The sequence below is a fragment of the Calothrix sp. CCY 0018 genome, from assembly GCF_963920925.1.
Taxonomy (GTDB): domain Bacteria; phylum Cyanobacteriota; class Cyanobacteriia; order Cyanobacteriales; family Nostocaceae; genus Rivularia.
Map to the genome: position 1 here is coordinate 1 of NZ_CAWUDI010000063.1, position 42,993 is coordinate 42,993.

The window sequence follows — 42,993 nt, forward strand, 5'->3', positions numbered from 1 at the left end:
TGCTATTGCTAGCATCAATTTTTTGTTCAACTTCATCAAATTTACTTTGGGCATAATCTTTGATTAGTGAGTTGATAGTTTCAACAGCATCAACAAAGTCGGTGAATGATTCGCTAACAGTTTGGGAGATATCTGTGATTTCTGATTCGCTTAGTTCAATACCCAATGATTGGGCTTGTACTGATATCAATTGTTCTTTTTGTTGATTGGTAATTGCGGTTGTATTTTCCGTTCTTTGTGTAGTTTCTGATTCTGTCAAAGCCTCTGTTAAATTTTCTGAACTGGGAATTTCTAGAGATTGATTATGTTTATCAATCAAATACTGTACCCCTGCTTTTATTTGTTCTTGAGTGGGGTTATCTAAGTCATCGCAGCCTATAATTTTTGCAGCTTCTAAAAAATCGCTTTGTGAAAAACCCTGATAATTCTTCTTGTACAACCTTGTCCTAACGTTGTTCTGAAATTTTGTAGTAGCCATGTTGTTTTTCTCCAGTTACTCCACTATCAATTCAAAAGAATTAACTCTAATCGTTGTTTTTTTATTCAAACTAGAGCCATATTCATTCAATAGCTAAAACTTCAATTTTAGGTTTAGGCGTGTTTATTTTTGAGCCAATAATGCGCTTATTAAATGCCCATTTGGCAGCACCAAGTGCAACTAATGCAAAATCATCGTTATTGAACTTTTTATTAGCTGAATAAGACAATCCACAGCGACTAAACCAGTGATATTTTGTACTTCTAGGTATTTCTTTTATCTCTAATGTTTTTGTCAAGTCGTGTAGAAAGGAGTCACAGGTAAAGGTTTGATTGCTATTTCTATACTTATTAAAAACTTCCCAACACTCTTGAAAATCTTCACTTGTAAACGAAAATCGCTTATAGCGTGACTTAAATTGTGCAACTGATTTGACAATCGCTTCACAGTCAGGATTTTCTACTGCAAACCCTAAATGGCGCTTCATCGAAGCAACCAACCTGTACCAAGTTATATCCGAGATTTTCTTCCCCAAAGTCTGCTCGTAAAGACTTCTGAGCTTCCTGTATTTTCTTAAGTAGTTATTGTTTGCCATACATTAATTACTACTAGTACTAAATAGATATACGGTGATGATGTATCAGGTAAATGACTATCCGCAAATTCTTAGTTATCAGGTACGTCAATAACTTTGAATCATGTATCAATACCCTTGGACACCTATCTGATAACTTGGACGACATTTGGTACCAAATCATTTTTACAAAACTTGAAACAACGTCTGGAAAAGAGTTTTCAATGTTTTGATGTAATTAGACTCCTCTCATAAGTACCCATAGCCAGCACCTCCGCTCACTTTTTCATGATTTCGTTCATAGGCTTTTAGACAATACGAATCTGTCCCAAAAATAGGCTGTAGTTTTGGCAGCGTAAGGATTTTGGGCGAATAAGTTCTATCAATGGTAGGATAACATCAGGTACATCAAATATCAACTGGTGCATCAAAAAGCTATTTGGTAAAAGTTAGTAGCATGAAGGCGCATAATGTCTACTGAGTAGATAATTTATGCCTTTGAATGCCTACAAAGAAACCTAGAACTACCGTTACTTTTGAGCCAGAAGATCATGAGGAATTGCAACGGTGGGCTGAAGAAGAGTTCAGAAGTGTACCGCAGCTAATCCTCGCAATAGTAAAAAGAGCATTGATTGAACGTAGAGAACGCAAACAAAAAGAAGAAAACAAGTGAATGTAGCAAAAATAAACCCTTTAGACCTGCCATCGTTACCATTAGTTGAACGTTTACATTTGCCTAAATGCTCAGCTGTTTATTTTGTAATGCAGCATGAACGTGTTTTGTACATTGGTCGAACCATTAACCTTGCTCAAAGATGGGCAGCACATCAAAAATGGAGCTATCTAATAAAGCTAGATACTCCTGTGAGGATTGCTTGGCTTGAATGTAGTGATAAAAATTTACTCGTTCAAATTGAAAAAGCGCTGATTCAAGAGTTTGAGCCTGAACTTAACGGAAAAAACTGCAACCCTAACTACTCGCAAATTACAGGTCTTATCCCGAAGCCGCTAGCTCAAAGATTTCGAGTTTATTGCGTTGAAAACGAACTTCAACTTACTAAAGCCTTACAGATTGCCATTCAGGAATTCCTAGATAAAAGAAAAAACCAACCCCCCTCAGTCGAAAACTAGACGGGGAGAATAGAACACATGAACTATTGCAAGATTGACCCACTTAAATTGCCATCGCTACCATTAATTGAACGTTCACAGATGCCTTCACAGCCATGCGTATACTTTGTTCCAACGGACAACTGCGTTTTGTATGTACATTGGACGAACTGTTAATCTTGCTCGCATTGTGCCTATGCAGCAATATTATTGACCTTCTTCGCCGGGAACCTATTTTCTATTCTTTTTGCAATTTCTTTTACCTTTGCTCCCAGGCAATAGTATTATAGGAGCATTAGTTTTGTTCAGGCAGAACAATTTTTGCTGCAACACTCAGGAGCAGCAAAAAGTAAAATTAGTTCTTATTAATTGATAGGGGCTTTAAATTATTTAAGGAGGTTGTAGTTGATTTAAAACGTTTAAAGGACAAAAAAGCTTAAAGTAAGCGGATTTTGCCCTAAAAATTGAATATTGCAACGGAGGGTTATATCTCAAAGAACCTAATCAGTGTGGATTGCTTGCAGGCTTCTATTACTGTTTAAGTCTTGGCAAGAGATGACTCCGCTTTGTGCTACACACATCTTATTACAAGTTGCGTCTCTGTGTACAGCTTTTTTTGCCACAATTGGACATTTTTTTTAATCGTAAGATTCCGGCGAAGATAGAAGACTGACGTAGATAGTTGCACAAAAATGCGGAAATCCTCCATTTGGAAAGCTTCAGTAACCAAAACAAGGAGGAAGTATGTATTTGTAACAAATTAAACCATTTTTATATGTCAGGGAATCATGACTTTAACGCAAGAAAAAGCTGGGTAGTTCGCCTTGTGCTTGGTTAATCCCGTTCCGTGTAACTAAGAAGAAAACACCAGAAAACACCGCAGTAAAGCGGTAGTTCGCCTAGTCTCATCCGTTCCAAAGACCGAAAAAAAACCGCGAGACGATTAGTAGTCGTCTCAGCACGCTGGAAAAATACCCCAGCAAACCATTTAAAATTCGTTTTCATTCTAAGTTGCACTGAACGAAATTAACCAAAACAAGTTAGGCGGCTACCCCGATGAAACGAACATCGGAGCAGCCATATGTATTTACCAAAAAATCCAGAAAATCCAGAAAATAACCGCTTTTCCAGCCGTTCGGCTTCTGAGAACAAAAAACTTAAACCTCATTTACCCGCCAACTCCGTGGGTAAACGCTACGTAAATTACTTCTACCACCCAAGAAGTGCAATAGTAGCCCCCGCACCGTGCGGAGAAAAAAAACCAGCATGGCGTACTATTAGCTATTACCTCCAAGCTTCCACACTTTGGAACTATCATCAAGACTCGTCCAAACTGGTGGGTATCCGCTTTGGGAACTACACGAAATTCGGCGTAATTGATCTAGATAACGGCGGCGACTACCACAACCCAGAATCCGTAAAAAAAATCCAACACGCCCTAGAAGACATCGGCATCACCGATATAGTCCCCATACAATCCAGCTATAGTGAGGGCTACCACCTAATAATCCCCTTTAAAACCCAAATACCTACCTTCTCGCTCGCCTGCGCTTTAGAAATAGCATTAAGAAAAGCAGGTTTGAGCATCCGCCAAGGACACCTAGAAGTCTTTCCCAACGCCAAACCCTACGGCAGCAACACAGTCACCAACTACAACGCCATCCGCTGCCCCATGCAGCCCCATAGCGGTGCCTTACTCCTAAACGATGACCTGCAACCAATTAGCGACAGCGTAGAAGTCTTCTTGAACCACTGCGACCATGCAGCACGTCGCCAAGATTTAACAAAACTTAAAAGATTCGCCAGAAAAGCCAGAAAAACGATAACCAAAGAAAGGTACAGCAAATCTTTTTCTAAAGATGCTCTTTCTTGGCGTACTGACTGGGAAGAAATCATCGCCACCGGGTGGACGGGAAAAGGACAAACAAACACCTATCTACAAATCCTTGTAGGCTATGGAATAGTATTTTTGGGGTTAGAGTACGAAGAATTAGTTAAATACGCCTTAGAAGTCGCTACAAACGCCCCTGGCTACACGGAATATTGCGGACACCAACATGAAATAGAATCTAGGATACGTCAATGGGCTAGAAAGAGTACCAACAACAAATGGTATTCCAAGTACGCCAGCTACCCAGAACGCCCCCGTGGAACCTTTGCAGCCACATTCGCGGGCATAATTACATCTGGTGGGAATACTAGAAAACCCAAAACCAAAGATAACGTAATACCATTTGACCGACGTAAAGCGCAGAGCGAACGGCGCAGCCAGGAAGCTCAGAGACGCATTCGTTGGTCGGTAAAAGCATTGGAATGGAGTAAGGGCTTACCCGAAGGAATAACCGACCGAACTTTGGCAATAAGTGCTGAATACAAACGTAGTTTTGGTAAAACCATTTCTAGAGAAACGCTGCGGAAATATCTCCACCTGTGGCATCCGAATTTTTATGTGGAAGACCCCTGGGCAGAAAATAGCTCAAATGCTTGTCAGACGGACAAGTACGGGTATTTTAACCAGCAAATAAGCGTTGACCAAAATAAAAACGCCCAAAATCCAAGCCAGATGGGCGAGTACGGGTATTTCTCCTATATGAAGGTTTTGTGCCTGCCTCCCGCAGACGCTTCCCCGCAGGGGGAGTCGTCTGCTTCCGAGATGTCTGATGAAGTTGATGGAGCGGAAATTGAAAATCCAGATGTTAATGAAAATGTAAATTTTTCTAACAATTTCAACAATCAACCAAATTCCGCAATCCAAAATCCAGAAATTGAAAATAGTTTTAATAATTCAAGTAACGAATTCAATTCTGAGATTGAAAATCCAGAAAATGAAAATGTAAATAATCTTAACAATTCCAACAATTTCAACAACGAATTTACTAATTCAAATGATTCATCAGAATATTTAAATAATTCTCAATCGAGAGAAAATAACTCTAATAAGCATTTTAAATACCCACAGAGCGGCGGCGCGGCTGAAAATGTCGATAATCAAAACTTATCAATCAACCTTGATGAAGCCGATTGTGCTGCGTCTTGTGAGAAAGCTATGCCACCAGAACCTGTGGAAAGCGCCGATAGGGCTGTGGAAGCTGGTGTTACTGCATTTGAATCAACAGCTGATACTTCCCCAGAAATTGAGGAATTGAGACGAGCTACCAGGTTGCGGCTGAAAGCATTGTCCGATGCCCAGAAAGCGGTGAGGACTTATTGCGTGATAACAGGACGATTGTTACTAGGGCAAGAGCGATCGCGGAAGGAGCAAATCGCCAAGTACCAATTCTACCTGGATTCGGGATGCTCCGTGTTGGTAGCAGAGGCAGAAGCTTGGGCAGCTGTTAATCCTGGGTGCCTGCCGTTTAGTTTGGAGTCGGCATTCAACGAGCGTGCTGATGAATGAAGCGTTACAGGTGGGTGCCCATAATTACCAAATCACATCAACAGGATACCGAGTAACTTGAGTATCTACAGTTACAATCGGCATTTTCTCCACTTGGCTTTGAGCAATGATTATTCTGTCAAAAGGGTCACGGTGAAAGTCCGGTAAATTTACTACTTGTAAAGCATGAACCATCTGAATCGGTAGACTGGAGAATCGATTCATTGTCAACCGACTCGGAATGTAAGTTTCTGGCGGCTCCGGTAAATTCAGTTTTCCCAAACGTACTTTGATAACGATTTCCCATGCACTCGCAGCACTTAAGAACAATACATTACCCTCGTCGGCAATTATACCGCGAGCAGTAGATGAAAGTCGGGAATCGTCTGTAACCCACCATATAAATGCATGGGTATCAAGTAATGCTTTCATTGTGGATGTCTAGGGGATTAAGAAAGTCGTTCAAAACATCCTCCGGTAGGGGTTCGTCAAAGTCAGGAGCGATAACCACCTTACCACGGTCTAATCCTGGAATTCTCGGTGATGCCTGCCTCGTAACAGGCACAATACGGGCAACGGGATTGCCAGCTTGAGAAAGAACAACTTCTTCACCCGCCAAAACTCGGCGGAGTAGTTCTGCAAAGTCAGACTGATTAGTAGGAAGTTCTGTATTATACATTGACGGATACCCGCTTATTGTTGCGACTAGTTCGTGCCGTTGCGACTAAGAAGGCGCTCACGTAGTTGAGAGCGTACAACGACGCTTACATTTGAGTTTAACGGACACTTGGGAAACAAAGCTGTCCCCTATATGTTATTCACATCCATTCTTTGGTAAGTTTACAATCTAAAATTGCACCACAACGAACGGTAGGGGAATGGGGATAAAAATAGAGCTGATTCACGTTTATATTAGATTTGGATAGTTAAATGTTAAAAGAACTTCACCTCCAGCAAGTTGGTCCAGCCGACCATTTTGATGTTGAATTTGCCGATAGACTCAATATATTTACAGGCGATAACGGTTTGGGTAAAAGTTTTTTACTCGATGTTGCTTGGTGGGTAATCACTGGAAACTGGGTAGAACAACCTGCTTATCCACAACGAAATAAAGAAGGAAACCCAAAAATTAATTGCCTAGTTAGCACCGAAGAAAATATAAAGGAATATCAAAGTAAATTTGATTTCTCAGAACAACAATGGCGTAATTTACAAATGCCTTCCTTGTTAAAAGAGGTAATTATTTACGTGCGTGTTGATGGTGGTTTTTCTGTTTTTGACCCCGCACGTAACCGGGATAATGCTTATAATTTTAATCCAGATGCACTTTGGAACGGCTTAAAATCAAATGGTAAAGTTCTTTGTAACGGTTTGATTCAAGATTGGGTTACATGGCAAAATCAACCCAATAAATATCCCTTTCAACTATTTTCTAACGTTATTAAAAAACTTGCACCTCATCCCTCGGAATGGATAGAGATTGGAGAACCAACGCGAGTTTCTGTGGAAGACGTGCGCGATATTCCTACAGTTAATCTACCTTATGGTAACGTTCCTGTCACTCAAGCTTCTGCCGGAATGAAGCGGATTTTGGGACTAGCTTATCTACTAGTGTGGACTTGGTACGAACATAAAAAAGCTTCTGAACTGCGACAAGAAAAGCCAATAAATCAAATAGTTTTATTAATAGATGAAGTTGAATCTCATTTACATCCTCAGTGGCAAAGAGTAATTTTACCAGCTATTTTAGCTGTGGCATATGAATTACAGCCCAGTATAAAAATACAGGCTTTAGTAACTACCCATTCTCCACTCGTACTTGCTTCCTTAGAACCAGATTTTAATGAGTCAGAAGATAGATTGTTTTTATTTGAATTAGAAGAATTAGAAGTCACTCTTAATGAAATACCTTGGTCAAAACAAGGAGATATAGTTGGATGGTTAACATCAGAAATTTTTGGACTTAAACAAGCTCGTTCTAAAGAAGCAGAAAATGCAATTGAAGCCGCAGAAGCCTGGATGCGCCATGACGATTTGAATGCTTTTCCAGAAAACTTGAGAACCCACTCACAAATTCATCTTCAATTACAAAGACTTTTACCCGGACACGACCCATTTTGGGCGCGTTGGATAGTCACATCAGAAAAAAGAAATTCTGCTGGTTTGTCGGGGGTTTAACATATAGATGATACCCTTTGAACCTCCACCAGAACCACCAGATTTTGATAAAAAAGCACGGCAACCAGGAAATGCTTGGTTGGCAAAAAATTCCGACCCCAAAAAAGGAACTAGGGATTATTGGTCGCCTTTTAAAAGTAATTTAGCTGATGGCTTTAATAATCTTTGTGCATACTCAGTAATGTACGAACCAGTTGGTACTGTAGAACATTATCTTAGCCGCGATAATTATCGTAATTTGGCTTACGAATGGAGTAATTTACGCTTTGCTTCTGGTTGGATTAATAGTTGCAAAGGTACGCTTGATGACCAAGTACTTGACCCTTTTGATTTGGGAGATGATTGGTTTGAAATTCTGCTTCCTTCTTTACAGTTGGTGTTAACAGATAAAGTTCCCCCGCAACAACGTCAAAAAGCACAATTTACTTTGGAACGGTTGCGGCTGCGCGATGATGAACGAGTTCTGCGTCAGCGTCAATCATGGTATCAATTATATTTGGATGGAGATTTAACTCTACAAGGATTAGAAAAGAAAGCTCCCCTCATCGCCCGTGCAGTTAGAAAACCTTTCTCAAGCAGATTCTCAAGAATAATATCAATTACCTGTTCAAAGTTTACTACTAAAAATGACTTTGCAACAGAAACATTTATACTATAAATCAGTTATTATAGGAAACGTAGCATAACAAAATTTAAAGAAAATAAGTGCTGATTCATTGCTGATAAAATCAATATTATATAATTACTTGTGTTTTTTATTTAGCTGACAGTAAACATCAAATTTTATACTAATTATTGTTGCGAATTTTTTTTTCTAACTCTAGCAGTGCGTTAATGTTTTTGATGTCGCTCGGTTTTATATTGCTATCTATACATCCGTTATTTACCCGTAGAATAACTGCGAACCTATCTTCATCGCTAACAGTAACTTCTAGCAAATCTAAAGCTTGATAAATTTTATAAGATGTAAAATCACGCATTTTTACATATAAGCGAGAATTACCTCCAGGCGATTCTCCACCAAATTTTTCAACAAGTTCGGACGCGATACGTATAACTTCTTGTTCTTCATCAAGAAATTTCTTTAAGTTCTCCGTTTCAAAAAGTTTTGGTTGTTGTCGTCGCAAGTTGCAAAACAACGCCCACGCTAAATCATCTTTTTTGATGTCGTCTTTATTAGGCGTAGAAACATCAAGATTACCCGATTGTTTAATATGGGTTAAATCCACATCCCACAAACAAATTCCAGCAACTTTGCAGTTAACAAATACCGCTCCCTCTACTATCGCTTGTCGTAAATTCGCATCGCTTAAGTCTGTTCCTGTAAGGTTAGCATTGCTAAGATTAGCTTTAATTAAACTAGCTTGACTCAAGTTTGAATCCGTTAAAACTGCATTACTAAAATTGGCTTCATTAAGAATTGCTTCAATTAAGTGTGAATTGAGGATAGCAGCATTACTGAGGTTACAAGCCCTCATATCAGCTTGACAAAAATTTGCATTTCGCAGATTTGCACCACTTAAATTAGCGCCAACAAGGTTAGTTTGATAAAAATTAGTTGCAAATCCCTTAATATTAGTCAGGTCAGCACTCGCAAGATTGTATTGACTTAAATCAATATAGTTAATCTCGCTCAAATCGACACTTCTTAGATTGGGCTTAATCTCCGGATGTTTTTCTCTCCACTGGTTCCAGGTTGCAGCCCCTTTTCTCAGAATTCGCAAGTGCGTTTTATCGGCTGAGTCCGGTTCTTTCTCAAGATTCGCCCACTGTTGGGCAATAAGTTCGTTAATTGAGTCGAGTTCTGATGCACCCAAACTTCTGATTTTAAGGGCAATATCTTCTAATACACTGGCGGGGGAAGTAACATTTGTACCTACATATTCGTAGAAGCGCCCCACCTCCATATCTAGTAACTCCGCTAATTTTGACCAGTATTTGCGGTCGGGTACTGTCAAACCACGCTCCCAAGAAGCAACCGACTGCTGCTTAACGGGAGGCGAGAACAATTTACCAAACTCCCTTTGTGAAAGGTTTATCTTTTTACGTATATCTCGTACAAGAGAAGGAAATATTTCTTTCTCGTGTGAATCCATGTAATCTCCTCAAAGCAAATACTTTTAGGCGTATTAAAGAAGCGTGATAGTTCCTTTATGAGCCGTACCCGATAATTCTTGTACTATGTAATTTTTCGGAATGCTTTTAATTAAATAAGAAAATCTTCACAGTTTTAACTTGTCGTATTTAATAAAACAGTCTTAAACTGTAATTACAGAATTACAAGTAAAGCCTGTTACGTGTATCGTCGTCTGACATAACCGTACATAGATACGCCCGCGTTACAGTGTCACGCCCCAGCCACGGAGCGTATCGCTGTGGTGGATGCGTGTGGCAATACCAATTTACACTTATATTTGACATTGAAGTATGACTAAAATCATAGCCGAATTTAACCAAGCTGGTGGGGTCGCGAAAAGCACGCTTACCCAAAATTTGGGCTATCACCTTTCTCTGCGAAATCGTCGCGTGTTGCTTGTTGATATGGACCCGCAAGCAACGCTAACAACTTTCATGGGTTTAGTTCCTAGAGAGTTGGAAAAAACTATCTACGACGCTGTAGTCGAGGAGCAGCCCTTGCCAATTCATAAAGATATAAATGGCATGGATTTAGCACCAACAAATATCGCGCTATCGTTGGCTGAGTCTCAGCTTGTTAACGCTGATATGCGGGAATTACGCCTACATGAAGCACTTGAACCCATTAAGAATAACTACGATTATATCCTGATTGATTGTCCCCCCAGTTTAGGGATTTTGAGTTACATTTCGCTGGTTGCTAGTAATTACATTCTCGTCCCACTTGAGACGCATTTTAAATCACTTGAAGGAAGCAGCGAACTATTAAAAACTGTTGCAAGAGTTAAATCAAAAATCAACCGCGATTTACTTTTAGCAGGCTTCGTTCCCACAAAATACGATAGCCGTAATTCTCACGATACAAGAGCGTTAGGAACTATTCAAGAAACTCTATCCCAAGTTGGAAAAGTGTTTCCTCCCGTGCCAAGAAGTACGGCATTTACTGATGCTTCTGAAAAGCGAATGCCCCTCGCCATGCACGCTCCCAAACATCCAGCAGTTAATGTGTTTGAAGAATTAGCTAATGGTATTGAATCAATTTAGGCGATAGGAGAAGGTTTGAATGTTCGCTCTTATAAGCTGACCATTTGGATTTGAATAGATAAGCTCCGCGCACGTCCCAAAATGTAATTTAAAGCTTTATACGGTACGAACACGTAATTGATAAATGAAAGTACAGTCGCAACCCTCAATATTATGAAAAAAAAATTTATAACTTCTAGTCTTGATAGCGGAATTGATGCACTTTTAGAATCGAATTTTAATTCCTCTGAGGAGAGTAAGTCTGCCGACAACAATTTGGATTCAAATCAAGATATTGCAGATACAGGGCAGAATTCGCAGAAACTGAGAACTTTATCTATAGAAAAAATATTCCCAGATAAACAACAACCCCGCCGTTATTTTGACCCCGAAAAGCTTGATAAATTAGCGCAATCAATCCAAGAAAATGGAATCCTCGAACCACTAATAGTGCGTCCCCGAACAGATGACACCTACGAACTAATTTGTGGCGATCGCCGTTTTAAAGCTTCTCAAAAAATTGGTTTGAAAGAGGTTCCGGTTAATGTACTCTTCCTTGACGATAACCAAGTTAAGGAAATCCGCCTGATCGAAAACTTACAACGGGAGGATTTAAACGCCTTTGAAGAAACAGAAGGTATTCTGGAATTGCTTGCAATCAAACTGGAAATGCCAACTGATAGTGTAGTATCCCTACTTTATAAGATGGCGAATGAAGAAAAAGGAAATTCTAACCAAAACGTTTTGGTTAGTTCCAAATATCAAATAATCCAAAATTTGTTTAACGCCCTTGGTAGGTTATCTTGGCAATCGTTTGTTTCCTCAAGACTCCCCTTACTCAAGTTGTTTCCAGATATTCAACAAGCATTGAGAAATGGTTTGATTGAGTACACAAAAGCTAAAGTTATTAACAAAATTAAAGACCAGTCGCAGCGTGTAGATTTTCTAGAACAAGTAATATCCCAAAACTGGTCTTTAAGAACAATAAAAGAAAAAATCTGCGCTCTTAATAATACCCAAGCTTCAACAGAAGAAAACCAAATATCAACAGAAAATGGTGATTATCCAAAGCGCGTTACGTCTGTACTTAATCAAATTAAAAAGATGCGTCTTTGGTCAGACCCCAATAAGCGCTCGAAATTAGAACCTCTTATCACCCAATTGGAACAACTTATAGCAGCTAATTCAGCTTGATATTTTTTTCAAAATTACGCGGAAGTTAGTACAGTCATGAAATAGTTTTGTACTGTCTTCCCCATATTTGTTGTTCTATTAAGCGTCGCACGTTAATAGCGGAAACTGATGCTGCGCCAAAACCAAGATTTAATCAAATGCTATAAAAATGTCCAATCACCATTCAAAAATTACCAAGATATTAAATGCTTGGCTAGATTTTTTCTACTTAGAAAACCTCTGTCAAGCGCAAATCAATGCTGCCGATGATAGCAAACAAATCTTTGATAAAGGTATTTCTATCATTGGCGACAATCTCTCATTGCATGAATCTACTTTCAAGCAACTCAAACAAGAATATCAGCTATTTGTTAAAAAAGGTAAAACTAATGATTTTAAAATAGCTGTGACGTTTCCTTCTATTTGGCGAGTCATTGATAACAGTCGCCGCTTTTATCCTCTATTTGCGATTGATATTTCTGCAATATTTACGGGTAATTATCGCGCTAAAGGATGGGATTTAATTAGTTGCAGCTTTCAACCAATCATTCCTAACTTGATGGAATTTTACGAGCTAGATGAAGAGGAAGCAGAAAATTTAGTAACGCTTGAAGGGTTAAAAGTATTTTTGGAAACGACTTTTAAAAAACCTTTTCATACCCTACAAGATTTTGTTGACTTGATTGAAGTACCTCCCAAACCGTTCACAACCAAGCGCAATCCTTATTTATTTCAGTGCAGTTTGGGAAATTGGAATTACAACTTAAAAAAAGATTTGCAGAAAATTCTGGACACGCAACATTATTCATGGGCGCAACCGGGACATCCTGCTTACGAATATTTGTTTGGGAAACCAAACGAACCAATCCATGAAACATTGTATAGTGGCGCTTTTCCTACCCATCCCCCAACCGATTCGCAAGCCGCAGTTCTCAAACACGCTCAAAACAATCCTCTTACCGCAGCTTTTGGACCACCAGGTAATGCTAAAACAACAATTACCTTACACCTCATAGCGCAGCAAGTAGTAAAAAGGGCGGTACATTTAGCACAAACAGGAGAAGATATAAGCAATCTAACCTTAGTTACCAGTACTAATAATCGGGCAGTAACTAATGTTGAGGAAAGATTATCCTCCATAACAGGAACGGAACGCTTTTGTTTGTCAGGAGGTAGCAAAGAGTTAATTAATCAACAATTACTGCCCAAGTTACAGGCTGCGCTTGATTGGTTGCAACAACAAGGTTTTGACGCAATCAAATTAGAAGAAATATCTGCTCAATTGCTAGCAGTAGAAAACCAAATTCAAAATCTACAAAACCAAGACCAATTATACGTGCAACAACAAGCTGCTGATAAGAAATTGTTGTCGCAGTTGAATGTAGATATCCAAGTGTTGACAGAAGAAATAGCCGACCAGGAAAGAGGAGTTAGTACAGATTTTTCTCAGTTACTAGGGAGTAATGGTGATTCCCATCAACTCAATCTGCAACTTTTTAAAACTGACTATTCCCAATACCCATTTGATGCCTACTTGGAGATAGAACCGCATCTAAATAATGCAATTCGTGCGCTGTATTGTACTAAAAACGGATTAAATAACGGCAGAAATAATAATTGGTGGACAAGATTCCAACGCTGGTTAGTCAAACTCTGGCGAAAATTGACTAAAACTACTGACCGACATATTCTTAAACGGCTGTACCAACAAATTGAAATTCCCATATCTGCAACTCTGGCGACACCTTTTCCATTTCAAATGCCGTTGACGCGAGAATCGTTAATTGCTGCAAAATCTGCCCTTACCGAACAGTTAGAAGCTGCAAACCAATGGCGCGAACATTCGGGAAATATGTCAAATGCCCTTCGTCGTCTTGAAGAGATGAAAACTTGCAAACTACAGCTTGAAGAGAAACTTGCATCAATTCCCACCCAACACAACTGCACCCCCAGTAACACCGAACATCATCACTTACAAGTGCAATTGTTTGAACTATCGTGGCAATATCTGCAACTAATCGCCTTACAACGCAATTCGGAAGTAATCAACTCCATCAAAACTTATATCGCCTTTCTCAACGGCGAATGGGATGCATTCCGCACCATAGCACGCGATTGGCGCAATATCTACCGCAATCTCAGCCTTATATTCCCCGTATTTACATCAACTCTGCATTCAATCCGCAACCTCTTCCCCTACCCCGACAGCGGTTGCATCGACCGGGTAATTGTAGACGAAGCCGGGATGATACCACTCCACCAAGCGTTTCCGGTGTTAGTGCGCTGCAATCAAGCATTGTTTGTGGGCGACCCCATGCAACTCGAACCAGTAATGAATTTAACCCAGCAAACCCTAGAACAGTACTGCAACCAAGCTTTTAATGCACGGGGACTAACAGCAGAATATTACGACCTCTACAGCCCTACAGCTACCAATACCGCCACTGCTTATCACCGGGCTGCTGGTGCGAGTGGAAAACCCGGAGACATGGGACAAGGGATTATTCTCAAAGAACACTATCGCTGCGTAGAGCCGATTATTTCATATTGCGATCGCACTTGTAATTACGGCATGGTTGTCAAAACCCCAGATAAACCATCGCTGCTTGGCTCCAACCTAATTGCATACCACGTGAGCGGTGAATACGAATCCCACACTAACCCGGCTGAAGTCTTGGCAGTGGAAACAATTGTTGCTCAACTACTTGAAGCGGGCTACTGCATTAATTCACCAGACAACGATAAAACGATAGGAATCATTTCTCCCTACCGCCGTCAAGCAAACGCGCTCAAATCGCACTTGCAATCAGTTTGGCAAGATTTTTCTCCTGGCAGTATTGGTACGGTTCATACTTTCCAAGGAGGCGAAAAATCAGCGATTATTCTATCAACTCGCCAGTGTCGTCCGTCAGATAGTCTGTGGTTTATCAACCGCCGTCCAAATCTACTGAATGTGGCTGTAAGTCGTGCTAAGGAGTTGTTTATTTTGGTCGGCAATTTGGAGCGTTTAGAACAAGCAGGTGGCTATTCTAAAATGCTTGTCGAGCATATTAATCAGCATGGGGAATTACGTAATATAGCGCATCCGCGTCATGCTGCTTGAAGGTAATTTGGGTGAATGTTTTACCAAATCGGAACAGCGCTTGCAGTGAGGCTTACGCGAACGTAATTCGTAATTAATTTATGAAACATAGAAACGATTATTTTATCTCAGTTTTCTGCTCAACTATTCTCTAGAAGGAATAAGAAGGATTGAGACAAGTTAATGGGGATTAATACCTTGCCTAAAAAATATGTAAATAAGCTCGTCGGATAAATTTTAATTTTTGTTCTGTTAGCCATCAGTAGCGCGTTTCATCTACCACTAATAATTGCCTTTACCAAGTTCTGTTGTTTTTTTGTGAATTAATTCCTTCTTCCAGCTTCTGTATTAAATTCCGCGTCGTAAATAGCGCTCGGCATCTGCCATTTTCCCCGCACACGAGCGTTGCGCTAGCTCCTTCTTTAAACCCAAGAGTGTACTTATTACGGAATTTATTTAATTCCTTCTAATTCCTTCATTAATTATCTATTTTTATTGTAAATAGAAGGATTGAGAGATATTGAAAGACGCTCTTTACTGACTTACGGTTTAATAACCCCAAACTGATAATTTATTTGAAGAAGATAAATATAGTTGGTGCTTCGACAATTAAATAAGTCTTTATGAGCGGATTATTTAATTACTGTACATACGCGAGCGTAGGTGCGCTACGCACTGTGGTTTTATGCATCTTACGAATTACCTAGCGTCAAACAGAAGCGCCAATGAAACATTTATAAAAATTAAGAATTTAATAATTATGGCATACGCAATTTTTTTAACGAAAAAACTAAAAACCGGCGGACAAATTGCGGGTTCTGCTAGTCACGTTCAACGCGATAGAGAAACGCCCAATGCTAATCCCTATAAAGAGAATGTTTGGTTAATGGGTAATCCCGAACAAAATTTAGTCGAAGAAACCTTTAATCATATTGGCAACCAAACTATTCGCAAGAATGCCGTGCTGTGCGTAGAACTAGTTTTATCTGCATCTCCAGAGTTTTTTCGTCCCAGTACTCAAACCGAACCTGGTGAATACGAACAATTACAATTAAACCGTTGGCTTAACTTCAACAAGCAATGGTTGCAGGAACGGTTTAGCGTTACGTCTGAAGGAATCTCCGTTCCGCGCAATCGCATAATCTCAGCCGCCGCTCACTTGGATGAGGTTACGCCCCATATCCACGCGCATATGGTGCCAATTGATAAACGCGGTAAACTCAATGCCAGTGCGTTTTTCGGTTCTCCTAAATTGTTACGGGAATGGCAAGATGATTACGCTCAAGCGATGAAACCCCTTGGTTTGGAACGCGGGATACGGGGAAGTAAGGCGACGCATATTGATATCGGACGATATTACACTAATATAAATTCTCCCCAAACAGATAATATTTTAGTACTGCGCGATAAAGCCAGGGACAGGGATAGAGCGGAACGTCAGCGTCGGGAGATGGAAGCAACCGCCCTTGCAAAACAAAAAGAAGCTGACGAATTAAGAAGACAAAACCAACAGTTACAGCTGCAAATTGAGCTTCAAAAAAAGAAAATAGAAGAGTTATCCGAATCGCCCTATGATATTTCTTTAGAAGATGTAGCCTATCAACTGGGCTTCGAGCGCGATAAAAATAAGTCTTCACTTTGGCTTAGTGCAGATAGGGTACTAGTAATTAACGATAATAAATTTATTACTAAGTCTGTTAATTCCTTTGATTCCAAACAAACTGGAGAAAATCCCATCGATTTAGTACAAACAGTTTTGGATGTAGAACAACGTGAAAGCATTGGTTGGCTTGCTTCTCAGTTTGGAACTGAAACGGCGATCGCCAACTTTATGAAGAAGATAAAACCAGACATTCTCCAATACCCTACACCTAAATTCCAACCACCTTTCTTTTCGGAACCGAAATGGCAGCAAGCAAAAAGCTATCTTACCAACACCTATGGAATTAGCGACAAAGTTTTAGAAACAGAGCATTCCCACAATCGTATCTATGCTGACAATCAAGGTAATGCTGTAATTAAGCACTATTTAATCGCCCCCAGTAGAGAACAGTTAAAGCAAGGAACTGTGGTGACGGGAGCCAGTATTTTAGGTGAGAAATTCAATGGAGTGGCATTAGGTTCCAGTCGTACAGAAGGCTGGTTTGGTATAGGATTCGACGAAGGTAAATTACACCAAGTTGCTCTAGCAGATTCGCCGATTGAAGTGTTGTCCCTTGCATCGCTCAACCCCAACCCCAAAAAACCAACGGTATTTCTAACAGCAAATGGTTCTATTTCAGAAAGTCAGATACATTTACTGCAACGCATTCAGTCAAGTGGTGGCGAAATTATTTTAGCTTATAGTGCTACATCTTCTGGAGAGAAGCTAGCCAAACAAGTATCGGAACAACTAGAAGAAACTCGTAGAGTCAAACCTCAAGCAGGTGAAACTTGGAATGATGATTTACGACTTCTTCGCGAGCAGCTTCAACAAGAGAGGGAAAGACTGCAACAAAGACAAAAATCGGTTAAGCGAGGTATTGAATTAGATTGATACGAAGCGGGGAGCCGCACCTGTGAACGCTGCGCTAAAACAGGCGATGCTGCCCCCGCAATCCGCTATATTACTCGTTTACTAACGTTATTTCTTTTATGCGGGGCATCACAACGCCCGTTTTTCACAGGTGCTTTTAGCTACAAAGTGCGGAATGTTTGTTATAAATGGTTGTAGCCTAAATACCATAACTGTTGTATTTATAAACACGCCACATCGCACGGAACCGTGCGATAGTACTTAGGTATTTTGAGAAAGCAAGTAATAACGATAACTACTATTGAGATAATATTGCTAGGATTATAAAAAATTTAGTCGTGTAAACAATCTGTTGCCAACCGCGCTGCAACTGCTTTTCTATTGCTGCACAAACTCTGTGTCGTAGTTAATCTTTAAATGACTTTTGCCTAAATCGGCAAATCATTAATATTTCATGTGTTATCAACGCCACCACAAATGCGGGAACCGTTTCATTCAGGACTGTATTGAAGCCCAATAGTCGCCAGCCTAAGCCCGTAAATAAACCTACCAGCATTGTGCTACTTAATGCCAGGTGGTGGGTACGTCTGCCAATAAGGGTAATAAACATCGCCGGACCAACAGAACCTGCTATACCACCGGAAGCAAACAACGCCAGATTGAATACAGTAGAAGTGGTAGAAAGGGTAAGTATCACCACCAAAATACCGACCACCAAAGTCATAAACTGCTGAAATTTTACTCCATGCTTTCTAGCCATTTTATGATGCCAAGCAGACGAAATATCTCGCCCTAAAGCACTGGAACATACCAGAATTTGAGAATCTGCTGTCGAAGCCATAATTGAGAAAAAACCCGCTAAGACAATTCCCACTAAGATTGGGGGGAAATTTTGAATGGTATAGATTGGCAAAGCTTGTTCTGGGTCACTAATGTTGGGAATTAAAATGCGACAAATAGCACCAAATAAAGTCATGGCGATCTCAATAGAATAACCAAACAGCATATATACCCATCCTGCTTGCTTGGCATCTTGGGGACTGCGTGCAGCCATCAGACGCACTAGAAACTGAGGTTGACTCAAGTTAAAACCAAGCCCCAATGCAGCAAAACCAATAACATATAAGATAGTTTGCCACCAATTTAAGTCGCCAACAAGACTTAACATTTGCGGTTCTATTTGTTTAAGCTGAGTGATAATTTCAGTAAATCCGCCTCCTGCGATCGCTACTACAATCAGCATGAAGTAAGCGACAAAAATAACTATAATTGCTTGTACTACATCAGTCCAAATCGAAGCGCGAATACCACCAGTGATACAGTAAGCTAAAATTACTGCTGCTGTGATAACGACTCCCCACTCTCTGTTAAGTCCAAAGAAAATTTCTAGTATCTTGGCTGATGCTGAAAACTGAGCCGCAGTACGTACTCCGACAAAAATAATTGTAAGTAGTGCGACAATCGCTGCAATTAAACGACGATGTTGAGGTTGGAAAAAATTAGCTCCGAGAAATTCTGGTACTGTCTGAGAATTTTGGGTGCGAGAGATATTGTTAATCCGCTCGGGAAATAAATTCCAAAAGACTAAATCTGCCAAGATAAAGCTTAAGGTTATTAGCAACCCTTGGAAGCCTATAGTATATCCCAAACCAACTCTGGCAGTCATAGCCACACCACTAAAATTGGTTGCGCCAGCACTTAAACCAACGAAATATTTACCGAACGAACGATTTCCTAATAAGTAATCTTCCTCTGTATTGCTTGAATATTTGGCAGCAATTACACCTATCCAAAGAAATACTGCTAAAAAAACTATAAACGTACAAACAACTATGATCGAATTCATTATTGATATGTTAATTTTTTTAATTCATCCTTGACATTTTATTATGCGGAATGTGGGTTTTATATTATGTCCGGTTAAATACTTGTCATTGTTTACTGCGTGAAGCATTCGGCGTTCACGCCTTGGTGCGGCTCAGAGAAAGGTTCATCGCAGAAACTTTGAAATTGCGTCATTCCACTTTGTTCCACTCGCTGCGGACGTATCGTAACTGCGGATAGCGGACATGAGATTACATCAATTCATCACTTGTGCCTGTGCTTGCTCCAAGCTTGCTCGTAGTTGTGCGGCTAACTCCTGTGCGTGCGGCTGTTGCATCATGGTCATATGGTTCCCAGTCACAACATGAACTTCTACATTTGCAGAAAACTCGTTCCACCCCAAGGCAGGTTCTTTTAAAATCTGTGTCAACTCCTCAGTAGCATCCTTAAGTACATCAACCTCCCTAGCACGGAAAAGCACGATTCGAGGAAGTTGCACCTGCTGTGGCAAATAAAGACGATAAGCTTGATTGTTAGCCTTGTAAACTTGCACCAATCCCTGAACTGACGTTATTCCTGCATCAAGTGGCAACAAATTAACTCGTATCAACTGTTCTTTGAGATAGTGCAATTGCTCCTCAGTAGTCTGGTCAGCAAGAGTTTCTTTGGATACCTTCAAGTTAAGGGAGAACGTGTATTCAATGAAGCTGAAAAAATTAACCATTAAAGCTGCATCATCAACATCAACACTAATCAAGTTCTTATCAAGAATTGGCGCAACAGCGTCGATAATCGCAAGTAGAGCAACGGAATTCCCCTGTTTCTGTAACCTCGTCGCCATCTCAAAGGCAACTTGACCGCCAAAGGAATGCCCTCCCAGAAAATATGGTCCTTCTGGTTGCACAGTTTGTATCGCTTGAATATAGTAAGTAGCTATATCCTCAATGTGGGTATGGGGCTGCGATTTCCCATCAAGACCGAGTGCTTGCAGACCGTAGAACGGTTGGTTAGTTCCTAGATGACGCGCAAGCTCATATAAGTATATAATATTTCCGCCAATTCCAGGTACGCAGAAAAACGGCGGGTTGTCACCACCAGACTGAATCGCTATTAAAGGAGACCAGGGTAAGGAATCTGTTGAGGAGCGAAGACAACTAGCCAGCTGTTCGATAGTAGGATTAGAGAAAAGCGTTGCTAGGGGCTGATTTTTCTTAAAATGCTGCTCTATGAGAGCCATTAGGCGCATAGCTAAAAGAGAATGGCCTCCCAATTCAAAGAAGTTATCCTCAACTCCAACAGTGGAAAGCTGCAAAACCTCCGACCAAATTCGCTGTAGTTGCTGTTCAACTGTGTCGCGGGGGGGAACAAAACCCTTTGAGTCATCTGGTTTCGTATCTGGTGCTGGTAAAGCACGACGGTCTACCTTGCTATTAGGGGTAAGCGGCAGAGCATCTAACATCACAAAGACAGATGGTACCATGTAATTTGGTAGTTTCTGTTTGAGAAAGTTCCGCAATTGATTTTTGATTGAGGAATAGTCACTCACGACCACATAAGCTACTAAACGCTTGTGACCGGGGCTGTCTTCGCGGACGATAACAACTGCTTCTTCTACTTGAGGGTGTGTGGTGAGTACAGCTTCAATTTCTCCCAATTCGATGCGGAAGCCGCGAATCTTCACCTGATTGTCGATGCGCCCTAAAAACTCAATACTACCGTCGCTTAGGTACCGGGCTAAGTCGCCAGTTTTGTAAAGACGCGCAGATGGTTCGTTACTAAAGGGATTGGGGATGAATTTTTCTGCTGTTACTTCTGGGCGACCCAGATAACCCCGAGCCAAGCCAGTTCCACCAATGTGCAATTCTCCAGGAACACCAATTGGGACAGGTTGAAGGTGACTATCTAGAACATAAGTACTAACATTAGCGATAGGGGTTCCGATGGGCACACAAGAAGCAGCAGGATTATTGGCTATGAACTCGGACAATTCATAGTAAGTAGCCACGACTGTTGCTTCCGTAGGTCCGTAGCCATTGAGCAATTGCGGAGGATTCACCAATCCCTTCACGCAACGTTGCCACAGCTTTAAGGTTTCTGGCTTGACTGCTTCTCCCCCAACAGAAACCACCCGCAAAGATTCTGGGAGTGTCTCTTCTGCTGCTGCCAGTTCCACCATCACCTGATGCCAGTGGGATGTCGGCCAATCCATCATTGTTATTTCCCACTCGCGGCATTGTTGTATAAATCTGCTGCCAGACATCAGCATATCGTCAGTCCGTAGAACCAGTGTTCCGCCTACCAAAAGGCAAGGAAAAATTTCTACCACAGCCCAATCAAAGGCAATAGAAGCAAACTGAAGAACGCGGTCTGACTGTGTAATATTGTATACCGCTATGGCAGACAAGACAAAATTTACAAGGGAGCAATGCTCTATCATCACTCCTTTTGGTGAGCCGGTAGACCCAGAAGTATAAATCACATAAGCCAGGTTACTGGGTTTAACCTCAGTGAGTGGATTTTCTTTACTTAGAGCGCCGATATTTTGCCAGTTGCTATCTAAGTATATTGCCCGTGCTGCACTCACAGGCAACAAGGATGCCAATTTTTCCTGAGTTAGCAGCACAGACACCTGAGAATCACTTAACATATAAGCCAAGCGCTTAGAAGGGTAAGCTGGGTCTAAAGGCACATAAGCACCACCGGCTTTGAAAATTGCCAACAATCCTACTACCATTAAGGGCGATCGCTCTACACAGATTCCCACCAAAACTTCTGGTTCCACACCTAGAGTTTGCAAGTAATGTGCTAGTTGATTTGCTTTGGTGTTCAACTCCTGGTAAGTTAGTTGCTCTCCTTCAAATACCACTGCCACGGAATGAGGGGTTTTTCGTACCTGTTCTTCAAACAACTGGTGGATACATTTATTGAAGGGACACTCTTTTGTAGTGTTGTTCCACTCCACTAATAACTGATACCTTTCTGACTCGGTTAGCAAAGGTAATTCCACAACTTTTTGGTTAGGCGCTTCAACAATAGCTTCTAACAAAATCTGGAAATGAGTTATCATCCTAGCAATCGTAGTGGAATCAAACAGGTCGCTGTTATATTCCCACGACCCCATTAATCCCTTTTTTGTCTCCCAAATCGCCAGGCTCAAATCAAACTGAGCCGTACCCCGCTCTACTAACTCTGGAGTTAGGGTAATACCGGGTAACTCTAAAGTATCGAGCGAGAAATTTTGTAAGGCAAACATCACCTGAAACAGGGGATTGTAGCCAGGGGAACGTTCTGGCTGTAGTGCTTCTACTACTTGTTCAAATGGTACGTCTTGGTGCGCGTGAGCATTTAAGACAACAGAGCGCACATGAAGGAGGAATTCAGAAAAACTAGGATTCTCTTCGAGCTGAGTACGCAACACCAAGGTATTGACAAAACAGCCAATTAGTGGTTCTATTTCTGTGCCGCTGCGGTTAGCAAAAGGAGAGCCAATACAAATATCATCTTGACCTGTGTAACGATGGAGTAAGATTGCAAAAGCCGCTAGCAGGGTCATAAACAGCGTAACATCTGACTTTTGGCTCAAGGCTACTAGTTGCTTAGTTAAATGTGGGTCGAGTTGAAATTCTTTAGTAGCACCACAAAAAGTCTGAACCGGGGGGCGCGGATAATCGGTTTGCAACTCCAACAATGGCGGTACGTCAGTTAACTGTTGTTTCCAATAGTTTAGTTGCTTTTCCAAAACTTTCCTAGTTAACCATTGCCGTTGCCAAACTGCAAAATCAACATATTGTATCGTTAACTCTGATAAGGGAGAAGGCTTGCCAGCAGTAAAAGCTTGATAGAGAACTCCTAACTCTTTGAAGAATATCTTTATTGACCAGCCATCTGTAATTATGTGATGCATAGTCAATATCAACAAGTGGGACTCAGGCTCAAGACGTAGCAAGGTAACTCTTAACAAAGAACCAATGCTTAAGTCAAATGGTTGGCGAACCGACTTGGTAACTACCTGTTGCACTTCTGTTTCTAGTAAACCCTGCAAGTCCACCACGGGCAAGGTTATTGTGAAGGTGGGGGCAATCGCCTGCACGGGGATGCCCTGTACCGTAAGAAAGGTAGTCCGAAGGACTTCGTGACGGCGTATAATTTCGTTGATACTCTGCTCCAAAGCTGTCACAGAGAGTGAACCGATAATCCGCACAGAGAAACTTGCATTGTAAAGCGGGCTTTCCCTATCCATTTGATAAAGAAACCACATCATCTGCTGAGCAAAAGACACAGGCAAGTCTAGTTCTCTTTCGACTCTTACAAGGGGTAGGTTAATATTACTTGCGCTCATGTTGCTAGAACGCAGCAATGTGACAAGCTCTGTCTTATGCAATGTCAACAAGTCACGTTGCTTTTGTGTCAGTGTTCCCTTTGGAGAACGAACGCGCAACTGGTCGCCATCAGTCCATAATTTCACACCTAGATCGGAGAGTTCAGTTAAAAATTGATTAAGGTTCATAAAATAAACTCTTCCGTATCTTCACTAACTTCATTTGATGGTGAAACCGATAGCTTTATACTCTCCAAAGTTAGTTGCTCAAGCGATAGCTCTACTAATTGGGAAATGCTCAACCCCTGCAGAATTTTCATTGTGGACACGTCCACCTTCATCTCGCTCATAAGTACATTACTCAGATCGATTGCCATTAAAGAATCAAGTCCCAGTTGAATTAGCGATTGCTTTAAATCTAATTCAGCGATAGAAACTTCCATTATTCTTGCTACTTGTTCTTTAATACGAGTCTCCAACAACTGCTCTTTTTCTGCTGATGTTGCCGATATTAGAGCGTTGTGGTTTAAATTTTCTTCACTAGTATTAACATTTGGTTTGATTTCATATTCAATTAAAATTCCATTGCCCAAATTATCAATATCTTCTGGACGGTAATTCGGAATTACTCCCTTAATGGTGGCTCCACCCTGCTGGTGGAAGCGCAAAATTGGATCTAGAAGCTGCCCTAAATCATTTTGCTGACGAATGTATTCTGTGATGGGAATATGGGCATATTGAACATAGTTTTTGCAACGAGTTACGCATACCACACGCTCAATACCGCCTTTTAGGACACACAACTGAAGCATAAATTCCATTAGAGCGTCACCATTACCCATTACCTGCATTTCTGGAAGGATATTTATACCGAGAAGTTGGATGACTGAGCCAAGCCTTGTATGCAACGACGGAACTTTCGCATAAGTCGTCTTGTTAAGTACATCAGTACTGTTTATCCTTTGGGAATAAATGACTCCCACAACTTGACCGTCCATTTCTAGGACACAATGCCCGTTCGGGAAACGCTCGATCCGTTGCCGAATTTCATCAGACGATGCTCGTAAATATTCTGGGCAACACTTGTTTTCTAAGTTAACTAAAGTCAGCAGGTCTGACAAATGTGGGTGACGAATTGTGTAAGGTCTTTTCTCGAAACAATTTAGCGTAATACGGGTGAAAGGAAATGTCTTCGGATATCTTTTGGACAACTCAAACTTCGGGAATAAGCCGACTTCCGCCGCTGCCATGAGAAAAACATCTGCTTCTACGAGATGCTGCATTGAAAATGCTTGATAGGCATCGAAATGCAAATTTATGCTTTTATCTAAAAACTTGCTTACCACTTCCGGTTCTAGACAGTGGACTTCCAGAATAACTATACCGTGCTTGGTAACTACTCTTGACCATCGTTCGAGGTGTTCTACCAAACTCTGCACCATTACATGGGGAGGAATTAGCTCTCCTGATGGATCTACATAAACACCTTGGTATAGTAGCCCAGAGCGATCCTGCACCCGATCTAAATTCTGAGGAGGAATAAAGGGGCGGTCATGATCGAGAAAGGAGCGAATGTGAAGGATGTTTTCTGGGTCGTGAATGCCATGTTCTTTCAAAGAAGTTATCATTTGCTCCGGGGCACCAATATCCCCCTGCAAAACCAGATGGGGAATATCGGCTAGTGTGCGTGCAGTTGCATTTATTGACGCTTCGTTATAATCTACGCCGATCGCGCACAGGGGATACTGCTTGAGTACTTTACCTCTGGCAGACTTTGACTGTATCGTTTCGTACACCCGCTTTAAAAGAGTTCCATCCCCGCAACCCATATCCACAACATACTTTGGCTGCTCTTCAATTGGCAACCGATTGAAAATAGATAGGATGACATTCTCTACATCTGCAAAATACTTTTTGTGTTGAAATCCACTAGCTACCACGTTTAGAGTGCGATCGATGTGGCTTTCGTGACCTAAAGCATCTCTGTGGAATACAGCCTGACAATCGCCAAATAGGACATCCGTCATGCGAGATAACATGGGAGTGTAGGAAGCTGTGGTTCCGGTAATTAACGCCCGATCTACTATAATTCGACCCACATCGGTGAGACAGAAACGATCTTTTTTCTGATGCGCCCACCCAAGGCTTACAAACTGTTCGTACAATTCCTCGCGTACAGGAGCGCTAAATTCTGAGAACAAGGATTTATCTTTGTCTTCTACAAGTAGGTTGTGTTTGTCAAGCGCGAGCAAAATAGGTATGAGCAGAACTCCATCTAAGAAGTCTGCTATCATCGGGTTGTCAACATTCCACCGTTGGCAGGAAAGTTCGATCCAACGTTTAAGAAAACCCGACTGCTGTCCCATTAAATAGGACTCTATTGGCAAGTGGTATAAGTCGAGGATTTCCTCTGGTATCTCCTTGTGAATATCAGCTTCATCCGTTAGAGAATACTGCTCGGCTTCATTTCGTTCAAGCCAATTGAGCGATTGCATCATCCTCAAAGCCACCTGGAAATGCCCACCGTTTGCCCCCAACAATTCAACAATTTGCTCTAAAGTCAGTGAACCTTGATGCGCCAGGAGTTCAAATAGACCCTTTTTTTTACAAGTCAAAATTATAGGAACGGCTACAAACCCGTGCAGGTAACGATTGATTACATCTAACATAATTTTTCCTATTTATTAAAAAAGACGACCACTTCAACAAAAAGCAGCGCTCTTCTTTACCAGGTTAGACTAGTTCGCAGACACGCAGCTTATCAATATTTTCAACTTGAAAATCTTCTAAATTAAAAAGTTTTGACAAACCACGAATCTTAGGAGCTAAAGAAGCGCTTGTAAGTACAAGGGGTTTCCCCAGCATCTGCCAAGTATTATGTAGCTTGCTTGTGGTACTGTTAACTTGCTCATTGGTTGGAGCAATCGATATCGGTACTGGAACAAAGCCCCCCAGTACGCAGCCCCAAAAAGCCGGGATGAAATCTTGATTGTGTTCTAGTTGAAAAATTACTTTGTCTTGGGGCTTGAGTCCTAGCTGTTTCAATCCAGCTAAAATTATTTGTGCATCCTGCCATAATTCACGATAAGATTGAACTTTCTCGCTACCATCCGACTGAATGTATACAATACCTTTAGTTGACTGTTGAGCCGCGAATTGTAGCACTTCTCCTAAAGTTTTCGGAGCGTCTTGGGAGTAGTGTAAGGGTTCCCCGTGACTGATAGCTAGCTTTTTTGCATCTGGCGAGCGTTTGTTTTCTATTTCCTTAGTAGGTGTGGTTGCTTGTTCTTGAGTTTGGCTATTTTCAACGGCGTTCGTCGGAGACGTTGCCGGAGGCATCGCTTGAGTGTCGGGTAGCAAATCGTCTAAATGAAGAGGAGGGATACTCTTAAGCTGCTGCTCAACTATAACCGCAACACGGTCAATTTCTGACTCGGACTGTAGTTGTTCTTCTACATTACGTATTAAGTCCGAGTCAATAACTTCTAAACTAGCTATTTGGGCTTCGTCCACCTGTCCTGTATCCGTCAGAGGTATAGTAGGAACTGGTACATAAGCTTTTGGCAACAAAGCTTTTGGTACAGTCTCTTGCAGTTGGGATTGGATTTGGTCTGAGGATACGGGCAAAGTGGAGACGATGTAAGCAACTAATTCGGGTTGACAGGTTTGAGTCTCCCTTATCAAAACTACACAGTCGTCAACTAATGAGTTTGACAACAGAGCTTCTTCAACTTTAGGCTTTAGGGACTGCAAATATTCCACAATCTGTTTATCTGTATTGTACTCAAAAAATTATTTCATCATTTTCACAAATTGTGGTTTAAATTTCGCGCCTATTGCGTTCTACAAGCTTATATCGTTGACCCCAACCCTTAACGTCACATCACCATTATTTGTTAGCGTCAGTTTATTCCCACCTGATTGACAATTAAAACTGTGTTGTTCCATATCTTGTTCAGGTATTGACAGTTTCTTTTTACAACTGGTACTGCCTTCTACCTGTAATAGCGCAGTCTGCAATGGATCTGTTGCACGCTGGTACAGAACCCCAATCTCCGTCACCGTGCCCAATGGTTTATAGGGCACACTCTTGGTTGGAGCCAAGTCCTGCATCGGCAGATTCGCCAGCGCACTACCCATATGTACTACCAGCCCTAACGCTATAACCATCACTGTTATTAGTGTTCTTACCGCATTCCGGAAAATCATCGCAAACCTCTTTAACGATATCACTACGTTTGACTTGGTGTATTGCAACATACTACCCTAATATTGTGCTGGGTGTAAATTTGCAGTAGACAAATAAACTTTCGCGATCGCTCAATGCACGCTTGATAGCGATTACTATTTCGGAAATCCCCAAACTGATGATCGCATCTCGGTATTTTTGCGAAATTGGGATACACTCTTTAATACTTCTATGCTATTCAGTCACGAGAGCATTGCGCTGTATACGAACACGTCTAGGGCGTGTTTTCAAACTATAACCGCAATAAAATTAACGCGAACGTTAACATCGCAGTATAATTTTCAGCAAGCTTTTCGTATCGCGTGGCGATACGACGAAACTATTTGATTCGATTAATAGTACGGATATTTTGTTGGATGTAACTTCTTGTCTAGGCGTAATTCCTATTTCTTCCAGTTTGTTTTCCTGCTCTTTAGCAAGCGTTCCTAATACTCTAAACTTGGGTTTACGCGCAGATGATGGAGAAATTCGCGCTTGATTTAATGCAACGCTGTACTTAGGAAGAATAAAGGCTCCCTTCGCAACTATAACTAAGTCAATCAATTTTTCTTCAAGATATGGAGAATGAATTGCTCTGCTATTATTTCTTCACCTTGTAGTTGAAATTTATTATTCTTAAACATTTGTTTGAGATGTTCCGAGGTGTAAAAATAATCAGTTACAACTATATCGCCTTTTATTGTGGGAATTCTGGTCTGGTATGGACTTCCTTCCTTCTGCTCCTGTGGTATTTCTTGGGAGGAAAAATTTTGGAATCCATGCCCTAGTGTTGCTACATTGGTGTTAACAAAGCAAACAATTCCACCTGGATTTGTATATGTGTAAATATCGTTTACAAGCTGAAAGGCTTGAGGTAAGGGATTACACAGTAAGACCATAAAACAAATAACAATTTCATAATAATTTTCTTTTAAGTCTTCTTGTCTACTAAAGTATTCTATATTCCTCTTACTATCCAGAGATTTGGCGATATCCACCGCTTTCGGCGATAAATCATAACCAGTCACTATTGCTCCCATATCGTGCATTATTCTTGAGAATCGACCCATAGAACAACCAAAATCTAGCACTGTTTTTCCCTCAATATTACCTAGTATTTGTAGAATCTTTGGAAAAACAGTTGTAGACGAAACTTTCTCGGACGGATCGTCAAAGTAAGCTTGATATTGTTCTGTATGATCATCCCATTCAGTGTAAGTTTCTGTGTTAGACATAAAATCTCCAGTTTGGAATCATTGATTTTAACTTGCTATTAGGCTATAGCTTACGATCTTGTTGAACGACTCTCGCATCAAAGCTTGACTTTGAAATCAAGGACATAACGCCTACATTGATGCCAGTAAGGAAGAAGAGAACAATCACGAAGAAAAAAATAAAGGTATTATTTGAACCTTTAGTAAAATAAGTTACCTGTAATGAAACTTTGGAGATAAGTTCTTTTATCAGCAATGCTCATCTTAGTTTCAAGATAGTGATGCCATAAAGCATATTCGTGATTCATAATTTTAATTTCCCACGTACAAGCCACCCCCGTTTTTTCCAGTGGTTTTGGCGATAATTCAGGAAAACTGCCTTCAACTGTATACGTTTGGGTAAACAACACATTGCCACGCCCCCAGATGTTAATGCTCAAGAATCCTTGGGACAAAATAGCAAAACCAACACCTTGTTTTGCATCCACACGCCCTTGATTAATTTCGTCAAGGATAAAAGATTGTAAATTATCTTGCAAATTTTGTGGCAATGGCTCGGTTTCCCGTAGCATATGATAGAGTTTCAGCACTAATTTCTCATGGACTAAAAAGCCGATCGGTTTGGCTGAACGACGAATATACTGATAACTTTTCTGATACTGATCGGTTAAGCTATCCACATTAGTGTGGCTTTGCAGGTAATTATCGGTTATTGCAGGTGGCAAATCTAAGATGATGGTGGCGGTGTCCATTCGTTGTTTTCTCCGTTGTATCCTGTGTTAAAGTGCGACGACACGAAAGCTAAGTCCGCTTCCCCTGACATGCGGTTTGTTCCAATCGCGGTAAGCACAGCGAATCAAATCCGGTGTGTATTTCCACCCCCCGCCTCGCACAACGCGCAGAATATCTTGATTATCCATATTTTCCCTCCCATCATCAACTTGATAAGGATAGCTAAATTCAGGATTATGGGTAAGTGTTCCCCAAATCGTACTTGTCCATTCCCAGGTATTACCCGCCATATCAAATAAGCCGTAATAACTTTTACCTTGTGGATAGGCATCTACTGGTGTTGTCTGACCAACCAGGTTGTCATAATTAGCTAATTGGGAGGTCGGCGCGTGATTTCCCCAGGGATATAGGCGTTTATCTATCCCGCGAGCCGCTTTTTCCCATTCAGCTTCAGTGGGTAAACGAACACCCGCCCACCTACAAAAAGCGACAGCATCATGCCACGTCACCCACACAATGGGATGGTTTTCTTGACCTTTTGGCAAACCATGTCCCCACAGTTTATCTTGGTCAGCCCAAGAATAATTGGTGTGTGCTAAAAATTGTGCCCAATGTGCATTGGTGACAGGAAAACGACCGATCTGGTAGCTGGGCAAATAGACTTCGTGTTGTGGTAGTTCAACTTGTTTAGCCCAGTCTAGCGCAGCTGCGACCTTATCTACCCCCAAATCGGTGCCCATCCAAAATAAACCTGCGTCGATCGTAACCCAGTCAAAGCTGTTTAATAACATTGCTCACCTAAAGTTATTCACAGCAGAATTGGTTGGGCTGTCCGGCTGGCTGTCATCAAGTTCGATAAAAAGAAAAGGTTGAAGCAAAGCAAAATCTTGAGTTTTATTAAACTGTTTCAAAGCGTTACGGATTTCTGGTTGATAATCCTTATGGACCGTATAATCACCATAACCATCAGTATTGTTTTCCGACCACAAACCTGTATAAATTGGTATATTCAAATCACGAGTTCCAGTAATAACTTGAACAACACTTTGGATACGAACTGGCTTATACTGATGAAGTGAAAAAGCTTTGGCTAAAGGTGTGCCTTTGGCTACGTATACTGGATTTAGATAAATCACCAAATCAGTACCAAATTTTTGACAGACTTCTGCAAGATATTCAATTGTTAGAATAGCCTCCTTTATACCTTCTTCTTCAGTCATTGTTGGTCCAGGTTTTAACAACACGTAGCTTGTCAGTCTAACCCCCATTTCTCCCAGTAACTTAATCTTGGCTTCAAAAGTTTTCCGACGAATGCTTTTATTCAAAATTACTTCGCGCAAATGATCGTCCTGTGTTTCAAAGCCAATTGTCACATCCACAATATCAGCACGGGTTAAATGGAAAATTTCCTCCATCGTTGCCGGTAAAATATATTCTGGGCGGGTTTCTAGGGATAAGACTTTCAAAGAAGAAAGCGCTTGTGCTTGCTCAAGTAAGTAAACTATTGCTTCCTTGGGAAAACGTTCCCGATCTAGAATAGACCCTTCGTTACCTACTGAAAGTTGTTGGAAACTACTCAATTCATTCGCATATTGCTCAAAACTCCAATCAATTTGTTGTTTAATTTGATTGATTGGCAGCGGATCGGGATGAGATTTTGTTGGCAAACTACAATAAGAACATTGAAATGGACATCTTTGAGCGTAAAACGCAATGACCAAATCTTTTAAACCAAGAAAATTCCGCTTACCTATATAAATTGGGCGTAAAAGTTGCTCTTTAGTTTCCATATCGTGTAGTCTTTTTCCCTGTATTCTTGAACCAAAATAAAAAAGTTTGGCATCGCACTTGAGTTAGTATTAGTAAGCGACGAAAAAATGGTCAGACCAAGAACCTCCCTGTTGCACCTGTCCCGTTTGAATCGAACCAGCCGATTTCACCATATAGTCCAACTTCCCTCCGCTTTGATGAGTCGCTTTGTCAGGAGGACACATAACGCCAGCCGGAACCGCCCACACTGGTTCACGATTGTAGTCTCCAAGTGCAAACCATGGTGCGGGACCACCATTGATATTGGTCAACAATTCTGCTGCATCCCCGCCACCATTAGAAAAAGCATGTAGGGTATAAACATTATCAGCTCCGAATTGCATCCCTAAGCTAGGTCGTCCATTAGGGAGACCAGGTACTCCATAGAGTAGCGCTGCCGGAGCAGCTAATGAACAAATTGCAAGATTGACTCGGTTGCCATTAGGATCTGAATTTCCCCAGATAATATGAACATTTTTTGGGCGGCTGCTAGTACCAATATTCCAATTTGCGTACTGCCAATTAAATCCCGCAGGTGGTGCTGCTGTTGCCCAAGGAGGTGGTGCTGCCAATACAGCCGTATTCGGTAGCGCACCAGCTTCTTGCAAACAGACAACATTGAATTTATTAACAAGCTGTTGCACGTATTTTGTCCACTTACTTTCAATGCTGTCTGTTCCTCCTTGCATATTCCAAGTAACGAATGACATAACTAAATCTCCTCTTAGTACTGCTTTGCATTAAATCGAGCGCAAATTTCTCCATCATTTGTGCTACTTTCAGTGTTCATATAAACTCTTTTTTCCTTGTTTACAAAATCAACCTGCGGAATATTTTACCTTAATATTAGAAAACTATAAAATGGATATGAATGGGTAAGCAGTATCAAGATTTAACCAATATTACTTTTATTAATTTTTGTGACGCTTTTGTCTTAAACCCCTATTATGTTACATATCACAATAACTTCTTAAACACTCACGTACCGGATGTGACCATAATAATTGCCATCTTCAACCAAGCAGGCGGGGTGATGAAAACCTCTCTCGCCATGAATCTTGGCTATCAACTACACCTCCATAAACACAAAACGCTCCTCGTTGATATGGACCCGCAAGGAAGCTTAACAACTTTCATGGGTCTGGAACCCCACGAGTTAGAACAAACCGTTGGCGATTCCATTTTCAACGAAGAAACGCCACCTTCAATTCACGACAACCTACACGGCATGGATTTACTGCCAGCCAACATTACGCTGAGTGCCGTAGAACTGCAACTAGCTACCGTTATGGCACGAGAAACCCGACTCAAAATAGCTTTAGAACCAATTAAAAACCAATATCGCTTCATCATTATTGACTGTCCCCCATCATTAGGAATACTCAGCATTCTTAGCCTTACCGCTGCTACCCACGTACTAATCCCTATCCAAACCCACTTCAAAGCTTTCAAAGGTACAGAACTACTGCTTGATACCATCAAGCAAGTCAAAAAACACGTTAACCCCCAACTAACTATTGCAGGATTCGTTCCCACACTTTACAGCAACGCCAACCAAGATAAAATTATCTTAGAAGCGCTCATTGACCAACTAGAACCACTTGCTACCGTATACCCCCCAATTCCACGCGCTACCGCCTTTGCCGATGCAGCAATGAACCGCCAACCATTAGCCACATACGCACCCAAACACCCAGCAATAACAATTTTAAATAAAATCCAAAAAGGAATGGAGAAACTCTAATGCCAGCAAGAAAAACAACACAAGTCCCCCAAATGCGCGGCGTTCAAGACTTAATCAGCATGAATGCGGAGACAAGCCAAACCACAGTAGCCATCAACAAAATTCAAACTAATGATAAGCAACCCCGCCGCTACTTTGACCAGGATAAAATGGCACAACTGGTGCAGTCCGTCAAAGAACACGGTATCCTAGAACCATTATTAGTACGCCCCTTAAAACAAGACAAATACGAACTCATCGCCGGAGAAAGAAGGCTAAGAGCAGCCAAAGAAGCAGGACTTACAGAAGTACCAATTGTCAGCAAACAATTCGACGACAAACAAGCCCTGCAAGTAGCATTACTAGAAAACTTACAGCGAGAAGACCTCAATCCAGTAGAAGAAGTAGAAGCAATACTGGAACTATTAACAATAGTAATGGATGTTAAACCAGAAGAAATTAAATCAGTTCTTAACGAAGCTGCTAACGCTAAAAAACGCAAAATAGAGTTAACGGAAAACGTTTCCCGTAAGTTAGAACAAATCGAAACTATTTTAGCTGGTATCGGTAAATTTAATGCCGAAAGCTTCCGCACGAGCCGTTTGCCGCTGCTAAACTTACCCTTGGATGTGCTTGAGGTACTGTGCCAAGGGAAAATAGAATATACCAAGGCGAGAGCGATTGCAAGAGTTAAAGACGAGCAACAACGTTCTGACTTGTTGAATGACGCAATTTCTCAAAATTTATCACTAACTCAAATCAAAGAACTGATACAAAAACTAGAGCAAAACCAAACCGATAGTGAGGAAACCGAACAGCAACAACTAACTAGACGATACTCGGATGTTGGCAAGCGGTTGAAGAGTACCAAAATATGGGACGACACCAGAAAGCGTAAGAAGTTAGAGAGATTGTTGGGTGATTTGGAAAAGTTGCTTTCGGAAAGCGAGGCGAAGCAAAATTAAACCGTTTCTTGAAAAAATATTTTTTTGCGGTATATTAAATCCACCCGTCACGTCGGACAGCTTTATGAATACCGAACAAACAGTTATATTCGTTTCAGCAGTAGAAATCACCGACCATATCTTGGAAGATTTACAAAAGCTTTCTACTTACTCCGGAGAGCCAATGGCAGCTGTATATGCAGATAACTTGCTGCGATAAATGCACTTGCTGCGCGATAAATACATAGACAATCCCATAACAGAAGTAGTAATAGCACTTCACGATGCACTATTCTTTCAAAACCGCTGGATTGACTATACTGCTTATCAATACCTTCAAGCTTACAACCTACTTTCATCCCTAGCTCCGAGAGAAACAATCAACAATTCGTCCGTAGAAGAAGCAATTCTAGCTTTAGAAAATAATGGTTTTAATACCCTACCTTTCGGCGTACAACTTGATTTAAATTATATTGAGGATGAAGTAGGGGAATAACGTGGAGGACAAATCTGCCCGTGAACAGTAACTCCTGATGATAACGATTATCTTTATCAAACTAAATCTTCTGAAAGTGCAGCAATCTTATCCTGCGCTAGTCGGTGTGATTATCATCGTAAACCAGCCGAGCGTATCTGGGTATTTTCTACCAAACAATTGGAGTATTAGGAGAGGAAGAAGGTTGATTTTTCTGCAATTTATGAGGAAGGTTACTTTAGAAAGAACAACAGGAAAATAGTTAAGCGATTAGGAAGTAATATGGTAGCAATAACGATTAATATCTCAGAACATCAACTGCAAAAATTACAGGAATTAGCGCAAAAATTGGGAATCTCTACCGAAGAGTTATTATCTGCGAGTGTAGAAGATTTATTGAATCATCCTAAAAGTGATTTTACAGAAGCTGCTAATTACGTAATGCAAAAAAATGCTGAACTTTATCGGCGATTAGGATGATTCGTTACTTAGTGCTTATTGAAGTTATTGAACTTCATCGTCAAATTATTGAGCAGTCTGGGGGAGCATTGGGTATAAGAGACTTTGGTGCTTTAGAATCTGCACTTGCTCAACCTTACATGACTTTTGGCGGAGAGGAGCTTTATCCAACACTTGTCGATAAAGCTTCTGCAATTGGATTTTCGTTGGTAATGAATCATCCATTTATCGATGGTAATAAGCGGATTGGTCATGCCGCAATGGAGGTTTTTCTAGTCATGAATGGTGTAGAAATTGATGCTTCTGTAGATGAACAAGAATCTATCTTCCTATCCTTAGCATCGGGTAAACTTAACCGCGAAGAATTTACACATTGGTTAAAATCTCATGTCAAAGTTCGGTAGGGTGCGTTATGGACTTCAGTCCTAATGCACCGAAAAATCTTGGTGTTTTAAACCAAATCTTCCAAAAGCGCAGTAATTTTCCCCTGTGCCTTAGTGCGGTTATCATCGTAAATCATCAAAGTATTTAAACTCGCATGACGGCTCAACTTTTGCACGCTTCTAACATCCCCTTCACTCGCATCCAACGCCGCAGTTACCGACGAATGCCGGATTTTGTGCGGGCTGATGATTTTAGAAATCCCCGCCTCCTTGGATATCCCCGCCACAATCTTGCGGATACCGTCACCCGTCAACCTGTGCCCGTAGCGCGGACGTAAAGAAACGAACAACGGTTGCTTAATGTCTAATTCCTTCCGCACCCACAACCAATCCATAAGCGCCGCACAACTCTTATGATGTAAATCAATAATTTCCTTCTGCGTACCCCGCCCCTTCCCCAAAATAGCCAGCGTCTTTGCTTCTAAATCCAAGTCCTCAATGTTACATCGGGATATTTCCTCCCTACGTAGCGCGTTCGCCCATAACAACCGCAACAAGGCATAATCCCGCTTACCTTTCAACGTATCTCTATCCGGTATTGCTAACATTTTTTTAAAAGCTTCGGGACTAATCCCCGTCGTATCCCGGTACTGCTTTACCTTTTCACTTTTAATATCAGCCAAAGTCCAACTGCACTTGCCCACATTATAAGCATAATTAACCAACGCCTTAATCGCCGCCAACCGCCGATTAACAGTAGCTTCCTTCAATCCCAAATCAATTAACTGTGCCTTATACCGCAACACCAAAGTTACAGCAGAAAACCTTTCCATCTCTAAAAACTGCGCCACCAACTCAGGTGTCGGTTCCTTTGCTGCCACAGCCTGAAAAAACTTTCTTAAATCCTTCGCATACTCATGACGGGTACTTTTGTTGCGCTTCCCCACCAATAACTCCTGCAACAAATCGCGTTCTGCTGGAATAGCAAAAGGGTTAGTAATTATATCGGTATGCGGCTTGTCTGGGAGTGACATAATAAACAACTATCGAAAAGTTTTATTTTCGATATTTATTCTACCTTTTCTTTGTCCTTCCCTTACACACACTGTAAGGAAGGCACATAAAGTGAAATTTTGTCGCACATCTCTATGAAAACGAGTATCTGTAACCCTTATTTTTTCGTGGTACGCTCGCAGCACCACCGTCGATAATATTGCGCCAAAGCTTTATCCTATAAGATATTGCGACTTTTATTCGGGTAATCGCAGAAATTTTCAACTTATGCGCGAACCTACAACACACCAAGTTTTCGGCAGTTATTACCCCTCCCGCATCCGAAAAGTTAAATTCCTAGAGATAACAGCTTTCGGAGGGCGGAATGTTGGTTTTCCTATTTAAAGCCGGATTTTTATATGTTTAAAGCGAGAGCGCTCGGGTTAGCTCGCTCCGAAACTTCTTTTTGTCATAATGCTGCAACGGGTGTAACCAATACAAGATATGCTGATATCATTGCTATCGGTTTGATATCGATAGCTATCGCTTGTAGAAGCCGATGTTAGCCATGCCCGATTCTTCCCCAGAACACAAGCCCAGTCAAATGATTCGCGTGCCTACTCCTTTAATTGGTGCAGTACGGGAATTATCCCGGCTGCATCGTCAAGGAAGAACAAATGAAATACTCAAAGGGTTGGATGAGTTAATTTCAACGTTTTATTGTAGCAGCAGAAATAAGTACGATACTACTATCTCATCTTTATCGGAAATAATGGAACGTCTTGATAAACTTGAGTCAAATAAGACGGATGAATGTAGTAGTAATGAACTGGTAGATGCCGAACGCATTGACGATTTAGAAGAAAAAATTGAGGGAATTGTTTCTAGAATGGAGCAATTTACTGATGCTATCAGACAGATACAAAATCATCTAAATAATCAACAGAAAAGTAATAAAAAATCTTACTACAACAATTCTTCCTCCTCTAGACAAACTCCGCGAATGAAGCCGTTAGCGGAAGAAGGTTTAGCTAAAAGATTAAGTGTAAGTCTAGAAGCTTTACGCAAGGAAAGAATTGAATTGCCAGCGCCGCATTTTGTGGCGTGGTGCAAGCGTCGAGATACTTCTAATATTGGCTGGGAATATAATCAAGATACGGGTTTATATCATCCGGTAATATAAAGACCAGGAGTAATAATTTATCTTATTGTAGGAGTAATTAATAATATGAGCAATTCTTCTTTTAGAAGCCCCTGGGTAGGAATGAGGCAGTACACTAATGGATTTTCATCTATGAAGGTGAAACCAGGATAAATTGCGCGTGCGCGTTCAATTTATAATAAGCTTTGTTCTGAATTAAGTGATAATCACGGGTGTTCGGGGTATGTTGCTATAGAATCCGATAGTGGCGAGTATTTTATTAATGCTAACAAAGAAGTCGCTAAGAGGGAACTTGCAATAAAATATCCAGGACGGTTGATTTGTACTTTTAAATTAACAAGGGCATCGTAATATAAATTGATGATAATTTGGATAGAAGAAGATGACTAATAGTAATTCTCAAATATTATACCCAAACAATTGGAAAGAATTAGCCACCAGTATCAAGGCTACTAAGGATTGGAAGTGTCAAAAATGTGGTAAAATATGCATAAAACCAGGGCAAAAAATACCCGATGATTGGAGCAATTCTCAACGCAGAGCATACACGTTACAGGTGCATCATTGGAATAGAAATCCCGCAGATAATAGAGTATCTAATTTAGCGGCATTATGCCCTGGATGTCATTTATTTTATCATACAAGAGGAAGAGGAAATATTTCTCCAGGACAGCTATCTTTTTTTGATAAGTTAGGAATTGATTTTGAAGGGGAGACATTATAAAATAATTACTTATCATATTATAAAATATTTTTATAAAAGATAAATTAATAAAGAGAAGTGTCAATTATAAAAATTAATGAAACCGGAGTATGCGGAACAATATAATGAACAAAAACTTCGGGTATCTTCACGAAAATATAGTTAGGGTGTGAGAAAGTGATTCCGGAATTTGATGAAAATGGTAATTTACCACCAGGAATTCATTTTTGTGAATGGGAGGAGTTTAAGGAAAGATTTGGAAATAGTTTTAAGAGAGTAAGAATGATTATTGGTTTGGAACTAGCAATGACGCAATTAAAAGCGGCAGGCTGTAGAACAATTTATATAAATGGTAGTTTTGTTACAAGTAAACCAAACCCAAATGATTTTGATGCTTGTTATGATAATGAAAGTGTAGATATTGATTATCTCCGAAAAAACGCTCCGAGTTTAATTAATAGTTTTGACAGACAATCACAAAAATCTAAATATAAAGGTGAAATTTTTCGTTCGGATGAACCAGTTGGTGATTTAGGTTTAAACTCATTTGAATTTTTCCAGCGCGATAGAATGAAAAATATAAAGGGAATTATTGCTATTGATTTAGTAAGGTGGGAACCATGATTAAAAATGATTTGCAATACAAGTACAGCAAAGAGTGCGCCCTTAAATTTGAATATTCTATAGCCGCAGTTGAACAAGACGAAGCATGGAAGGAAAGAGAACCCGAACGCTGGCAGCTTGACATTGATGTAAAAAAGTCACATTTAATGGCTTTACAAGAAGAAATAGCTGAATATGAAAAACTCATTAATTGCGATAAAAGCCAACCAATTAAAATTCAAGTTGAAAATTTCAATAAGCTACCAGATATATTAATTAAAGCTCGTATAGCTGCCAAAATGAGCCAGAAAGAACTGGCTGACATTTTAGGTATTGAAGAACAAAGAATAAAAGAGTGTGAAGATAAAGACTATCAATGCGCCAGTTTTTGCGAGATACTTGAAGTTAGTGCAGCATTAGGTATAGAGTTTGATAACGCATTTGTAAAAGTTGATTTTCTTCAAATAGAAGAAGGGAAGAAAAGTGCTGTTAAATGGCGTAAATGGCGAGAAGAAAGTATTGAATATAAAATCTAAAGCTTCATAATAATTTTCGTTATTGTTGGGAAAGCCACACTCAATGTTGTTTGTATTCTTCTCCTACCGAAATTTTATTCAAAGTTAATAGGATTACCATTAAAATGCCCATGAATTTTATTCGCTTCCAACCAATTGGGTAATGTTCTTTCTACTTCTTCCAATTCGTTTCCATTATCATCGACTAACCCATGTACAATCTGCACTCTAGATAATGGTGTTTCTCCATTGGCTGAAAACTTCTTAAGTTGAATTGTTCCTGATTTCCTGGCTTCAAATGTTCCTTCTACGGTGCTTTCATTGGTAAAATAATGATTAACACCAATAAAGTATTCTTTAGCTTTACGGGTATCTGTAAGATGCATGGAGAAGAATTTCATTGCAGCATCTTTACAGCTATCAATTTTCTTCAAATTGGTAAATTCATCAATAATTATTTGCTGTTTGGTAGACGGTTTTTCTTTAATTCTTTGTAACCATCTATCGGTAGCATCTTCCAAAGACTGCCCAATTTCTTCTTCTGATTCAGCTTTTAATGTAGCATCAAGTAGTTTCCATACTTCCCAGTTTTCTCCGGTAGCGTGTCGATCAATCAGTTGGTAGATTGGTGCATCGAAGCAGTATTTACGAATTAATGATATTGCACCAGCAGTATTGGTTTTACCGCTACCCTGAGAGCCAATCAGCCACAGGGGTTTAGCGTTTTTAACAATTGAATACAGCCAACCGTCTTCATGGGATTTTAGGGCTTCTATTAAGGAGTTAACTAACTGTTTATCGCTGGATTGATTAATGTTCGGTTGAGATGATTTTTTATTTTGTAATTTATCTATTTCTTTCTCTGCTTTATATTTATCTAGTAGATTTGATGCAATTTGTTTGTCCATGTCGGAATGTTTTACGGCTCTGGCTTTGAGATAATCTTCTAGTTGCAGTTGGTTTTTAATAGCTTCGTTTTCATCGTCGGTTAGCCCTAGTTCTTTTCTTTGCTGTAAGTCTTCTTGGGTTAAGCCATCTTTTAAAATATCTGTATGTAATGAGCAGGAATGTTGTTTAATATCTCGTTTACGTCGGTGTTGCTGCCAATTATAATAAGCGGTACTTTTCTCTTCTTCTCCTAATTGGTAATCGGTTCTTTTAAACCTACCGACGCGAGAAGCTAGAGTTAGTGAAATACCCCACAATCCGAAAACGGAAGCTACATTACCGTATATTTGATAAGGATTATCTTTCTTGATAATTTTTACCAAGCTAATTGTGTTACCCATATACGGAATAATTGAACCATAGCTATTATATTTGTCCCACTCTTCTGCAAGGACATATCTTGGTTGATGGCAGTATTTATTATCTAATTTATCTTGCGCTTTTAAGTCATAATATTTTAGTTTTTTAGCTTTCTTTTTATCGGCTAATATGTTCTCTTTTTTGTTAGCAGTTTGCGGACAGAATTGTATTTGTGCTAGTGGGTAAGGCTGGCGTGAATGGGAAAAGCAGAAGCCGGTTAAACCGACTACTGCTGATATGACAATGGCTGATAGTTCAATTCTATTTCTACTCATCTCCTGCTAATAAGGAATAATGAACTAATTACTATAAATGCTGCAATTCCAATTGATAGCCAAGGGTCTAACCAAGGTCTTTCTTGATAAATAGTCTGAATATCTGCACTGATTTGATATGCGCTATCTGTAGTCATTTGTTGGAAGTATTGATAATCTTTTATTGCCAACCAAGTACTTCCAGCAGCAATTACAAAGCCACCGATTGTTTTAACTGGTTTTTCCATATTTTCTACCTCAAATCCTTCATTGTAATTAGCTCTAAATCCAGATAAACCAACTATTGAACTGATTGAACAAATAGAAAAACATAGTCCTGCTGCAAGCCATAGAGATGCACCACCGTTGATTAATAAAAGTAGTCGTGCGAGAAAAAATCCGCTAGCACTTAGCGACCAACTTATAAAATATTTCTGCACCAATTCTGTTGTTTGAATAACTTGCTTTCTGTGTTTTTTACGTTCTTCTAGATGCTGTATTAAGTCTTTGGGTAATTGAGTATCTGGAGTAGTTTCCGATTGCTCTTGTTCTTCTAAATCTTCAAGTTGTTCTAACATATGTCAATGTATATTGGGGGAGTTAGAAGTTTGATAATTGAAGAAGGAAGTTAGAATTTAAAGGAAATTCCTTCTTTGAATAATTGAATTACTTTGTGTGTAATCGCTTCGGGTAGTATTGTTATTAATTCATTCCGGAGCAATTCTTCCCTCTTGAAACGCAAACTAAAAACCAAGAATTGTATCTTTGATTTTTTGAATGATTGAACGACCTGCATATTGTTTTTTAGGTTTCAAATCATCTCTAGCATTATCGCCAGCATCAAGATAATAGTTACCTAGTTCTTTGTCGTGTTGTAAATCAATTGTTTGCTGTCTTACTTCTGTCTTTAACTCTTCTTGCAGCATCTTGTATTCGCCATCAATACTCATCATGTGACGGTCTATCCAAGCTTTTAATGTAATATGTTCTGTGGCTTGTTTATGGCGCAATTCTTCTCTACTTTTAGCTCCTTCAAAATCAAGGCTTAATTCTTCTAATTGATTTGCTAATTTATCGTCGGCAAGAATAGAAGATTGTATTTCTCGTTCTATGCGTTCTCCACTGACACCAGCTTGTTTATAAATAGCTGCGAGAGTTGTGTTTAAATCTTCTGCTCCTTTAATTGCAGCTAGCATATTGTCTTTAACTTTAGGTGCAAATTCGCTAATCTTTGCTCCATCATTTCCCATTTGACCTATTAGTTTTAATGCTTTTTGGTCGCCCATTAATGCTCTATAAACTAAGTTTGTAGAAGCGTTAAATTTACCACGGAGTTGTTTTTCTAGGTGGCGCGATTTGGAAGAAACCAGATTTTTCAGCTTGCCAGTATTTTTCACAACGATTAATCCTCTCTTTCGTTAGTATTTCTGTGCATTGGTAGTGCATCCACTGTTGGTATTGCTGTACCCTGTCTTTTCTTTCTAGATAGTCTTGGTATTTGAAGTGATAGCTAATTGATTGGTAGCAGTAATCTATTAGAAATAAAGCAGGAATTATTATTACTAATAGCCGAAATATATTTTTATAACGTAATTCTCTACTGTGTTTTGAATGTTGCTGCGAGCGTTTTGGAGAAGCTTTTGAGGCTAGAGCTTTTTCGCTCTAGTACCTCCTTTGTTGTTATGGCTCCTTCTACACTCT

Annotated in this window: 39 protein-coding genes and 1 pseudogene; 20 read left to right on the forward strand and 20 right to left on the reverse strand. The window is 40.3% G+C overall.

Features of this window, described 5'->3' with window-relative positions; genetic code table 11:
- The coding region (locus ACM03V_RS30705; protein WP_414624602.1) for a hypothetical protein at positions 1-478 on the reverse strand (478 nt) is incomplete at its 3' end.
- Positions 479-560: 82 nt separating this feature from the next.
- The gene (locus tag ACM03V_RS30710; protein WP_414624603.1) at positions 561-1,073 is read right to left on the reverse strand and encodes a hypothetical protein; all 513 of its coding nucleotides are present in this window, start codon (positions 1,071-1,073) and stop codon (positions 561-563) included.
- A 481-nt stretch (positions 1,074-1,554) separates the two neighbouring features.
- On the opposite strand from ACM03V_RS30710, the gene ACM03V_RS30715 reads away from it, so the two are divergent.
- The 3 genes from ACM03V_RS30715 to ACM03V_RS30725 all read left to right on the forward strand — a co-directional run bounded on the left by ACM03V_RS30715 (position 1,555) and on the right by ACM03V_RS30725 (position 5,559).
- Positions 1,555-1,725 (forward strand): ribbon-helix-helix domain-containing protein, encoded by a 171-nt coding sequence (locus ACM03V_RS30715; protein WP_414624604.1) that lies wholly within the window; start codon positions 1,555-1,557, stop codon positions 1,723-1,725.
- On the forward strand, positions 1,722-2,183 hold the full coding sequence (locus ACM03V_RS30720) for a GIY-YIG nuclease family protein (protein ID WP_414624605.1): 462 nt from the start codon (positions 1,722-1,724) through the stop codon (positions 2,181-2,183). The genes ACM03V_RS30715 and ACM03V_RS30720 overlap by 4 nt, the downstream gene beginning before the upstream one ends.
- A 1,060-nt stretch (positions 2,184-3,243) precedes the next feature.
- A complete protein-coding gene (locus ACM03V_RS30725) occupies positions 3,244-5,559 on the forward strand; it encodes a hypothetical protein (protein WP_414624606.1) in 2,316 nt (771 codons plus the stop codon).
- Between the two features lie 24 nt (positions 5,560-5,583).
- Here ACM03V_RS30725 and ACM03V_RS30730 read toward each other — a convergent pair whose 3' ends face one another.
- Together ACM03V_RS30730 and ACM03V_RS30735 are read right to left on the reverse strand one after the other, a co-directional pair.
- Positions 5,584-5,970 (reverse strand): type II toxin-antitoxin system VapC family toxin, encoded by a 387-nt coding sequence (locus tag ACM03V_RS30730; protein WP_414624607.1) that lies wholly within the window; start codon positions 5,968-5,970, stop codon positions 5,584-5,586.
- The gene (locus ACM03V_RS30735) at positions 5,954-6,217 is read right to left on the reverse strand and encodes a type II toxin-antitoxin system Phd/YefM family antitoxin (protein ID WP_414624608.1); all 264 of its coding nucleotides are present in this window, start codon (positions 6,215-6,217) and stop codon (positions 5,954-5,956) included. The genes ACM03V_RS30730 and ACM03V_RS30735 overlap by 17 nt, the downstream gene beginning before the upstream one ends.
- Positions 6,218-6,468: 251 nt before the next feature.
- On the opposite strand from ACM03V_RS30735, the gene ACM03V_RS30740 reads away from it, so the two are divergent.
- Together ACM03V_RS30740 and ACM03V_RS30745 are read left to right on the forward strand one after the other, a co-directional pair.
- Positions 6,469-7,716: an AAA family ATPase gene (locus ACM03V_RS30740; protein WP_414624609.1), complete on the forward strand. Its 1,248-nt coding sequence runs from the start codon at positions 6,469-6,471 to the stop codon at positions 7,714-7,716.
- Positions 7,717-7,723: 7 nt separating this feature from the next.
- Positions 7,724-8,374, forward strand: coding sequence for a hypothetical protein (locus ACM03V_RS30745; protein ID WP_414624610.1), 651 nt, complete (start codon positions 7,724-7,726; stop codon positions 8,372-8,374).
- Between the two features lie 130 nt (positions 8,375-8,504).
- Here ACM03V_RS30745 and ACM03V_RS30750 read toward each other — a convergent pair whose 3' ends face one another.
- Positions 8,505-9,812: a pentapeptide repeat-containing protein gene (locus ACM03V_RS30750; protein WP_414624611.1), complete on the reverse strand. Its 1,308-nt coding sequence runs from the start codon at positions 9,810-9,812 to the stop codon at positions 8,505-8,507.
- 331 nt (positions 9,813-10,143) lie between these two features.
- Here ACM03V_RS30750 and ACM03V_RS30755 point away from each other — a divergent pair, with 331 nt between their 5' ends.
- The 4 genes from ACM03V_RS30755 to mobV all read left to right on the forward strand — a co-directional run bounded on the left by ACM03V_RS30755 (position 10,144) and on the right by mobV (position 17,666).
- Positions 10,144-10,896 carry a ParA family protein gene (locus ACM03V_RS30755; RefSeq protein ID WP_414624612.1) on the forward strand — a complete coding sequence of 251 codons (753 nt, stop codon included), beginning with the start codon at positions 10,144-10,146 and terminating at the stop codon, positions 10,894-10,896.
- Between the two features lie 153 nt (positions 10,897-11,049).
- On the forward strand, positions 11,050-12,069 hold the full coding sequence (locus ACM03V_RS30760; RefSeq protein ID WP_414624613.1) for a ParB/RepB/Spo0J family partition protein: 1,020 nt from the start codon (positions 11,050-11,052) through the stop codon (positions 12,067-12,069).
- A gap of 148 nt (positions 12,070-12,217) precedes the next feature.
- Positions 12,218-15,151, forward strand: coding sequence for an AAA domain-containing protein (locus tag ACM03V_RS30765; RefSeq protein ID WP_414624614.1), 2,934 nt, complete (start codon positions 12,218-12,220; stop codon positions 15,149-15,151).
- Between the two features lie 739 nt (positions 15,152-15,890).
- Entirely contained in the window at positions 15,891-17,666 is a 1,776-nt protein-coding gene (mobV, locus tag ACM03V_RS30770) for a MobV family relaxase (protein WP_414624615.1), read from the forward strand.
- A gap of 385 nt (positions 17,667-18,051) precedes the next feature.
- Here mobV and ACM03V_RS30775 read toward each other — a convergent pair whose 3' ends face one another.
- The 11 genes and pseudogenes from ACM03V_RS30775 to ACM03V_RS30825 all read right to left on the reverse strand — a co-directional run bounded on the left by ACM03V_RS30775 (position 18,052) and on the right by ACM03V_RS30825 (position 32,480).
- Positions 18,052-19,491, reverse strand: a complete 1,440-nt coding sequence (locus ACM03V_RS30775; RefSeq protein ID WP_414624616.1) for a sodium/proline symporter — start codon at positions 19,489-19,491, stop codon at positions 18,052-18,054.
- A 234-nt stretch (positions 19,492-19,725) separates the two neighbouring features.
- The gene (locus ACM03V_RS30780) at positions 19,726-23,976 is read right to left on the reverse strand and encodes an amino acid adenylation domain-containing protein (protein WP_414624617.1); all 4,251 of its coding nucleotides are present in this window, start codon (positions 23,974-23,976) and stop codon (positions 19,726-19,728) included.
- The gene (locus ACM03V_RS30785) at positions 23,973-26,456 is read right to left on the reverse strand and encodes a GNAT family N-acetyltransferase (RefSeq protein ID WP_414624618.1); all 2,484 of its coding nucleotides are present in this window, start codon (positions 26,454-26,456) and stop codon (positions 23,973-23,975) included. Before ACM03V_RS30785 ends, ACM03V_RS30780 begins: the two co-directional genes overlap by 4 nt.
- A 64-nt stretch (positions 26,457-26,520) precedes the next feature.
- Positions 26,521-27,549 (reverse strand): AMP-binding protein, encoded by a 1,029-nt coding sequence (locus tag ACM03V_RS30790; RefSeq protein WP_414624619.1) that lies wholly within the window; start codon positions 27,547-27,549, stop codon positions 26,521-26,523.
- A gap of 81 nt (positions 27,550-27,630) precedes the next feature.
- Entirely contained in the window at positions 27,631-28,047 is a 417-nt protein-coding gene (locus tag ACM03V_RS30795) for a hypothetical protein (RefSeq protein ID WP_414624620.1), read from the reverse strand.
- Positions 28,048-28,268: 221 nt separating this feature from the next.
- A pseudogene (locus ACM03V_RS30800) lies at positions 28,269-28,379 on the reverse strand (IS5/IS1182 family transposase); the annotation flags it as partial.
- Positions 28,380-28,575: 196 nt separating this feature from the next.
- Positions 28,576-29,250, reverse strand: coding sequence for a class I SAM-dependent methyltransferase (locus ACM03V_RS30805; protein WP_414624621.1), 675 nt, complete (start codon positions 29,248-29,250; stop codon positions 28,576-28,578).
- A 179-nt stretch (positions 29,251-29,429) separates the two neighbouring features.
- On the reverse strand, positions 29,430-29,981 hold the full coding sequence (locus ACM03V_RS30810) for a hypothetical protein (RefSeq protein WP_414624622.1): 552 nt from the start codon (positions 29,979-29,981) through the stop codon (positions 29,430-29,432).
- A 27-nt stretch (positions 29,982-30,008) separates the two neighbouring features.
- Positions 30,009-30,752, reverse strand: coding sequence for a formylglycine-generating enzyme family protein (locus ACM03V_RS30815; protein WP_414624623.1), 744 nt, complete (start codon positions 30,750-30,752; stop codon positions 30,009-30,011).
- 3 nt (positions 30,753-30,755) lie between these two features.
- Entirely contained in the window at positions 30,756-31,751 is a 996-nt protein-coding gene (locus ACM03V_RS30820; RefSeq protein WP_414624624.1) for a radical SAM protein, read from the reverse strand.
- 69 nt (positions 31,752-31,820) lie between these two features.
- Positions 31,821-32,480, reverse strand: coding sequence for a hypothetical protein (locus tag ACM03V_RS30825; RefSeq protein ID WP_414624625.1), 660 nt, complete (start codon positions 32,478-32,480; stop codon positions 31,821-31,823).
- A gap of 281 nt (positions 32,481-32,761) precedes the next feature.
- Between ACM03V_RS30825 and ACM03V_RS30830 the strand changes: the two genes are divergently transcribed.
- The 6 genes from ACM03V_RS30830 (at position 32,762) to ACM03V_RS30855 (ending at position 35,775) form a co-directional block, all read left to right on the forward strand.
- Positions 32,762-33,514, forward strand: a complete 753-nt coding sequence (locus ACM03V_RS30830; protein ID WP_414624640.1) for a ParA family protein — start codon at positions 32,762-32,764, stop codon at positions 33,512-33,514.
- Positions 33,514-34,458, forward strand: coding sequence for a ParB/RepB/Spo0J family partition protein (locus ACM03V_RS30835; protein WP_414624626.1), 945 nt, complete (start codon positions 33,514-33,516; stop codon positions 34,456-34,458). The genes ACM03V_RS30830 and ACM03V_RS30835 overlap by 1 nt, the downstream gene beginning before the upstream one ends.
- Positions 34,459-34,522: 64 nt before the next feature.
- A complete protein-coding gene (locus ACM03V_RS30840) occupies positions 34,523-34,657 on the forward strand; it encodes a hypothetical protein (protein ID WP_414624627.1) in 135 nt (44 codons plus the stop codon).
- The gene (locus tag ACM03V_RS30845) at positions 34,658-34,933 is read left to right on the forward strand and encodes a hypothetical protein (protein WP_414624628.1); all 276 of its coding nucleotides are present in this window, start codon (positions 34,658-34,660) and stop codon (positions 34,931-34,933) included. It abuts the gene before it with no gap.
- 261 nt (positions 34,934-35,194) lie between these two features.
- On the forward strand, positions 35,195-35,392 hold the full coding sequence (locus tag ACM03V_RS30850; RefSeq protein ID WP_414624629.1) for a DNA-binding protein: 198 nt from the start codon (positions 35,195-35,197) through the stop codon (positions 35,390-35,392).
- Positions 35,389-35,775 carry a type II toxin-antitoxin system death-on-curing family toxin gene (locus ACM03V_RS30855; RefSeq protein ID WP_414624630.1) on the forward strand — a complete coding sequence of 129 codons (387 nt, stop codon included), beginning with the start codon at positions 35,389-35,391 and terminating at the stop codon, positions 35,773-35,775. Before ACM03V_RS30850 ends, ACM03V_RS30855 begins: the two co-directional genes overlap by 4 nt.
- A gap of 47 nt (positions 35,776-35,822) precedes the next feature.
- Here ACM03V_RS30855 and ACM03V_RS30860 read toward each other — a convergent pair whose 3' ends face one another.
- Positions 35,823-36,788: a tyrosine-type recombinase/integrase gene (locus ACM03V_RS30860; RefSeq protein WP_414624631.1), complete on the reverse strand. Its 966-nt coding sequence runs from the start codon at positions 36,786-36,788 to the stop codon at positions 35,823-35,825.
- Between the two features lie 527 nt (positions 36,789-37,315).
- Here ACM03V_RS30860 and ACM03V_RS30865 point away from each other — a divergent pair.
- The 4 genes from ACM03V_RS30865 to ACM03V_RS30880 all read left to right on the forward strand — a co-directional run bounded on the left by ACM03V_RS30865 (position 37,316) and on the right by ACM03V_RS30880 (position 39,751).
- Positions 37,316-37,930 (forward strand): hypothetical protein, encoded by a 615-nt coding sequence (locus tag ACM03V_RS30865; RefSeq protein ID WP_414624632.1) that lies wholly within the window; start codon positions 37,316-37,318, stop codon positions 37,928-37,930.
- Positions 37,931-38,291: 361 nt separating this feature from the next.
- Positions 38,292-38,633, forward strand: a complete 342-nt coding sequence (locus ACM03V_RS30870; protein ID WP_414624633.1) for an HNH endonuclease — start codon at positions 38,292-38,294, stop codon at positions 38,631-38,633.
- Positions 38,634-38,789: 156 nt separating this feature from the next.
- Positions 38,790-39,236 carry a DUF6932 family protein gene (locus ACM03V_RS30875; protein WP_414624634.1) on the forward strand — a complete coding sequence of 149 codons (447 nt, stop codon included), beginning with the start codon at positions 38,790-38,792 and terminating at the stop codon, positions 39,234-39,236.
- The gene (locus ACM03V_RS30880) at positions 39,233-39,751 is read left to right on the forward strand and encodes a helix-turn-helix domain-containing protein (protein ID WP_414624635.1); all 519 of its coding nucleotides are present in this window, start codon (positions 39,233-39,235) and stop codon (positions 39,749-39,751) included. The genes ACM03V_RS30875 and ACM03V_RS30880 overlap by 4 nt, the downstream gene beginning before the upstream one ends.
- Before the next feature lie 74 nt (positions 39,752-39,825).
- Here ACM03V_RS30880 and ACM03V_RS30885 read toward each other — a convergent pair whose 3' ends face one another.
- From ACM03V_RS30885 to ACM03V_RS30895, 3 genes are all read right to left on the reverse strand, one after another.
- A complete protein-coding gene (locus ACM03V_RS30885; protein WP_414624636.1) occupies positions 39,826-41,313 on the reverse strand; it encodes a hypothetical protein in 1,488 nt (495 codons plus the stop codon).
- Positions 41,310-41,870, reverse strand: coding sequence for a hypothetical protein (locus ACM03V_RS30890; protein ID WP_414624637.1), 561 nt, complete (start codon positions 41,868-41,870; stop codon positions 41,310-41,312). Before ACM03V_RS30890 ends, ACM03V_RS30885 begins: the two co-directional genes overlap by 4 nt.
- Before the next feature lie 165 nt (positions 41,871-42,035).
- The gene (locus ACM03V_RS30895; protein ID WP_414624638.1) at positions 42,036-42,689 is read right to left on the reverse strand and encodes a hypothetical protein; all 654 of its coding nucleotides are present in this window, start codon (positions 42,687-42,689) and stop codon (positions 42,036-42,038) included.
- A gap of 117 nt (positions 42,690-42,806) precedes the next feature.
- Between ACM03V_RS30895 and ACM03V_RS30900 the strand changes: the two genes are divergently transcribed.
- A partial coding sequence (locus ACM03V_RS30900) for a hypothetical protein (RefSeq protein WP_414624639.1) occupies positions 42,807-42,993 on the forward strand: 187 nt, incomplete at its 3' end.

Coding starts and splice junctions, on each gene's coding strand:
- ACM03V_RS30740 (WP_414624609.1), top strand. CDS start 6,469: ATGTTAAAAGAACTTCACCTCCAGCAAGTTGGTCCAGCCGACCATTTT.
- ACM03V_RS30735 (WP_414624608.1), bottom strand. CDS start 6,217: ATGTATAATACAGAACTTCCTACTAATCAGTCTGACTTTGCAGAACTA.
- ACM03V_RS30855 (WP_414624630.1), top strand. CDS start 35,389: ATGATTCGTTACTTAGTGCTTATTGAAGTTATTGAACTTCATCGTCAA.
- ACM03V_RS30880 (WP_414624635.1), top strand. CDS start 39,233: ATGATTAAAAATGATTTGCAATACAAGTACAGCAAAGAGTGCGCCCTT.
- ACM03V_RS30795 (WP_414624620.1), bottom strand. CDS start 28,047: ATGTTGCAATACACCAAGTCAAACGTAGTGATATCGTTAAAGAGGTTT.
- ACM03V_RS30850 (WP_414624629.1), top strand. CDS start 35,195: ATGGTAGCAATAACGATTAATATCTCAGAACATCAACTGCAAAAATTA.
- ACM03V_RS30805 (WP_414624621.1), bottom strand. CDS start 29,250: ATGTCTAACACAGAAACTTACACTGAATGGGATGATCATACAGAACAA.
- ACM03V_RS30810 (WP_414624622.1), bottom strand. CDS start 29,981: ATGGACACCGCCACCATCATCTTAGATTTGCCACCTGCAATAACCGAT.
- ACM03V_RS30785 (WP_414624618.1), bottom strand. CDS start 26,456: ATGTTAGATGTAATCAATCGTTACCTGCACGGGTTTGTAGCCGTTCCT.
- ACM03V_RS30820 (WP_414624624.1), bottom strand. CDS start 31,751: ATGGAAACTAAAGAGCAACTTTTACGCCCAATTTATATAGGTAAGCGG.
- ACM03V_RS30835 (WP_414624626.1), top strand. CDS start 33,514: ATGCCAGCAAGAAAAACAACACAAGTCCCCCAAATGCGCGGCGTTCAA.
- ACM03V_RS30755 (WP_414624612.1), top strand. CDS start 10,144: ATGACTAAAATCATAGCCGAATTTAACCAAGCTGGTGGGGTCGCGAAA.
- ACM03V_RS30760 (WP_414624613.1), top strand. CDS start 11,050: ATGAAAAAAAAATTTATAACTTCTAGTCTTGATAGCGGAATTGATGCA.
- ACM03V_RS30885 (WP_414624636.1), bottom strand. CDS start 41,313: ATGAGTAGAAATAGAATTGAACTATCAGCCATTGTCATATCAGCAGTA.
- ACM03V_RS30750 (WP_414624611.1), bottom strand. CDS start 9,812: ATGGATTCACACGAGAAAGAAATATTTCCTTCTCTTGTACGAGATATA.
- ACM03V_RS30870 (WP_414624633.1), top strand. CDS start 38,292: ATGACTAATAGTAATTCTCAAATATTATACCCAAACAATTGGAAAGAA.
- ACM03V_RS30730 (WP_414624607.1), bottom strand. CDS start 5,970: ATGAAAGCATTACTTGATACCCATGCATTTATATGGTGGGTTACAGAC.
- ACM03V_RS30745 (WP_414624610.1), top strand. CDS start 7,724: ATGATACCCTTTGAACCTCCACCAGAACCACCAGATTTTGATAAAAAA.
- ACM03V_RS30710 (WP_414624603.1), bottom strand. CDS start 1,073: ATGGCAAACAATAACTACTTAAGAAAATACAGGAAGCTCAGAAGTCTT.
- ACM03V_RS30715 (WP_414624604.1), top strand. CDS start 1,555: ATGCCTACAAAGAAACCTAGAACTACCGTTACTTTTGAGCCAGAAGAT.
- ACM03V_RS30840 (WP_414624627.1), top strand. CDS start 34,523: ATGAATACCGAACAAACAGTTATATTCGTTTCAGCAGTAGAAATCACC.
- ACM03V_RS30825 (WP_414624625.1), bottom strand. CDS start 32,480: ATGTCATTCGTTACTTGGAATATGCAAGGAGGAACAGACAGCATTGAA.
- mobV (WP_414624615.1), top strand. CDS start 15,891: ATGGCATACGCAATTTTTTTAACGAAAAAACTAAAAACCGGCGGACAA.
- ACM03V_RS30815 (WP_414624623.1), bottom strand. CDS start 30,752: ATGTTATTAAACAGCTTTGACTGGGTTACGATCGACGCAGGTTTATTT.
- ACM03V_RS30765 (WP_414624614.1), top strand. CDS start 12,218: ATGTCCAATCACCATTCAAAAATTACCAAGATATTAAATGCTTGGCTA.
- ACM03V_RS30780 (WP_414624617.1), bottom strand. CDS start 23,976: ATGAACCTTAATCAATTTTTAACTGAACTCTCCGATCTAGGTGTGAAA.
- ACM03V_RS30860 (WP_414624631.1), bottom strand. CDS start 36,788: ATGTCACTCCCAGACAAGCCGCATACCGATATAATTACTAACCCTTTT.
- ACM03V_RS30845 (WP_414624628.1), top strand. CDS start 34,658: ATGCACTTGCTGCGCGATAAATACATAGACAATCCCATAACAGAAGTA.
- ACM03V_RS30725 (WP_414624606.1), top strand. CDS start 3,244: ATGTATTTACCAAAAAATCCAGAAAATCCAGAAAATAACCGCTTTTCC.
- ACM03V_RS30865 (WP_414624632.1), top strand. CDS start 37,316: ATGCCCGATTCTTCCCCAGAACACAAGCCCAGTCAAATGATTCGCGTG.
- ACM03V_RS30890 (WP_414624637.1), bottom strand. CDS start 41,870: ATGTTAGAACAACTTGAAGATTTAGAAGAACAAGAGCAATCGGAAACT.
- ACM03V_RS30775 (WP_414624616.1), bottom strand. CDS start 19,491: ATGAATTCGATCATAGTTGTTTGTACGTTTATAGTTTTTTTAGCAGTA.